The sequence below is a fragment of the Mycobacterium sp. genome (assembly GCF_035506235.1).
In the GTDB taxonomy this organism is placed as follows: Bacteria; Actinomycetota; Actinomycetes; order Mycobacteriales; family Mycobacteriaceae; genus Mycobacterium.
On the sequence record NZ_DATJPU010000118.1, the window covers coordinates 1 to 56,078 of the forward strand.

A 56,078-nucleotide genomic window follows, 5' to 3' on the forward strand; every position below is an offset into this window, starting at 1 on the left:
GGCGGGATCGGCACCTGCGGCGGGTTCTGCCCGATGACCGGCGCTATCGGGTTTTGGTCGTAGGCGTTCGGCGGTCCCGGCGGGGTCTGCAGTGTCGACTGCACGGGCGCGATGTTGGGCCCGCCCATCAGTTCTGCCAGCGAGTCGGGGGTCATCAGGCCCGCCGTGATGGGCCCCACCTGCTGCCCCTGCATGCCCGGGGCGACGATCCAGCCGTGTTGGGTGTTGCGGTGCGACAACGGCGTATCCGGCACCCAGATCCCCGGGACGGTGGTGTCCTTATACCCGTTGGGCGGCTGCAGCCGCGGCTCGGAGTAGGCGACGTCCTTGGGCAAGGTCTCGGCGGTGTTGCCCGTGTTCAAGCCGAACGGCAGGTAGTTGAACTTGATCGCGTCGAGGATCGGCGCCAGGTATTGCGCGCACAGTTCGGCTGAATCCTGATAGCCCAGCCGACTGCCGGCCTGAATCATGCTGCACACGAACTGCATCGGGTTCGCGAAGTTCGGGATCGCCGGGATGGACATGACCGCGCCGTGCGACGGGTGGTAGATCTGGCTGAGGTTCGTCTCCAGCGTCGGCAGGACGTGCAGGGCGGTCTCCAAACCGTTCAGCGGATCGGGCTGGACCAGCGTGGTGGTCAGGTTGGCCAGGTTGTCGACATCGTGCGCGAGCACCCCGCGGTTCTTGTCCAGGAACGGGCGCAGGGTGGAGAGCAGGCTGTCGAATTGCTGTATCGCAGTGGCCAGCTCATGATCGGACCCGGTCAACTTGTCGGTGAACTGGGCCAGGTTTTGATTCAGCGCGACGAACTGCTGGTCGTCTTTGTGCAGGGCGTTGACGAACTGCGCGAGGCTGTGCACCACCGCGAAGAAGTCGCCGCGGCCCTCGTTCAGCGCGGTCAACGCCCGCGACAGGCTGTTCAGCGTGGTGTTGATCTGCTGGCCCTTGCCGGCCAGCCCGTCCGCGAACGACTCGATGACATCGCCGAACGGACCCTTGGGCTGCTCGGGTGTCGGGCCCAATTTGTTGATGACGTTCGCGACGCTCTCGCGCAGTTGGTCCCACTCGGTGGGGACCTGGGTGCGCTCGATGGGGATCACCGCGTTATCGGCCATCACCGGACCACCCGTGTAGGGCGGCTCCAACTGAATATTCCGCGATGCCACCAGAGTTGGGTTCACGATCACGGCGGACGCGTTGGCGGGCACCTTGTATTTGTTCTCGTAGTGAAACGTCACCTTCATCTTGTCGCCGGCCGGCTCGATCTTGTCGACCGAACCCACGCGAACCCCCATGATCTGGACCTTGTCCCCGGCATAGAGCGCGTTCGCCTCCGGGAAGTAAGCGACCACGGTGTTGGTGGTCAGCTTGTTGTACAGCCGCAACCCGAGGAACCCGGCGAGAACAGCCAGCGCCACCGCCAGCGTCCCGATGACCCTGCGGGCCCGCGGGTTGCGGAAGTTGAAGGCGGTGCTCAATTCTGGCTACCTCCGGTGATGCCGCTACCTCCCGTGCCGCCGGGGTTGATGAGCGGCGCCGGCAGTTGCTGGCCGGGTCCGGGCGGCGCGGGCGGACCCGGCGGCAGACCGGGCGCGAACGTCGACGGTGGCGGCGTCGGACCGGCCGGCGCCAGGTTATCGGTGCGCGCGCCCGGCGGCGCCTGGGCGGGCAGTGGCACCGGTGTGCCCGGCACCTCCGGGGGCGGCTCGCCGGGCCGCCCGGCGATCGCGATCCCCGGTGTCGGGGGCAGGCCGTTCGGGTTCGGCGGCGACGGCTGCACATCGATCGGTGCCGGGAAGCCGCCGCCGAACGGGCCGACGTTTACGCCCGTGCACGGCAACGGGTTCCACGGCCGTGGCAGCGCGTCGGCCGGTGGGGTATACGAACACGCCGTTCCCGGCGGGACGGCCGGTCCCGGATGATCCGGCGTGCCCTCCAGCACGGGGGGAGCGGGGGGCGGCGCCCCGTTGGGGAACCGGGTGCCGTTGGGGTCGGGCCAGCGGAACTCGGGCAACCCGGCGCTGCGCCAGAAGTCCTCGGGGTCGATGCCACGCTTCTTGAAGGCGGCGTCGACGAACGGCTGCAAGATCCAGTACGGCAGCAAGTTGGACAGGACGATCTTGAAGTACGGCCCCGATGCGACGGATTCGCCCAGCGATGCGGCGAATTGGCTGACATACGTGAGGGTTTGAGCCAGGTCGTCCTTCCGCGCCACCAGCACATCGCTGATGGCGCGCAACTGCTCCAGCACGGGATTGAGGTTCGGGTTGTCGTTGATGAACCCCTGCACCTGGGCGGAGAAGGCGGAAATGTTGCCCAGCAGGGCGTCGATGGCCCGTCCACGTTCGTTGAAGGCGGCCAGCAGCGTCTTGGCGTTGACCAGCAGCCGGTTGATCTGTTCGCTGCGGTCACCGAGCACGCTGGCCACCTGGTGGGCCTGAGCGAGCAGGTGCTTGATCTGTTCGTCGCGTTTGCCGATGGTGTCGGAGAATTTGGTCAAACCGTCGAGCGTGGCGCTCAGGTGCGGGTAGGTCTGATCGATGGTCTCGGTCAAGGCGTTCAGCGACCGCTTGACGGTGTCGATGTCCCAGCCCGCGGCGGCCTTGGTGATGTCGAAGTTCGCGTCGTAGAGCTGATAGGGGGTGGTGCTTTGGCCCAGCGGCAGAACGCCTCCCGGCCGCAGCGTCTGGGTTCCCCGCGGCTCGATCTCGAGGACCTTCTTGCCCAGGATGGTGTCGGTCTTGATCGCGAGCCGGCTCTCGGTGCCGATGGTGTTGCTGCCGATGGTGAACTTGATCAGCACGTGATCGCCGTCGATCGCGAACCCCTCCACCTTGCCGACATTCACGCCGGTGATGCGCACCTTGTCGCCCTTGTTGAGTTGACCGGTGTTGGTGAACTGTCCGTAATAGCTCGGGCTGGCAAAAAGCATCGGGACGCTGGTGAAGCTTTGGCCGACGGCGACGACGAGTATCAGCACCGTGATGCCCATGAGACCGACACGGCCGCGGTTGAATTCCGTCAGCGTTCTCATTGCGGGGTGCACCTGCCGGTGGGCTGCTGCCAGATCCTGACCGTGCGGACCGGGCCGCCGGCCTGCAGCCCGTTCCACCTGATTGAAAGATCGCAGAGGTAGAAGTTCACCCAGTCCCCGTAGAGGCCGATGCTGCGTCCGATCAGGTTGAGCGCGGTCGGTGTCTTGTGGATCAGGTCGCCCAGCTGATCCTTCTGGTCGACGAGCGGCTGCTGAAGGGCCTGCAGGTAGTTGATCTCCTTGTGCAGTAGGGCGCGGTTCTCCGCCAGCAGGTCGGCCACCGTTCCGGCGGCGTCGCTGATGTTCGCGGTGCCGGCGGCCAGCGGGTCGGCGTGGTTGGCCAGGCCGGTGATCAACTTCTCGAGGTTGTCGACGGTCTGGTCGAACTCCTTGCGATGACGAACCGTGGTGTCCAGCACGACGTTCAGGTTCTTGACCACCTCGCCGATCGCCTGGTCGCGCTCGGCGATGTGCGCGGTCAGCCGCGCGGTCTGGTCGAGGATGTCGTTGATGGTGCCGCCCTGGCCCTGGAACACGGTGATGATGGCCGACGCGATGGTGTTGACCTTCTGCGGATCGAGCGCTCGGAACAGGGGCTTGAAACCACCGATCAGGGCGTCGAGGTCCAGCGCCGGTGAAGTTCGGGAGAGCGGGATGAATCCGCCCCGCGGCAGCACGCGGTCGGCGCCCTCACCGTCGCCCCGTTTGAGCTCCAGGTAGCGGTCGGCGAACAGATTGAGATAGCGGATCTGGGCTGTCGTCGACTGGTAGAGCGTTATCGAGCGGTCGACGGCGAAGTCCACCTGCGCCCTCCTGCCGCCGTCGACCAGCCGCACGTTTTTGACCTTGCCGACCTCCACTCCCGAGGCACGGACGAACTCGCCGTCGCGCAGCCCGCTCGCATTGTTGAACTCCGCGGTGTAGGTGTCGGTGCGGTTGAAGCGCATCTGTGCGAACACCACGACGATCGACACGGAGATCAGCAGCAGCACCAACGAGACGATGCCGAGCTTGATGGCGGAACCGGTGATTTTCATGGGTTGATCGTGTTGTCCCCGACTTGGCGGCCCCACACGTACTCGATGGCGTACGGGGAGCCGGTATCCAGGTGGTTGTACGGCGCGAGGCTGGCGCCGGTGTCCAGCACCAACTCGGGCGCGGGCCACAGGTCATGGTTGATGGCCTGCCAGCAACCCGGTGCGCCTCCCGGCCCGCCGCGGGCGTTCACGCGCGGCAGATTGTCCGGAAACACATAGGGATTCGGCGCTCCGCCGACCAGTCCGGCCAGCCCCAGGAGCCCCTGCGTGAGCACCGTCCCGGCCAGTCCCGGGAGGGTCAGGATGCCGCCCAACCCTGACGTCAGCTCGGTCATGGTCCTCAGCGCGTAGCCGTTGCCGCCGCCCGTCGTCGCATAGGCGGCGGGTTCTTCGTCGTAGTAGTTGTGGATGGTGCAGAAGATCTCCGGGCTGTAGGTGTCGAGCAGCTGGGCCGTGGGCACCAGATCGGCGGTCCCCCTTTGCAGGTAGGGCCCGCCGCGCCGGAAGATGTCTTCCCCGGTGTTACCCAACCCGGTCGAGGCCAGCAACGCGGCGTCCAGCTCGGCTTCCTGCCGGTGCAGCGTGCGCGCCGTGATGACCGCGTTGTTCAGGGAGTCCAACAGATCCGGTGCGGCGTTGGCGTAGGTGTCGCCCAGGGCCGCCAGGCGCTGAATGTCGTGCCGGATCTGCGGCATCTGCGGGTTGATGTCGTCGAGGATGGCGTTGGCGTTGACGATCGATTGCCCGAACTTGTCGCCCAGCCCGGTCAATGCCTGCGCGGCCGCGGCCAGCGTGAGATTCACCTTGACCGGGTCCACCTTTTCCGCGATCAAGGTGATCGTTTCGAACAACGTGTTGAACTCCGTGGTCACCGACCTCGCATCAATCACCTGCTGCGGGGTAACGCGTTGCGGTGTGGGGTTTTTCGGTGATGTCAACGACACGTACTTGTTGCCGAAGATCGTGGTGGCCTTGATATTGGCATCCACGTTGGCCGGAATCAGCTTGATGTAATTGGGATTGACCTCCAAGACGAACTTGGCCGTGGGTATGCCGTCGCTCTGGATCTCCGAAATAGTGGACACCCGGCCGATCTCCACCCCGTTGTAGGTGACCTTCGACCCGGGATCCATCACCAACCCCGCCCTCGGGGCCAGCATCGTCAAGGGCGTCTTCGGCGTGAGCCGGCCCCGAAACTGCAGCCATACCAAGGACAACACCAGCGCGGCGACCACCAAGAACACCGCAGCCGTCGTCTTGTACGGCGGGATCCGTGGCGGGTGCTCCTTGACTTTCGGGGCCGGGGCTGTCGGGGTTGTCACGGGCGGCTACACGGTGAGATTGAAGTTCGGGCTTTTGCCGTAGACCGCCATCGCGGTCAGCACGACCACGACAACGATCGTGACCAACGACAGCCGCATCGACCGGCCGACCGCTTCACCGACGCCGACCGGCCCGCCGCTGGCGTTGTAGCCGTAGTAGCAGTGGGTGGTCATCACGACGACCGCAACCAGGATGACCTCCGCGAACGACCAGCCCACGTCGTTGAGGCGCAGGAACGTGTGGAAGTAGTGGTTGTATGTACCGGCGGACTGTCCGTAGAAGAAAACCGTGGTGACCTGCTGGGACACGAAGGCCAGGGTGATCGCCAACCCGTAGAGCGGGATGATGACGATGAGGCCCGACACGATCCGGGTGGACGCGAGGTAGGCGACCGACCGGATACTCATCACCTCCAGCGCGTCGATCTCCTCGCTGATGCGCATGGCGCCCAGTTCGGCGGTGGCGCCGGCCCCCACGGTTGCGGCCAGCGCCTGACCGGCGGCCACCGGCGCCACAAACCGCACGTTGACCAGTGCGGCCAAGAACCCGGTGAATGCCTCGACGCCGATGTTGCCCAGCGTCGCGTAGCCCTGGATGGCCACCAGCGAGCCGGCGGACAGGGTGATGAAGCCGACGATGGCGGCGGTGCCCCCGACCACGGCCATCGCGCCGGTACCCATCCCCATCTGGGCGACCATCCGCAGCATCTCCCTGCGGTAGCGGCGCAGGGCGAAGGGGATCTGCCCGACGGCGCTCATTGCGAACCAGACCATCTGCCCGATCTCGACCAGTACCCGGGCCGGGGCTTCTGCGTACCGAATGAGGGTGTCCTTCGGGAAGTGGAACCCCGAGGGTGCGGCCGCTGTAGTCGCGGTCATCTCAGTGCCCCGTTCCGAACCGGACACCGATGGTGGTCAGCGCCGCGTTGACCGCGAAAAGCGCGATGAAACACAGCACCACGGTCTCGTTGACGGCGGTGCCCAAACCTTTGGACCCGCCGCGGACGATCAGCCCGCGGTAGCAGCCGACCAGGCCGGCGATCAGCCCGAACGTCGCGGCCTTGATGAACGCGATCACCACCTCGGGCAGGCCGGTGAGCGCCGTCAACGTGGAGAGGTAGGCACCGCTCGAGACGTTCTGCAGGTACACGCTGAAGAGGTAGCCGCCCCCCAGGCCGACCGCGACCACGAGGCCGTTGAGCAGCACCGCGACCATCGTCGAGGCGACGACGCGCGGCGCCACCAGTCGGTGGATCGGGTCGATGCCGAGCACCTCGAGCGCATCGATCTCCTCGCGGATGGTGCGGGCGCCGAGGTCGGCGCAGATGGCGGTGCCCCCGGCGCCGGCGACCACCAGCACCGTCACGATCGGCCCCAGCTGCGTGACCGCGCCGATCGCGGCGCCCGCACCGGAGACGTCGGCGGCGCCGATCTCGGCCAGCAGGAGGTTGAGCGTGAAGATCAGCAGCACGGTTTCCGGGATGGACACTGCGATGGTCGGCAGCAGCGATACCCGCATGAGGAACCAGCCGGTCCAGATGAACTCACGCCATTCGAACGGCTGCCTCAGGGCTTTGGCGGTCAGCACGCACATCCGGAAGAACCCGCCGGCCACTTCCGTCCCCGGCCGGATCTTCTCGAGCGCTTTACTGCCGATTACGTGCGAGGCGGTCATGCGCGCCGGCAATCGACGGGGGCACCGAATCGCGACTTTCCCACCGCTTGTTTACGACAGCGGGCCGAGGCCCGACCAGCAGGCTTGCCCGCCATGGGTGAATGGTGTGAAAAGTGTTCCGCCCTATATGATTTCGAGCTGTATGTGAGCGGCGAGGATTTGCGGCGCAACGGTTCTCGGTATGGCGCGCGGTGCAGCGCAGCGCCTTGTTCCCGACACCGGTTGGCGGGTGCCGCCCTTCGGCTCCGCCTCGCGCCTGCTTGCCCCACGCAGCAACTATCGCATTAGACCGTACGGTCAGTCAATAACAAGCCGTGCCTGCCCGCCGCTACCTATTGCGCTCGGGTGACCGGGGCCGCCCGCCGATCGAGTCCGCCTTACCGGCCTCCTGCGCGGGTCACCGCGGCCGTCGCGGGTTGGCAACCAATCAGCCTCCCGCGCAAAGCATCCCGCGGCTACACGATCAATCTGTCGCGGCCGCGTCCGCGGCGAGACATTCCCGCACCACCGAGACGATGTCCGTGGCAGGGTCCGCCCATCTGCTGAGCCCAAAGCGATCGAGCAACAGGCCGCCGAGGAACACGTCGACGAAAGCGGCCCCGACCTGTTCGGGTGTGCGGGAATCGGCGGGGTGGAACCACACCCACATCCACTCCAGCGATCCCCACAGCTGCAGGGCCGCCAGTTCGGCGTCCACGGATCGGAACACGCCGCTCTCTATCCCGTTGCGGATCTCCTCAATCGCGAGCATTTGCAACCGGTTGCGCAGTTCGCGCACTTGCTGCATCGCCGGGTCTTCGGACAACTGAACCACCTCGCGCCGGCTTGCCACCGTCGCGTCGCGTTCGGTCACCTGCAGCAGTACGGAGGCGTAGATGATGGCGGCGATGCGTTCGTGCGGCGCGGCCACGCGATCCCACACCATCCCCAGCACGTCGAGCTGGCGGGCGAGGTGGGTTTCTTCAAGCTCGCGCAACATCTGCGCTTTGGTTCCGAAGTGATGAACTATGGTGCCCTTGGACATCCCGAGCTCGTCGGCGATGTCGCCGATATTCGTTCTGTCGTAGCCACGTTCGGCGACGTAGCGGACGAACGCGTCGAGGATCTCGCCACGTCTTCCAGGCGATCTGGGCATCTTCAACCCTTCGGCGCAGACTAACCGTACGAACGGTCTACCATAACTTGCCCCGCGCCGGAACCCGCGCTACCGATTGCGCGAGTCCCCGGATCGGTCAGATGGCACAGGGATGGCCCGTCGGGGAACGGCCACGAGCGAGGGTCCGAGGTCCGGAATTGCGCGCCCACCAAAGCAGTTGCGGCCGGGCAGACGTGGCTTCGGGAACGCAAACTCGATCCACGGTCCGGCTTCAGGGAGCGGGATGCGGATACGGGCCCATGACGTGCGTCCGTTACGGCCCTCCCGGCGCACGGTGGGCCGACGGTGTCTGTACCGCTAGGCAGCCACCGAACCGTCCGGCGCGGTGACGACATACATGTTCGCGCCAGGTGCTGCCTTGATTTCGCCGGCGGTGTACACGGTCATGAGTTCCCTGCCGTCGGTGTCGACAACACACACATAGGTGTCGGTCTCAGCGTCATAGGCGAAGCTGTCCCAAGCCAATAGGAACGCCAAGCAGTTGCCGTCGCGGTCCGTGACGACAAGCTTGTGCGCGCCGGAATCCTTCAATAGCTCGGCATCCCGCTCGCGCTGCTGGGGGACCGGGCTGTCTTCGAGCGTTAGGCTGTTTAGCATCTGTGTACTCCCTTGGCGACGTTTTCTTCGTCCGGTCCGAGCGCTGAGACACCCCGAACCTACTACAGTTTCGCCCCGGGATACGCCCGTTGACCAGGGCAATACGACCCCAGTCAAGAGGTCGTTAGTCGCTTGAGCCGAGGGCGCCGATCCGCGGGAGTTCACCCGGCGGCAGGTGCCGGATCGACCGCACGCCGGCCGACCTTGGTGGGGCGAAGCGCCACCAGCAGCACCCCGACGGCGAAGACTGCCGCGGTCGCCCACGGATAACGCCCGTCCGGCGCGAAGCCTGTGTAGGCGAACAGGTGCAGACCAAAGGCGGCCAGCGCGGCGCCGGCCAGCATGGACGCCTCGCCCCAGCGGGCGGTGACGGGTATGCCGAGCATGGGCAGCGGAGCCGCGAAGAAGCGCCGTTGCCACCACAACAGCAGCAGCTCGAACGCAGTCACCACGCTGAGGACGACCACCCACTCCAGTCGAGCCAGCCACCACGCGCCGCTTCCCTCCGGCGGTTGCGGCAGCAGGCCCGCCGGGTAAGCGACGACAGCGACGATGACGACCGGAATCATGTGCCAGAGGTAAAGGGCCATCACATTGTTATTCGCCACGGACAGCACTCGCTTGACGAAGCCCCCGCGCAGGACGCGGTTGAGCGCGGGCGCCAGCGTCACCACCAGTCCGGCCTGTGCGCACGCGAAGGCCAGCATCGCCACCGTCGGCGGCGTGGTGTTCTGCACCGCCTGGCCGGGAACGCCGATCATGCTGACCGGGTAGCGTCCCAGCCAGATCAACAGCGCCAGCACGACCGCCGAGCCGACCGCGAGCAGCGCCGGCCTGGGCCCGGACAACAGCCCGCCGTGCCAAGCGATTCCGAGCTGGTAGAGCGCGCCCCAGCACAGGAAGTAATTCAGCCAGCCGACGTATGGCACGTGGCCCGCGATGGTCGCGACGTCGACCACCGCGACCCCCAGCGCCAGCACAGCCGGCACCAGGAGCCCCCAACGCCGTTGTGCGGCAATGGCAATCGGTGTCAGCGACACCACCACCAGGTAAACGGCGAGAAACCACAGGTGCATCGCCACCGCCCAACCCGCGTATTCGAGCACCGAGCCGGGCACGCCAAAACCCATCAGAACCAACACGATCACCGACACCAGCGTGACGTAGACCGCGGTCGGCCCGAGCACCCGGGCCAGTCGATGTCGAAGCCAGACCTCGCGCGAGAAACCCTCGGCGCCACACCGATGGGTCCACGACACCGCACCCGCGTAGCCGGCCGCCAGGAAAAACACCGGCACCGCCTGGAAGATCCAGGTCAGCCATTGGGTCCAGGGGAGGTCGACGAGTGGGTTTTCCCGGCCGAAAGACCCGTCGTGATAGGTCACCGACCCGGCCAGCCAATGCCCCAGCACGATGAGGACCACGCCCGATGCGCGATAGAAGTCGACGGCCAGATTGCGGGCCGGTGGCGCGGTGTCCTGCACGAGCGCAACGGTACCCGCCCCGTGACTCGAAGCGGCTCGGCGCACAATGGGCCCATGAAACGGGCTCATCTCGCAGAACTCGAAGTTGGACGCCTCGGCCTGGGCGCGATGGGCATGTCCGTCGCGTATGCCGGCGCCGGCAGCGACAACGCCGAAGCGATCCGCACCATCCACCGCGCCATCGACCTCGGCGTCACGCTGATCGACACCGCAGAGGTCTATGGCCCCTACTTCAACGAAGAACTCGTTGCCCGCGCCCTACGGGGCCGACGTGATCAGGTGGTGCTGGCGACCAAGTTCGGCCTGCTCTCCCACACCGGCCGCAACGGCCTCGACAGCAGCCCCGCCAACATCCGCGTCGCCGTGGACGGGTCCCTGCAGAGGCTGGCGACCGACCACATCGACCTCTGCTACCAACACCGCCTGGACCGAAACACCCCGATCGAAGACACGATCGGGGCGCTGGCCGAGCTGGTCGCCGCCGGAAAGGTTCGGCACATAGGTCTTTCGGAAGTCGGCGTCAACACGATTCGCCGCGCCCACGCCGTGCACCCCATCACCGCCGTGCAGTCCGAATACTCATTGTGGACCCGAGACCCCGAGGACGGGGTGCTCGACGTCTTGCGCGAGCTGGGGATCGGGTTCGTCGCCTACTCGCCGCTGGGCCGCGGCTTCCTCACCGGCGCGATCCGCTCCACCGCGAAGCTTCCCGACACCGATTACCGCAAGACCAACCCCCGTTTCTTCGACGAGAACTTCCAGCACAACCTCAACTGCGCGGACGAGGTGCGCGACGTCGCCGCCGACGCCGGCGCCACCCCGGCTCAGGTCGCGCTGGCCTGGCTGCTGGCGAAAGGGCCTGACGTCGTGCCAATTCCGGGAACCAAGCGGGTAGCAAGGCTCGAGGAAAACGTCGCCGCCGACACCGTCGAGCTCACCCCCGACCAGCAGGCAAGACTCGACAAGCTCACCCCGCCCGTCGGCGGCCACCACGCCGAGGCGCAAATGGGATGGATCGACCGCTAGTGGCGGCCCGCAAGAAGCTGGTAATCGGCGCCAGCGGTTTCCTGGGATCCCATGTCACGCGTCAGCTCGTCGCGACGGGCGCCGACGTGCGAGTCATGTTGCGCCGCAGCAGTTCCACCAAGGGCATCGACGAAGACTCGATCCGCGAGGCCGCGGTCCTCTTCGCTTCGCGGGGTTAGTCCGCCCCGGCCAGCGCCTCCGAGCCGTACTTCTTCTCGATCAGCGCCCACGGGTCGGCGTACGGGCCGCGTCGCTCGGCCCGCCGCTGCAGCTCGAGAGCGGCGCGCACGAGCGGCCGCAACAGCGGCCCAAGTGCCCGCAAGACGATGCGCCGCCGGCCCTGCGATTCGGCGATCCAGGCCAGGGTCTGGTGCCAGTCGTGCTCTTGGAAGTCGAGCAGCGCCTGCGATTCGGTGGTGTCGTACCAGCCGGTGAAGCTCCAGCCGCGGTCGTCGCCGGGGTCGCCGGGCAGACTCGCCGACGGCCCCAGCCGGCCCAGGCCGGCGGCGGTCATCAGGTCGTCCTCGAGGTCGCGCTGCAACATCACATACGATTCGTTGCCCCCGATGAGCAGCACCTTGCCCGCGATCGTCGCTTCGCGATCGACGCCGTTGGCGAACGCCAGCGCCACGTCACGCGCGTCCACTACGTGCATGCGGTTGTCTCCCGGAATCGAGCGCATCAGGGTCAGGTAGTCACCGTTGATGTCGGCCTGGGTATCCGGCGAGATGATCCCACCCAATCGGTAGAGCGCATACGGCAGACCGCTGGCCCGGATCGCCGCCTCGGCCAGCACCTTGTCCTCGCCATACTGATCGATGGGCTGCACCGGCGTGTCCGGGGTGATCCGCTCCGGGTGGCGGTAGGGGTTGCGCGAGCCGTACACCGCGGCGCTGGAGGCCATCAGGAACAGCGGGGGACGGGGCAGCGTCGCGGCCGCCGCCAGCAGGTTCTCCGTACCGCCCACATTGACGCGTCGCGCCAGCCCGGGATTGCGGTAGGACGGCGGCGAGACGATCGCGGCGAGGTGGATGATCGCTTCGGGCCGATGGGTCGCGACCAGATCGCGCAACGCCTCGGCGTCCAACAGGTCGACGTAGGCCGGAATCAGCGCCTCGGCCTGCCCGCCCGCACCCAATTCATGCTGGGCCGCAACGGTTTTGGCGTTGCAGAGGTCCATCGCCACGACGGTTCGTCCCCGATCGAGCAGGAGCTGCGTGCATCGCTTGCCGACCTGGCCGAACGCGCCGGTGATCAGGATGGTGCCAACAGTCATCGACGCCTACCGCTCGATCATCCGGCCGGCGAGCTTGGCAGCCGCGCGCCGGATCCGGTCGGAGATGTACACCGAGAACACCGGGGTGACGATGTCCTCGCGCAGCCGGGTCAGCTTGGAGCTCTTGATAACCCATTGCCCGGCGACGTTCTCGTAGGTCTCGTGGTAGTGGCCGTAGCCGACCAGGGTCACCCCCGGCCCGAAGCGGACCACATCTTGCAGCGCCCACACCCCGCGCGCCGTCGTCGCCGACGTCAATTCGATCTCGGGCGCGTGCACCTGATGGGCGGTCGCCTGCGTGGGGCGTCCGATGCCTCTGCGGGTGAACGCAACGAAATTGTCGGCGCCGAGAATCAGCTTGCCGCCGGCGTCGGACGTGTCGCTGAGGAAATCGTCGGCGAAGAGGGACCGCCACGCCGCCCAGTCCTTGGCGTCGAGGTAGCGGCAATAGCGGGCCTTGAGCTGCTTGATGGACTCGATGGCCAGCAGCGTCGTGGCGTTGTCCTCGGTGGTCTGCTCCGTCATTGCGGCTCGATTCCGGTCGACCGGCGTTTCCGCCAAGCGTGACACGTCACGCGAAACTGTAACCCGAGAGGCGGCGGTCGGCGCGTGCGGTGCGCAAAGCGTGGTGTTGCGAAGAAACCGATGTGACCAGTGTGACGAAGCGCGGGGTGCGCAAGTCCACTTTTATGAGGGCGACGAGATCGACGAGAAGGCGCTCAAGGCGGCCTGTACAGTCGCGAAGCGGTGCTGTACAGTCGCCCAGCACAAGCTCTGGGAGGCCATCGGCGATGACGCGCAGGCGAATTCGGTGAGCGCCGAGTCGGCTGAGAGTGTGGCCGAGTTCCGCAGCCGGGCCAAAGCCTGGTTGTCCGCGAACCTGCCGAGGCTGGACTCGAACGACGCGATGGTCCTCGAGCGCGACGAGCTGTCCTCCTGGCGGCGCGCCCGCGAACTGCAACGGAAGTTGTACGACGGGGGATTCGCCGGCATCTGCTTTCCCCGCGAGTACGGCGGGCTCGGGTTGGGCTACGAATACAAGAAGGCGTTCGACGCCGAGGCGCTGGCCTATGAGACGCCGCTGCTGCTCAACATCCCGTCGTTCGCCATCTGCTGCGCGACGATCCTGGACATGGGCAGCGAGGAGCAAAAACGCACCCACATCCCGGCGGCGCTGCGCGGCGACGAAGTGCTCGTCCAGCTGCTCTCCGAACCCAGCGGCGGCTCGGACCTCGCGGGCGTCATCACCCGCGCCGACCGCCGGGACGGGCGGTGGATCATCAACGGCGCCAAGACGTGGAGCACCTGGGCGTTCGCCGCCGACTACGGCCTGTGCCTGGCCCGAACCGACTGGGACGCACCCAAACACGACGGCCTGACGATGTTCCTGGTCCCGCTACGGCACCCCGGGGTGACTATCAACCGCATCCGTCAGGTCAACGGCTCGGTCGAGTTCTGCGAGGAGTTCTTCGACGACGTCGACGTGGGCGACGACGCCGTCGTCGGGGAACCGGGCAAGGGCTGGGACGTTGCCTCCCGGCAGCTCTACCACGAGCGGCGCACGATGGGCGACGGTTCGGAGTACACAAGCGGCCCCGGAATCGCTGAGGCCGAGGACATTTCGATCGACCTGATGGCGCTGGTCGACCGAGCAAAGCTGGGGGAGAGCGCACGCGCCCGGGAGATGGCCGGCCGGGCCCTGGTCCACCGGGCGGTGCAGAAACAACTCAGCGAGCACGTCTTCCACGCCGTCGTCGCCGGGTCCCTGCCGCCTGCCGCGGGGTCGATCATCAGGCTGGGCATGGCCGCGGCCCACGACGTCGAGAACGACACCGCCCACGCCATCGCCGGCTCGGCGGCCGTGGTCGAGGACGACGTGGGGTTGCTCGGGATCGGCACGCGCTACCTGGGCCGTCAGATCGCCAGCATCGGGGGCGGCACGACGGAGATGGCGCGCAACGTGATCGGCGAGCGGGTCCTCAACTTTCCGCGCGAGTACGCCGCCGACCGCGGTGTGCCGTTCAACCAGGTGCGCCGGGGCAAAGCCGCAGCGGGAGGCCGGAAGTGAACGACCAACTGCGTGACATCCGCGAGCTGGCCGGCGACACCGACGCCTATCGCGACGAGTTGTTCCGGCGCTGGACCGGCCTGCTCAGCTACCGCTACATCGGCCGCAACCACTCGTCCATGAACGAGGGCGAGACCGACGACACCGTCACCATCCGCCGCGACATGCGCAACGAGGCCGGCGGACTCATGGTGGCGCCGCTGGCCATCGCGTCGCCGGAGGGATGCCAGACCGACATGGTCGCCGTTCCCAACCCGGTCATCGCGTCGGTGCAGATCATCGACCCCGGCTACGACGTCGCGAGGATCGAGATCGTCGGGTCCGGCATCGTGCACCAGGGCCGAACGATGGGCTACGGGCGGTGCACGATCGTGGACGCCGACAACCCCGACCGGGTGATCGCCTTCAACGAGGGGCAGGGGGCCGTCATCGGCGTCCCCCCGGAAGGCCTTGGCAAGATGGATGTTTCGGGCACCGAGCTGGTCATAGAGGACTCGCCCGACCTGCCGCCGCTGTGGCAAGCCTTCGGCGCCGGGAAGCGCGGCGATGGCCATTGGGTGCTGCCGGCGCTGAGCGCCGAGCTCGCCTCCCCGGACGCCGCGCTGCACATCGGGCCCCAACACGTCCTCCTCGAGACCGCGGCGACCGACCTGGCCGCCGAGGTCGCGGGAACCCGGAAGGTGCAGGTAATCAGCTGGCACGTCATGTTCATGTCCCGCGGCAAGGTGGGGCCCTTCCGCGTACAGGGCACGGCGCATGCCGGAGTGCCGGGGCGTGTCGGCGTGCGCATGCTCCTGCACGACGAGGGAAACGCGGACAAGGCCATCACCTCCGCCGCGGCGATCTTCGATGTCGTGAGCTAGCCGACGGTTGAATTCTCGCCGGCGCCAAGGGCAGTCGACCGCCCACGCGCTCAATTGAATTAAGCCGGAATTAAAAGCGAACGGCTGGTTAAACTTCGCGCTTTCGACGGCCGTCCCGGCCGTGGGCTGTTGACCGCCCAGCCTGCGTCAAAGGATCATTGACATGAGAAACCATCGTCGTCTGAAACCATCGACGTCGGAACTGTTTGATGTTTGAGTCCGCGCCCGGATGTCGATCCGATCGGGCGAGGCAGGCCTTTGGAGGTTATTGGGAATTATGAGACAACGCGGAATGACAATCACAATGTGCGCGAGCGCGTTCGGTGCGCTGCTGGCCGTCGGGCTCATGCCGGCAGCCGTCGCGCATGCCGACCAGACGGACCAGGACTTCAACAGCTTCCTGCAGTCGCACGGGATCGACGTGGGCTCCCCGGCCCAGACAGTGAACATGGCACACGTGATGTGCAAAGATCTCGACGCGGGCTATACCGAGAAGGACGAGGTGGACCAGTTCACGGGCGCGCACCGGCTGAACCAGGACCAAGCCCAGATGTTCGTCGGTGCGGCCACCGCGGACTACTGCCCCCAGCACCACCCCGCCAGCAAACCGGCTAAAAAGTAACGGCGGCCGCAGCGAGCCCGCCCCGACGCAGGTCTGGCCATACGACAGCGCGCATCTGTATGGTGCAAACGACGCACCGACATGATGGGAGAAGCGCAGTGGCAGAACGGTTGGCGGGGAAGGTCGCGCTCATCAGCGGCGGTGCGCGGGGGATGGGCGCATCGCACGTGCGGATGCTGGTTGCCGAAGGGGCCAGGGTGGTATTCGGCGACATCCTCGACGACGAGGGCAAGGCCGTCGCGGCCGAGCTCGGTGACGCGGTGCGCTACGTCCACCTCGACGTCACGAAACCCGAGCAATGGGAAGCCGCGGTGGCCACCGCGATAAGCGAGTTCGGCGGGATCGACGTGCTGGTGAACAACGCGGGCATCCTGAACATCGGCACCATCGAGGACTACGACCTTTCCGAGTGGCACAAGATCCTCGACGTCAACCTGACCGGTGTCTTTCTCGGAATACGCGCCGTGGTGAAACCGATGAAAGAAGCGGGACGCGGGTCGATCATCAACATCTCCTCGATCGAAGGCATGGCCGGCACCATCGCCTGCCACGGTTACACCGCAAGCAAATTCGCTGTCCGGGGTTTGACGAAATCGGTGGCACTGGAACTGGGGCCGAGCGGTATCCGGGTGAACTCGATCCATCCCGGGCTCATCAAAACGCCGATGACGCAATGGGTGCCCGAGGACATCTTCCAGACCGCGTTGGGCCGCGCCGCCGACCCGAGGGAAGTCTCCAACCTCGTGGTCTACCTGGCCAGCGACGAGTCGAGTTATTCGACCGGCTCCGAGTTCGTCGTCGACGGCGGCACCACCGCCGGCCTGGGGCACAAGGACTTCTCCGCTGTCGACGCCAGCCAGCAGCCCGAGTGGGTTACCTGACGGCAGGCGCGAATTCGGGTTTCTTGATCGGCGCGGGCCAGGGCGACGGCACCGGCCGTTGCCGCACCCGTTGTGGCCACCAGAACCACTTGCCCAGCAGCGCGGCAATCGACGGCGTCATCAGCGATCGCACGATCAGCGTGTCGAAGAGCAGGCCGAGGCCGATGGTGGTGCCGACCTGACCGATGACCGTCAGCTCGCTGACCGCCATCGTCATCATCGTGAAGGCGAAGACCAACCCCGCCGAGGTGACCACGGACCCGGTGCCGCCCATCGCCCGGATGATGCCGGTGTTGAGGCCCGCGTGGATCTCCTCCTTGAACCGGGACACCAGCAGCAGGTTGTAGTCGGCGCCCACCGCGAGCAGGATGATGACCGACATCGCCAGGACCATCCAGTGCAGCTCGATGCCGATGATGTGCTGCCAGATGAGCACGGACAGCCCGAAGGACGCTCCCAGGGAAAGCAAGACGGTGCCCACGATGACCGCCGACGCCACGACGCTTCGCGTGATGATCAGCATGATGATGAAAATCAGGCAAAGCGAGGCTATTCCGGCGATCAGCAGGTCGTAGTTGCTGCCGTCCTGCATGTCCTTGAAGGTCGCCGCGGTGCCGCCGAGGTAGATTTTGGAGCCCTCCAACGGCGTGCCCTTCAGTGCCTCATAGGCGGCCTTCTTGATCGCATCGATGTGCGAAATGCCTTCCGGCGTCATCGGATCGCCGTCGTGGCTGATGATGAACCGCACCGCATGACCGTCGGGCGGCAGGAAGTTCTTCATGCCCTTTTTGAACTCGGCGTTGTTGAAGGTTTCCGGGGGAAGGTAGAACGAATCGTCGTTCTTGGACGCGTCGAACGCCTTGCCCATGGCGCTGGAATTCTTCTGCGCCTCATTCTGCTGATCCTGCAGACCTTTTTGGGTCGAATACATCGTCAGCATCGTCGTCTTCATGGCCCTCATGTTTTCGATCATCGAGGGCATCAGCGCCACCATCTGGGGCATCAGCGTGTCGAGGTGGTCCATGACGGGCAGCAGGCTCTGGATGTCATCGGTCATCGTGTCGATGCCGTCGAGGGCGTCAAAGACCGAGCGAAGCGAAAAGCACACCGGGATGTCGTAGCAGTGCTTCTCCCAGTAGAAGTAGCTGCGGATGGGCCGGAAGAAATCCTCGAAATCGGCCATGTGCTGGCGCAATTCGTTGATATCGATGGTCATTTCGTGCATCTTTCTGACCATGATGTGCATGCTGTCGGCCATCTGGGCGGTGATGCTCTGCATCTTTTCCATGCTGTTGATGGTCGTCTGCATCATGTCGGCCTGGTGCAGCATGTCGGCCATCTGGTCGGCTTGGTACTTCTGATTCATCTGCTGGCTGACGCCTTGCATGCTGATCTGAAACGGGATCGAGGTGTGCTCGATCGGCGTGCCCTGCGGGCGGGTGATGGCCTGCACGCGGGAAATCCCGGGCACCCGGAAGACCGCCTTGGCGACCTTGTCGATGACCAGGAAGTCCGCGGAATTGCGCAAATCGTGGTCACTTTCGATCATCATCAGCTCGGGATTCATCCGCGCCTTCGAGAAGTGCCGGTCGGCGGCCGCGTAGCCCTCGTTCGCCGGCAGATCGGCGGGAAGGTACCTGCGGTCGTCGTAGTTGGTGCGGTACCCGGGCAGCGTCAGCAGGCCGACGAGCGCGATCGCGATCGTCACGATCAGGATGGGGCCGGGCCATCGGACGACGACGGCGCCGACCTTGCGCCAGCCGCGGATGCGCTGGGCTCGCCTGGGCTCGAGTGTGCTGCGGAAGCGCGCTGCCACCGAGATCACTGCCGGCCCAAGCGTCAGCGCGGCCGCCACCACGACCACCATGCCGATCGCCAGCGGGATACCGAGCGTCTGGAAATACGGCAGATTGGTGAAGTGCAGGCAGAACGTGGCGCCGGCGATCGTCATGCCCGACCCGAGCACCACGTGCGCGGTGCCGCCAAACATGGTGTAATACGCGTCTTCCCGTGACTCGCCGACGGCCCGCGCCTCCTGGTAGCGGCCGATCAAAAAGATCGCGTAGTCGGTGGCGGCCGCGATCGCCAGGGTGACCAACAAGTTCGTGGCAAACGTGGAGAGCCCGATGATCTTGTAATAGCCGAGGAAGGCGACCGCGCCGCGGGCCGCCGAAAGCTCGAGCACCACCATCACCAGCGTCAGCAGCACCGTGACGATCGATCGGTAGACCATGAGCAGCATCGCGATGATCACCACGAACGTAACGGTGGTGATCACCTGCAGACTGCGGTCGCCGGCGAGGTGCTGATCGGCCTGCAGCGCGGCCGGTCCGGTGACGTAGGCCTTCACCCCGTTGGGTGCGGGCACGCTTTCAACGATCTTCTGGACGGCCTCGACCGACTCGTTGGCAAGCGCCTCGCCCTGGTTGCCGGCCAGGTACACCTGGACGTAGGCGGCCTTGCCGTCGTTGCTTTGGACGCCGGCCCCACTGAGCGGATCGCTCCACATGTCCTGGACGTGCTCGACGTGCTTGGTGTCGGCGTCGAGCTTTCTGACGATCTCGTCGTAGTAGGCGTGGGCGTCGGCGCCAAGCGGATTTTGACCCTCCAGCACGATCATCACCGAGCTGTTGGACTTGTACTCGTCAAACACCTGACCGATGTGCTTCGTCGCGATCACGGACTGCGCGTCGTCCGGGCTCATCGAGACGGAGCGCATCTTCCCGACCGCGTCCAGCTGCGGGACGATGACGTTGAGCACCGCGATGATCGCGATCCAGGCGAGGATGATGAGTACGGCGTACCTGCGGATGAACCGCGGGATCGCGGGCCGCAGGGCGTGGTCGGCGATGGGAAGGGTGTCGGTGCGGGCGTCGTCGGTGCTTGAGCTCATGCGGATTTCACCAAGCAAAAGGTCAGGGCGTGCACGCCGTTGGTTATGTTCTCGTCCTTGACTTCGTTGTCGATGGTGATGCGGCAACCGAGGCGGTCACCGTCGCTTTGCGCCGATAGGTTTGGGAAGACCGAGGGGGCGGTCGTGCTGAGGACCAACGTCCAGGGCAGTGGCGCGTCGTCGACCCGCTTTGGGTCGGCGGACAGATCCAAGTAGTTCACGTTGGCGTGGCTTGCCGATCCGAAGATTTCGTACTTGACGACCTTGGGCTTGAAGGGCTTGGAATCGTCCAGTCGTGAACTCGTCAACGGCCCGGCGTTCTCGGCCACAAAGAACGACTTGACCCTCGCCACGGTGAACCCGCCGATCACCACGACCGCCACGATCAGCAGCGGCAACCACGCATTGCGCACCAGTTTCGATAACTGCACCTGCGCGGATTCCCTTCCTCATCGATCGACGGGTCGCCCGCAGCGGCCCCAGGCGAGGTCGTGTGTCGGTGGTCGGCGCAATTACCTTGCGCCACAGTGGAGTTGGCGGATCGTCGCGATCCGCACGTGGTCGATCGACGGGCGCCGGGATGCCTGCCCCTCCATCGCCAACCCCCGATAAAGCACCACCAAAGCATAGTACATTGCCTGCATTATTTGCAGTCAATGCAAACAAGTGATCTAGCTAACTTTCCGCGGGGCGTTACTTCGTGAAGATGCTGTTGACCAGCGCTGCGGCGCGCTCGACGTAGGGCATCGGCGTGTCGTCGGCATCCTTGGGCTCGTCGCTGGCCCAGCGCTCGATGCCCGAACGCACGGCCGTCAGGGCCAGCGCAGAGATCAACGCGGGTATCTCGTCGTCCGGCCGCATCTCCTGGCGGCGCGCCACGATGCCGGTCAACTGGTTCTGGAACCGTTCCAGCTCGGCGAGAAATGCCGCCAGGACTGCGGGGCTGGTCTTGGCGAGTTCCAGCATGCCGGCGGCCTGTTCGCGCCGTGGGGGCAGGTCGCGCAGGTGGTGGGCCGCCAGCGTGATCAGCTCCGCCAGCACCACCCGGTAGGGCGCGGGCCCGGCGGCGACGAAATCCTCGGCCAGCTCGACCGGCAGATCGGACGGGCCGTAGGCGATGGCGGACTCCTTGGTGGGGAAGTAGTTGAAGAACGTGCGGGTCGAAATGCCCGCCTCGACGCAGATCTCCTCGATGGTCACCTTGTCGAAACCGCGGTTGCTTGCCAGGCGCACCGCGGCATCGCGGATGTCCGCGCTGGTCTGGCGGCGGCGCCGCTCGCGAAGCCCCATCTGATTGCCCATGGCACTAATAGTTGCACGAAACGCAAACTTTGCAGTCAACTTGCCGTGTGTGCGGTCGCGGCCCCGGGATGCGCCGAGTGCTTACCGTCGAGTGGGCCGCCGGAAACGACGGTCTATCAACTTATTTCGGTAGGGCGAGGGCGTCGCGCAGGTGATCGCACTGACTGGCGAAGAACTTCACCGAAATCGGCGCCCTGTCCGCGATCTGGTCGAACGCATGAAACGCGCCCGGGACGATCTCCTGGTGCACGCGCACCCCCGCCTGTCGTAGGCGCCGCCCGTAGTCCAGACACTCCCGATAGAACAGGTCCAATGTCCCGACGCCGATCCAGGCCGGCGCCAGGCCGGAGAGATCTTCGCGCCGCGCCGGTGCGGCCTCGGCGGGATCCGCGCCGTTGAGGTACCACCGCCACGCCTGCTGGTTGTCGCTTCCGGTCCACACGAGCCGCTTGTGACGGCCCGGGTCGGCGCCGGTGCGGTCGTCGAGCATCGGGTACACCAGCATCTGGAACGCAAGGTTGAGGTCGTTGCGATCGTGAGCCCGCTGCGCCACGGCCGCCGCGAAGTGTCCGCCGGCGCTCGCCCCGCCGACCGCGACGCGATCCGGGTCGACCCAGGCTTGCTGCGCCAGCCACCGCAGCGCCGCGTAACAATCCTCGACCGGGACCGGATAGGGGTGCTCGGGAGCCAGTCGGTGCTCCACCGCGGCCACCGCGACGCCGGTGCGATGCGACAGCTTGCGCAGAAATTTGTCGTCCTGGGCGGCGTGGCCCATGATCGTGCCGCCGCCGTGGATCCACAACATCGCCGGTGCCCGGACGGGAAGGCTGTCCGGACGATGCAGGCGGACCGTGACGTGCTCGTTGACCGCCGCGACCGGGACGGTGCGGATCCGGCCCGCGTTGCTCATCAGGTTCATGAGCCTGCGCTGGACCTTGTAGCCGCGGTGCAGGGCATAACCGCGGGGCAAGAACCGGGCGGCCTTGCGCAGACCGGGGTCCACCGCCTGCCGTGACGTGAACTCGTTGCCGGCGAATGTGCTTGCCATTGCGTGCTTCCTGGTCCCGTGCCCGGCCCACGCCGACCATACATGACCTGAATAGTGTCCACGGGCATTCGCCGGATTGCCGCGGACGTGCAGAGGGTAAACCGATACGTGGCTTCGACCCTGACCAAGATCATCAGCGTCCTGGACCCTCGCACCGGCGACACCGTGACGCAGGTGCCCATCACCGAGCCGGCCGACTGCGATGAGGCGATCCGGCGCGCTACGGAGGCCGCCCCCGCCTGGGCGCGCACCCCGCCGGCCGAACGGGCCGCCGCGATCGCCGCGGCGGCGGCCGACGTCCGCGCCGCCGCCCGCGAACTCGCCGAACTGAACGAGCGGGAGACCGGCAAGCTGCGCGACGACGCGCTCGGGGGCGTGGACGCCGGAGTCGGCACTCTCATGCAGTACGCCCAGCTCGGGCCGTTGCACCGCGGGCGCAGCCTGCAAGGTGGGTGGTCGGCGACCGATCTGATGGTTCCCCAGCCGAGGGGTGTGGTCGCGGTGCTGACGTCCTGGAACGATCCCGTGGCCGTGGCCGCCGGGCTGCTCGGCGCGGCGCTCGTGACGGGAAACACCGTAATCCACAAGCCCAGCGAGCGCAGTCCGCAGACGGGCCGGCGATTCGCCGAACTGTTGGCCGCCCGGCTGCCCGACGGTGTGCTGCAGATCGTCGACGGCGACGGAACCGTCGGTGCCAGGCTGGCGGAGGCGGACTGCGTCGACGTGGTCGCACGCGGGCAACAGCGCGAGCGGCACCGGGTTCGGCTTCGGTCCCGAGCTTCTCGACGAGATGACCACCATGAAGGTGGTGCACTGGTCGCCTGCGCCAGCATCCCACGATAGTGCAACCAGCGACGCCCTTACTTGAGATACTCGTTGCCAGTCGCACTTTCGGGAACTGCGGCAATCTGCACCGGATAGCCGGCCCGCAGGACCTCCACTGTCGACGTTGGCGTGATCAACCCCGCGGTGCCGGTTTTTGGGCGCGCCAGCGTGTCCCCGTAGGTGTTGTCGAGTCGGTCCCAGACCGCGAGATGATCGCCCACGACGACGGCGGGTCCACCATCCGTCAGCACGAACACCCCGTCGGGCAGGCCGGCCCAGGCGGCGCGATGCGTGGCCCCGCCGATCCGCTCGCGGTGCAGCTGCGCGTCCATGTCTTCGGCGTAAGGAATTGCGCCACCGTGGGTTTCGGCCCACAGGGTTCGATACGCGTTGTACGCGCCGCGTCGGCACTCCGCACATGGCCGGTGTCCGGCGGCCAGCGCGACCGCCTCGTCCAGGAAGAACAGCGGCGTATAGCGGTTGGGTTCCCACTGCGCAACGCGACGGCCCCGGAATGACAGGACGCAGGTGATCCAGGCCTTGTGCTGATGATTACGCACGATTTCGCGCGTGCCGCGACCCTCGTGCAGGCGACCGCGGTTGCCCATCCAGCCGCCGCGCCCCGGCGCGGCGATGATCTCGCCCAGCGGTGAGACCCGGTTGCGCGCCGGCCCGCTCGTCGTCATCGGCTCCGCTCGAGCTCCAGCAGGACGCGCTTGGCGGCGGTGCCGCCGCGGTACGCGCCCATCGATCCGTCGGAGCGGATCACCCGGTGGCACGGCACGAAGATCGGAATCGGGTTGGTCGCACACGCGGTGCCGACGGCGCGCACGGCCCCCGGGGAGCCCGACAGCCGGGCCAGGGCGGCATAGCTGGCGGTGTCGCCGTAGCCGACGTCGGCGTTGAGGTGTTCGAGAACTGTGCGCCGAAATCCTTGGGACAGTGACCAGTCCAGCGCGACGTCGAAGCCGTGGCGGCGGCCGGTCAGGTATTCGTCGAGTTGCCGCGCAAAAGGATCCAGCCGGGTGGGCGACTCCAGCACCCGCGGGCTGATGCGCTCGGAAAGGTTCTGCAGCACGCTGTCGCGGTCCTCGTTGGCGAACGCCACCCGCAGCAGCCCGCGGGCGGTGGCCGCCAACAGCATGGGCCCGAGGGCGGAATCAACTGTGCGGTAAGCGATGTCGAGCAGATCGCCGGCCTGGGCGTCCCTTTCCAGGCGGGTGTGCAGGCGCCGGAGCTGATCGCGGTCGACGGGGTAGTGCTTTATCAGATCGGGTGTAGTCATTGGTGGCTCCTTGCGTTGTCGAGACGGGGATAGGTGCGTCGGAGGGTGGCGATCCCGTCGGCGGCGGCACGCCGGGCGGCGTCGACGCTGCTGTCGAGAATCAGCGCGATCTCGGAGTAGGGCAGGCCGGCCAGGTAGTGGTAGGCCACCGCCTGACGCTGTTTGGGTGGCAGCGCACCCACCGCAGCGTCAAGGTCGAGGTCGTGGGTGTCGGCCCGCTCGCGGGCGGGGGAGTCGGGGGGATCGGCGACGGGGACGGCCCGCCGCGCCGCCGCGCGGGCGATGTCGATGGCCTTGCGGTGTGCGATGGTCACCAGCCACGCCTCCACGTTGGCGTCGGCCGGCAGCGGGGGGTAGGACTTCAAGGCGGCCAGAAACGTCTCCGACCAGGCGTCGTCGGCGTCGGCGTGACCGATGACCGCACGAACAACCCGCAGCACCGTGGCTCCGTGCCGGGCCACGACGGCCTCGAACGGCGGTTTGACGTGCCGATGGGCGTTCACCCTCGCATCACCGACAGGCACGGATAGGCATTCGGGTTCCTCCCTGACGTTTATCGACTCTTACTTGGAAGACGCCGGCGCGTGGTCGAATGTGAGAAAGCAGAACAGAGTTTGGCATGACTACCGGCGGTGGACTGCCGAGCTCACATTTGCCGGGCGCTCATCGTTTACCGTGCAAGGAGGCGAACGATGCAGACACGACACACAACGATCGATAGCCCACTCGGCGAGCTGACGTTGATCGCCGGCGGCGACAGCCTGACAGGTGTGTATTTCCGGCACCACTGGCATCCGCCGACGGCGGATGCGCTGGGGCGCTATGTCGGGCCGGGCGCCGATGCGCTGCTCGGTCAGGCGGGCGAGCAGCTGCGCGAGTACCTGGGCGGAAAGCGCATTCGATTCGATCTGCCCATCACGCTGACGGGCGAGCCCGGTCAGCGGCGCATCTGGGAACTTCTGCTCGACATCGGGTATGGCGAGACCACCAGCTACGGCGAGCTGGCCGGGACACTGGCCGACGGCACCACCGCGTACGAAGTCGGCCAAGCGGTGGGCCGCAACCCGCTCAGCATCGTGGTCCCGTGTCATCGCGTCGTCGGAAAGAACGGCGCCCTTACCGGTTACGCGGGCGGTCTGCGGCGCAAACGATTCCTCTTGGACCTCGAGGCGCCGGCGCCCGCTGCGGCGGGCAGATTGTTCTGATGCCGTCGAAATGGGACCGCCGGGTGAATGGCGCGGACTGGGAGGCCGTGACCGCCGACATGAACGACGTTGGCGGTGCGCTGCTTCCGCAGCTGATCACCCCCACCGAGTGCGCGGCGGTGCTTGCTCTCTACCCCGACGACACCCTGTTTCGCGCCACCATCGACATGACCCGGCACCGCTACGGGCGAGGCGAGTACCGCTATTTCAAGCGGCCCTATCCACACCCGATCGAAGAGCTGAAACAGGCGCTCTACCCCCGGCTCCTGCCGATCGCGCGCGACTGGTGGGCCAAGCTGCGCCGCGAGCCGCCCTGGCCCGACACGCTCGACGAGTGGCTGGACGCATGCCATCGCGCCGGCCAAACCAAACCCACGGCGCTGCTGCTCAGATACGGGCCGGGCGACTGGAACGCGCTGCATCGAGACCTCTACGGGGACCTTGTCTTTCCGCTGCAGGTCGTCATCAATCTGAACGAGCCCGGCGTGGCGCACACCGGCGGTGAATTCCTGCTCGTCGAGCAGCGGCCGCGGGCGCAGTCCCGCGGCACCGCCACCACGCTGCCCCAAGGGCACGGCTACGTATTCACCACCCGGGAACGGCCGATCCGCTCGACCCGGGGATGGTCGGCGGCCCCGGTGCGCCACGGGGTCTCGGTGGTCCGCTCCGGTGAGCGCTGCACGCTCGGCTTGATCTTTCACGACGCCGCCTGATCCGATGCTGGTGAGCTGCTGCACGATGGTGCTCATGGAGCTCTACGACGTCATGCGATCCACGCCCGCCGTGCGCGAATTCACCGGCGACCCGCTTCCCGATGACGTGCTCGCACGCATTCTCGACAACGCCCGCTTCGCGCCGACGGGCGGCAATCGGCAGGGCGTGCGCGTCATCGTAGTTCGCGACCAAGAGACCCGGTCCGCGTTGGCCGACCTCGGAGTGCCTGCCGCCCGCCGCTACACCGCGCAGCTCGCAAACGGCGAGTCACCGTGGAATCCGTTGCAGCCGAGCGGCGTCGACGCGTCGAGGATCGACGCGACGGAGGTGCCCGCGCAGATGTCGGCTCCGCTTCGCGAGGCGCCGCTGGTCCTGGTGATCTGCCTGGACCTCGCCGTCGTCGCCGCCACCGATCAGGACCTCGATCGCGTCGGTGTGGTACCTGGGGCCTCGGTGTACCCGTTCGTCTGGAACGTCTTGCTGGCCGCGCGCAATGAGGGCTACGGCGGTGTGTTGACCACGATGGCCGTGGCCGAAGAGCCACGGGTCAAGGAGCTGCTCGGCGTGCCCGATCCGTACGCCATCGCCGCGGTCGCGCCGCTGGGCAAGCCGGCGGGCAAGGTAACGAAGCTGCGACGACGGCCGGTTCCGGAGTTCGCGACCCGCGAGCGTTTCGACGGAGCACCGTTTAGCCCCTGAGAACGTAGGGCTAGGCGCGCATGCGCTGCGGCTCGCCGCGGTAGCGCGCCGGCTGGCCGCTGATCCCGCACATCCGCCACAGCAGCCGGGATAGCGGATTCATCAGGCCGGTGTCGTAGGCCAGCATCCGCATGTCGGCAAACATGTCGCGCAACCACTTTCGCGAGTTCGGCGACCCGAAGAAGAGCTCGCTTCTGACCTCGCGGGGAATGGCGAACTTCGCCCAGAACGCCTTGGGCGGCACCACAATTGCGTGGCACAGCAGTCGCATGATCAGCGGATAATACAGCGAGATCCCAAAACGTCGCATCGCGCTCAACTGCGGCAACTGCTTTCGCAGGTACTCGTGGGCGAACGCGATGTGTCGGGCTTCCTCGGCCACGTGGATGGCCATCACCCGCTCCATGATCGGGTGCAGCGACTTGCCTTCACGCAGAACGTCTTTCTGGGTATGGTCCAACGGTTCCTCGCCGGCGAGCACCCCGATGAAGAACGCGACCGGCAACGGTCCGGCCGCCAGCGGGACCCATGGGGAAATCCAGCGCAGCATCCGCGGCATGCCGGGCACGTCGGCGCCGATGCGGTTGACCATCTCCTGCAACATCATGGTGTGGTTGCACTCTTCGACCGACTCGTGCAGGCAGTACCGGTATTCTGGTGACCCGTTGGGCAGCCGGAAGGTGTAGTTCAGCAGGCCGCGGATCAGGATCGACTCGAAGTGCGTCCCGACCTTGGCCACGTTGGCCTGCCGCCACATGCCGATCTGGATCTTGCGTTCTTCGGATTGTCGTCGGTACCAGGGATGGCGCCCCAGGGGGTCGCTGGCGGGCAGGATCCACCGTGGGTCATCGTCGGTGACGGCGAACTCCGGTGAATCCCAATCAATGTCGGTGTAGGGGTCGAAGCTTCGCCGCACCGATCCTTCGGACAGCACGGCCAGCGCCTCCATATAGGCGTCGTTGTCTTGCACTTCCACTGTGTGGCGCGGGCGCTGAACGATCCGCGTCCTGGCCATGAGGAGATTCCTTGAGAGGTTGATCTTGGAAGTATCGAGTGACCGTTCGGATGAGCCGTTTGCCGAGCCCACAGCGCCGAATATACCTCACCAATCCGGTGGGCTCTCAAGTACGTTCGGTCCCTTGTGGATCCGTCCCACGCAGCGACATAGGGGTGAGATTGTCCATTCTCAGTCGGAATGCCAACCGCCGGGCAGCATCGGAAGGCTCGGTCCACCGCCGAAGGCGTCGCCGGCCGGCGTGGTCAATCCCGACGGCGGGCGCATGGCCCGGCTGGCCCCGGCGCCGGCGAAACCCAGCGGTCTCGCCCCCTGACGGGACGCCACCGCCGATGTCGCCCGGCCGTCACCGCCCGGCGAATCGTCGAGGTATTCGTAGCGGTAACCCCGGTGAACGCTTTTTGGGCGCCGGACGCCTTCGTGGCCGCCCCGGAGCAGGGTCGGCGGGCGTTGCCGCCGCGGGCGCCGACGCTGCGGCGTCCCGGGCCGCCGCCTTTGGAACTGTGCCGCGAGTACTCGCTCGCGAACTCGCCTGGGAAGTCCCGATCAGGTACTGCGAGACAAAGCTCTGCACATCCCAGTAGCGCTGAGAGTTCGTCTGCCGCCGCGGCGTATTCCACGCTCAGCAAGTTTCAGCCCGCCGCCGCGGCGAGCAAGGAGCCAGGCCCAGGCCCGCTGGATAGCCACCGGTTCTCCTTCCGACCTGGGCACATCCGCCGCCGGGGACGGGTAAACCGCCGCGGCGCCCGTCCGAAACAGTGAACCGTAGAAACAGCTGTAAAAGCCTATTAACACTGTATCTACGGATAAATCTATCGGATTAGATTCGCGCCAGCGCCATCCCGTCGGCGCGTATGCGGGGGGCGATCGCCGTACTGCTATGCTGTGGAGAACGTTGGCTGTCTGACTCGATGGCCAGCACGTCGTGAAACGCTTCTTCATCCTTCCGGCGTCCGGCCCCGACCCAGTGGCTGACGCACTGAATCCGGCGCAGTTCGTATCGCGGCGATCGATTTTGCCCACCGGCAATCTCGCCACCCTGTGCTGACAGATCGCGCCTACTGCGCCGCCCACTCGGCACACCCGATGCTGAAAGACATCAAGTGACTACTGGCAACACATTTGCCGATCTCGGCGTGCGTGAACCACTCATCGCAGTGCTCGCCGCTCGGGGGATCACCCAGCCATTCCCCATCCAAATCGAAACGCTTCCGGACACACTCGCCGGCCGCGACGTGCTCGGCCGCGGCAAGACGGGCAGCGGCAAGACCCTCGCCTTCTCGATCCCCATGGTCAGCAGGCTGGCCGGTCATCCGCGGCGTCCGTCCCGGCCGTCGGGTCTGGTTCTGGCCCCGACGCGGGAGCTTGCCAGCCAGATCACCGCGACGTTGGAACCGTTGGCCGCCGCCAACAACCTCCGGGTGACCACGATCTTCGGTGGCGTACCGCAAGGCAGACAGGTGGCGGCGCTGAAGTCCGGCATCGACATTGTCGTTGCGTGCCCCGGTCGGCTCGAAGACCTCATGAGGCAACGGTTGATCAGCCTCGACTCGATCGAGATCACGGTGATCGACGAAGCCGATCACATGGCCGATCTCGGCTTCCTTCCCGGTGTCACTCGCATCCTGGCGGCCACCCCGAGCGGCGGCCAGCGGCTGCTGTTCTCCGCCACGCTCGACAACGGCGTCGACAAGCTCGTCAACCGATTCCTGCGCAACGCGGTGCTGCACTCTGTGGACGGCTCCAACTCGCCGGTGTCCGAGATGACGCACCACGTCTTCCACGTCTCCGGCGTACAGGCCAAAAAGGAGCTGGTACACCGGCTCGCCTCTGGCAGCGGCCGCCGAATCCTATTCATGCGCACCAAACACCAGGCGCGGAAGCTCGCCAGGCAGCTCACCGAATCCGGTGTCCCGGCAGTCGATCTGCACGGCAACCTTTCTCAACCCGCACGCGACCGGAACCTCGCCGCCTTCAGCACGGGTGAGGCGCGGGTGTTGGTGGCCACCGACATCGCCGCGCGCGGCGTGCATGTCGACGGAATCGAGTTGGTGGTGCACATCGACCCGCCCGCCGAGCACAAGGCTTACCTGCACCGCTCCGGACGAACCGCGCGGGCAGGAAACGCGGGTGACGTCGTGACCGTTGTGCTGCCCGAGCAGCGCAAGGACACCCACGCGCTGATGCGTCGCGCAGGCATCCGTGTCACTCCACAGGAGGTCACCGTCGACTCGGCCGCCGTGCATGCGGTGGCCGGTGAAATGGCGCCCTACCGGGCTCCCTCTCCGCAGCGGCCGGCCGCACCGCATCCATCGCAGCCTCGCCGCTCGGGTACTGGCGGTCGCAGGCGCGGTCGGCGCTCCGCCCGCACACAGCGCTGATTTTGTTAGCGCAAAACGGTTTTCAATTAGTAGACCGTCATGTGCTAATTTGGTCGCGTGGATGTTTTTGGTACATCCCGCTTTTGAAATGAGAGAAGAAAGTAAATGGCACAGGGAACTGTGAAATGGTTCAACGGTGAAAAGGGCTTCGGCTTCATCACCCCTGACGACGGCGCGAAGGACCTCTTCGTCCACTACTCCGAGATCCAGGGCAGCGGCTACCGCTCGCTCGAGGAGAACCAGCGTGTTCAGTTCGAGGTTGGGCAAGGAGCCAAAGGGCCGCAGGCAATAGGAGTCACTGCCGTCTAGGAAACTCACATACCTGACAGTGGGCTGGTGCAGATTTTTTTGCACCAGCCCACTGGAGTTTCTAGACCTCCGCGAGAAAAACGGGGGAAGACAACGCATTCCGTCACCGTGACGTTATGACCGCGATGGGCTTTAGCCGGCCCGGGAAGTGGCGGTAGGGGCGCAGCGCCCAGCGTGCGGATCATGACCGCGCGGTGATGTGGCGGGACGTCCAAGCCGGGCGGCAACCCGGAATTCGCGCAACGCGTGCGCGTGCGGGATCGCGAAGCTCGCGTAGTCGTGGCGGTCGGCCCGTTGGTTGTGTGCAATCAATGCCCGTGCGCAGCAGCCTAATTCGTCACAGTGACGTATTGTGGCCAATGCGCGGGGATAGAAGAAGGACTGCCTGGGTCGCCGAACGCGCGGCCGCCGTGGCCGACGGGAGCGTCCAAGTCCCACCGGCGCGCGGGCTGCATCCATTGGGTGATCGAATGGCATTACACAAACCAGTGCGGACGACCAGTCGGGAAGCTGGTCAGAACCCATTATGGCTGCGGTCAATCCCTTTGAGGCGAGGTCGCTTTCACCGTGTTGTACCGATAAGCGACATTATGTCAGGTAAAGTACCGCATATTCCAACGATGACCCTTCGGCCCTATCGCCTTGTGCGCAACGGCTTTGTGTCATCGTGACGTCGTGCTAAAGATCAAGCACAATCCGGAGGGCTGCGTCAACGCGACGCAACTCTTCGAGGCTGAGATACCCCACGCTATTGCCGAGCCGAGCAGGATCGACCGCCGCGGTTTGTTCAGCCAGTACCCGCGTGATGCGGCCGTCGATCTCGACCTCGGGCCGAAAAGTTGCCGCTCGGGCTGATGTTGAAGTCGGCGAAACGAGCCACGTCGATAATGGCAGCTGGTCGGATTGAACCACGACGGCATATCGGGAGCCGGATTGCTCGTGGCCGCGGCTGCGACGTGGAGCGTGGAGTCGGAAGACCTCACCACGCACGCAGCGTCTCCATGTCGCGCAGCACCTGCATTGCCTCGGCACGGTCTGCCTCGTCCGCAGCAAGCTCCTCTGCCTCGGCGCGAATCGCCGCGGCGGCCTTTTGGCGCGCGGCCTCGATGAGAGCCGCCCTAACCGCCGCAGATATCGGTGTCCCGTCCCTGGTCAAGACAGCAAGGGCGCGAGATGCATCCTCATCGGGTCGGAAGGTGATTGTGTCGGCCATGAACGTAGTGTACTACAATTTGTAAGACAATTGCGGCTTGCGCCGACCTACTACGAATACGCGGAAATCGAATATGCGGCTTTGCAGGGCCGCCCACTGCGCCGGCTAATGGTCTCTAACAGCGCGAACGCGCGCGGCGCGATCCCGAGTCGCAACGCCGCTCGGAACAAGGGGTTGAACACCCATTTCTCTAGTCGACGCTGGATCCGGCCTCCTGTCGCCACGCGAATTAGTGCGCCGAGTCACCGCGCATCCGGCGCGTTCCTCACCACAGTGCCCTCCCAACCCGGAAAGCACCTTGACGACGACCGCGTCACCACCGCACTGCTCGCTCCCCTGCTCACCGACTGGGCGCAAAGCGCCGCACACCGACCGCGCCCACGACCGTCGACCGATAAGAATATGCAGTGTCGAATATGCAGGGGTACCAGTAAACCACTGCATGTTGCATACGGATCGAATATGGAGCATTACCGGTGAACCACTCCATATTGCTTTGTGGGGCAGCGTATTTGAATTAGTGCTCAGATGTTGCCACGTTCCAGAACCCATTGGTGTCGGCACGGTAGTACTTCTGCAGCAACCTCAAAGTCGGCGTCATAGTGGATCAGCGTCACGTCATGGGCATCGGCGAGGGTGGCGATCAGGAGGTCCGCCATGCCGACAGCACGGTGGCGGCCAGTGCTGGCCAGCTGCCGTTGCGCGCCGAGTGCCGTCTGCCAGTGCTCGTCATAGGTTGGCAGGTATTCGTACGCCAAACGGCGGTCAGACCAGAGTTGTTCCTAGTCGGCAGGATTGCGGGCGCTGTAGAGCGCCGCTAGGTGCAAAGATATTGCCCGTTGAGCACACAGTTCGACGGTGGCGAGTAGGTACCGGTCAGCACGCCCCTGAAACCACCCGTGGCCGAACCCCCGGGTGCGATGATGCGATTCCAATTCGCGGGGGTCAGCACATAGTGCGTGCCATATTGTGCAACGGTGCTGTTCCAGGAGTGCAAGACGGACTCCCCCGCCGGCAGGTCGAATTCAAGCTTCCAATCGCTTAGCGGCGCGGTGCTCGAGTTGGTGACGCTGAACTGGGCGATGAAACCGGTCTGCCACGTATGTTCCACCGACAACGTCGCCGTGGCCGCAGCCGCATGTGCTACGGGGGCTATGCCGAGCCCGAGGATGGCAACTATCAATGCCGACACGGTTACGTGAAGCGCTGTCCGCCAGCGCTTCACGTAATTGTTCAGTCCGGCCATAGCAGCCAACACTAAAGCCAAACAGGCGACATCGGCCCTCGCATCGCGAGTAGGCTGCCGTACCTTTGCTCAACCGAAACCGGCATGAAATCTTAGCCTCGATCCACCCTGGACGTGGCTGTCGGCGGTTTCGGGGCTACCGGTTGGTGGGCGGGTCAGCCAGTCGGGGTCGGCGCGGCTTTGACGGTATGGGCCGCGCGGGTGCGCCCGCCCCCACCGCCGCGGACAACCTGCTGGCCGGCACCGCCCAGTTTTTCAGACTCCCGAATTGGAGGTGAACATCGTCGTCGTTTGTTGGGATCGGTAGCCAATCGGCTGATCTGTACTGCTTGGTATTGAGTCGAGAAGCAAATTACGTATCCACCGGAATCGGTGCGGGTGAATACTTACCGTCAGTTCACAGCGTCGAGGAAAGGCGCGAGGCAATGTCATATGTCTACAAGGTCAAGATGCTTATTGCTGGGACGCTGCTGTGGGCCGGCGTCGTGGTGGCCGGCGTAGGTCTAAGCGCAGGTACCGCCCATGCCACCAAGGGCCCCTTTACGTGGTGCCCCGGCCAGTCCATGCAATGGCCGAGTGGGCCGGATGACCCCCGAAATGTCGCCATCGGCGAGCGGTACGTCTGGGATATGCACGCGTGCCATACCTGGTACGTCGTCGCCGACGGATGGGGCAACGTTCCCCACACCGAGGCCGGTCAGCCGACGCTGCACGATTCGAATGTCTGGGACGGAAACAATCCGCCGCCCGACAATCCGGGGCACGTCAATTGCGGCCTGATGTTTTGCCCCAACCCGGGGGGCACCCCTCCCGGTTGGCACGGATAACGTCCGAAACCCTCGATATCGCTCAATCCCAATACCCCAGCCCGACGACCATCCAGTACTGACCGCGAAGGAACCTCATGAACACGACCGCTCCTGTGCCGCGCCAGTTCGTGGCGTCCTGCTCGATTTACTCGCCGACATGGGCCGCGGTAACCGGGAGGCGAGCCACCATATACGTACAGATCGCTTTTTGGGCGATTGTGTTGCTCTTCCTGCTGTTGATAGCTGGACCGACATTCGGCGTCCACCTCTTTCCGCATGTCCCCGGGCGGGTGATCGCTTACGGCTGGCCGGCGGTTTTGGCGGTTTTGGGGCTGGCTATCGGCGCCAACTTCCTTTGGCGATGGCGCCGAAAGTACCTGATTACCGTCACCGGCGATCGGCTCACTATCGGCGGGCGGCGCGGTGCAGACTATTCGTTCGTCGACGCGTCGCTGGGCTTGTGGGCAAACATGGGGGTCGCCCTGCACCTGCAGCGTGGCCGTCACCGCTTTCTTTTGGGTGGGCGGGATTGTCGCGTCGGTCCCGCGACACCGCTGGACGCGCCGCCGGTGCCGCTGGTCGACGGCTGGCTGTCGCAGGCAGACTTCGACGCTCTCCTCTCCCTGAGCGGCCGCTGGAGCGGCTCAGCTGCGGGCGGACCCGCACCGGGGGATGCGGTTCGGTGTGTGATTTTCCCCAACCCCCTGTTGATCCAGCAGATGGGCCCGTTTGCATTCCTCAAGAAACAACGACTGACGCAATCACTTTCGCAACCTCAGCTGTTCATCGATGTCTACAACGACACTATCCGGGTGATCGACGCGAACAGCAACGCGCTCAATGCCTCGGCCTCGCTCGCGCAGCTGACCGCGGCACCGGCCACCTACCACCTTGGAGGCGGGCATTGGTTCCCGTCGGCCGAAAATCTCGTGAGCGACGCTGCGGGCGAGTACTTTTCGACCATGCCCGCCGTGGAAGTGTGCATTCCCGGCATGCAACCGCTGACGATCGGATGTCGCGATTTCACGGGTCTAAAGCGGCGATTCTCGTGGAGCGGCAATCTGCCCGTGAGCAATGACCCGCCTGCCCATGTGGTCTCGGCGGCCGACTGGCTCACGCTGATTGAGAAACTCCGTTTGGCCCAGTATCTGGAAGACATAGCAAAATAGGGCTGCGCTGCGCCCGTCACGAGAGGAACACCTTGCGCGGCGCGCCAATTGATCAACCCACAGCCGCCCCGGCAAAACCAGTTGCTCAACGCTTTTGAAAGTCGCTTTAATTACCGCCTCCAGGTCATAACGATCCGGAGTGCCGCGTCACGCGACGCATCTCGTCAGAGCCGAGATGGGAACGCTTTCGCCAAGTCGGCCCGGGTCAATGGCGAGCACTCGCGCATGCGGAAGGTCTCACCACGCACGCAGCGTCCCCATGTCGCGAAGCACCTGTGCCGCTTCGCCCCGGTCGCGGTTCGAACGGCCACTGGCACGGGAGCGCCGTCGCCCCCGGCAGAAGTTGAGGTACTCACATTTCGACACGGCCATGGGCGGGGCGCACACTTATGCAATGCAGCTATGTCACTTCATCACCGTCCCGCTGAGCGCAACGCCCCTGTCCCCGCCGCCATCCTCGCTCCGGTCGCAGGCGCCGACGCGAGCGGGTGTGGCATGAACACGCATACCGGCGGCCCCTCGCCGGAGACGCGCAGCCTGAGCGGTCTCTCGGACGTACGCGCGTTCTTCCACACCAACGCCGTCCCGCTGTACTTCATCTCTCCGACGCCGTTCAACCTGCTGGGTATCGACCGCTGGGTGCGAAACTTCTTCTACCTGACCTACTTTGACGCCTTCGAGGGCACGCATTCGCGGGTGTTCGTGCCGCGGCGGCGCGACCGCCGTGATTTCGATTCCATGGACGAGGTGTGCAGCCACCTCCTGTCTGATCCCGAGACGCTCGACTTCATCGCGGGTCGAGGTCCCGGTGGCAAGTGCTGCTTTGTGATGCTGAACGAGGAAATCCAGGGCCTCGCGCGACAGGCGGGTCTCGAGGTCATGCACCCGCCGGCGGAGCTGCGCCAGCGCCTGGGCTCCAAGATCGTCATGACGCGCCTGGCGGCCGAGGCGGGGGTACCGAGCGTGCCTAACACGATCGGGCGCGCCGGCTCCTACGACGAACTTCTGACGCTCGCACAAAACGCCGGATTGGGAGATGACCTCGTCATCTCGATCGCTTATGGCAACGCCGGCAGCGGGACGTTCTTTGTCCGCGGTCAGGGCGACTGGGACAAGTACGCCGGTGACCTGGTCGGGCAGGACCTCAAGGTCATGAAGCGGATCCGCAATGTGGAGGTGTGCCTCGAGGGCGCAGTGACCCGCCACGGTACCGTGATCGGCCCCGCGATGACGAGCCTGGTCGGTTATTCGGAGCTGACTCCGCACAGAGGCAGCTGGTGCGGCAACGACATCTGGCGCGAAGTACTGCCGCCCGCACAGACGCACGCCGCGCGAGAAATGGTGGGAAAGCTCGGCGACGTCATGCGCCGCGAGGGGTACCGCGGCTACTTCGAGGTGGACCTGTTGCACGACCTGGACTCCGATGAGCTCTACCTCGGCGAGGTCAACCCGCGCCTGAGCGGCGCCAGCCCCATGACGAACCTGACCACCGAGGCCTACGCCGACATGCCGCTGTTCCTCTTTCACCTGCTCGAGTACATGGACGTGGAGTACGAGCTCGACATCGAGGAGATCAACGCGCGCTGGGAGCGCGGCTACGGCGAGGACGAGGTCTGGGGGCAGGTGATCATCACGGAGACGTCGCCGGATCTCGAGATCTTCACCGCGACGCCACGCACCGGTGTATGGCGCATCGACGACGACGGTCGCGTCTCCTTTGCGCGTTCCGCCAACGACTGGGCCACACTGCTCGACGGCTCCGAGGCCTTCTACATGCGTGTCGCGGCGCCTGGCGACTTGCGCTCCGAGGGCGCCCAACTCGGCGTGCTCGTCACCCGCGGACACCTGCAGACCGACGATTACCGGCTGACCGAACGCTGCCAGCGCTGGGTCAAGGGCATGAAGGCGAAGTTCGCCTCCACGCCCCTGGTGCCGGCCGCACCGATCGTCTCGCGGCTCGTCGCACGAGCGTGAGCTTTCCGGTCGGTATCTCCCTGGGCAACTGGCTGTCTCCGCCCTACGCGCACTGGTCGTTCCAGCATGTCGAGGACATGGTGCCGACCGCGGTGATCTCTCGTGGAAACGGGCCGGGCGCGGCGTTGCCCGCGGCCCCTGCTCCCCTCGCCGAGATCCCGGTGACCAACACCAACGGGACGGCCACCACGGTCGGCGCGGTGATGGCCGCGACGGCCACCGACGGGTGGGCCATAGCCCACCGCGGGTCGATGGCGGCCGAGGAGTACCTCCACGGCATGGGACCCCATACCCGGCACCTGCTGTTCTCGGTGAGCAAGTCGCTGGTGGGCGCCGTCGCCGGCGCGTTGCACGAGGCGGGCGCGATCGCGCTTGATTCGCCGGTCACGGCATTCGTTCCCGCCCTGGCGAACTCCGGCTACGCCGGCGCGACGGTGCGTCACCTGCTGGACATGAGGTCGGGTATCGCCTTCGCGGAAAACTACGACGACCCGGCCGCACAGATACACCTCCTCGACCAGGCAATGGGGTGGGCTCCCCGGAGCCGTCCGGACGCACCTTCCACGCTTCGCGAGTTCTTGCTGACGTTGCGGCAGAAGTCGCCGCACGGCGGCCCCTTCGAATATCGCTCGTGTGAGACCGACGTCCTCGGCTGGATCTGCGAAGTCGCAGGTGCCCAGCGGATGCCCGAGCTGATGTCGGAACTGCTGTGGAGCCGGATCGGTGCCCAAAGCGACGCCACCATCGGTGTCGACAGCGAAGGCACGGGAATGTTCAACGGCGGCATCAACGCCTGTCTTACCGACATGATCCGGTTCGGGTCGCTGTTCTTGCGCGACGGTGCCTCGTTGACCGGCCGGCAGGTGGTACCGGCGGCGTGGATCGCCGACACCCTCGACGGCGGGCCCGACTCGCGTCAGGCGTTCGCCGCCAGCCCCGACGACACCGAATTGCCCGGCGGGATGTACCGCAACCAGATGTGGTTCCCCTACCCGGGCAACAACGTCGTGTTGTGCCTGGGCATGTGCGGTCAGATGATCTACGTCAACCGCGCCGCGGACATGGTCGCCGCCAAGCTGTCCACCCAGCCGCACTCTCAAGAGCCGCACATGCTGGACACGCTGCGCGCATTCGATGCGGTGGCACAAGAATTGGTCGGCATCACCAGTTAGCCCTTTTCGCCTGTGTCGCAACGTATTCGGCTGTATCGGCCGATGCCCCTTTGATTCGTCACAGGGCTACCAGGCAAGACCCGAAGGGCTGGCTGTAGCGTGACCGCCGTGAATCCTTCCCGGAAGTATCCCGCCGTCGCGCTCGCGGCCTGTGCCGCGGCCATCGCTCTGCCGCTCGCCGCATCAGGCACGGCGACCGCGGCCGGCTCCTGCCCCACCGCGGCACCGCCGAACGGCGGGGCGCCCGACTGGACGCTGGCCGGGACCACCGGCAGCGTCGCTGTCACCGGGTCCACGGACACCACCGCTCCGCGCGTGAACGTGACGGCACCGTTCAGCGTGACCCAGACCCAGGTGCACACGCTGCACGCCGGAGACGGACCCGTGGTCCCCGGTAGCGCAAAGGTTTCCGTCTGCTACATGGGTGTCAACGGGCGCGACGGATCGGTGTTCGACAACAGCTACGAACGGGGCGCCCCGGTTGACTTCCCGCTCAGCGGAGTCGTGCCCGGGTTCCAGAAGGCCATCGCGGGGCAAAAGGCCGGCTCCACGGTCGGCGTCGCGATGACGTCCGCGGACGGCTACCCGGACGGTCAGCCCAGCGCCGGCATCCGGCCGGGCGACACGCTCGTCTTCGCGATCAAGATCCTGAGCGCCTCGAGCTGACCTTCGGTCGGCGCCGGCCGTGTGAAGCTGCGTGGGAGCGAGCGCAGAACGTGGCATATCGTGGCATGAATCGCGCATACGCCTGAGCACTACAGTCAAAGCCGAGCTGTTGAGCAGTGCACGCGGCGCGCGGTCAGGGATCACCGCCGCAACAGCGGTGGCCTCATCACCATCTCTGACGGATAAACGCGACGCGCTGCGGCTTGCGTCGCTGCATCGCCTGCGTTTCACGTCGCTGGCGCGCCCACCACGCCCGCAAGGCCTGCGCATCGATCGGTGTAGTCGGGTCGTCAAAAGGCGATGGTGCGGTGTACATGGCGCCTTCGTTCTGCGGATTATAGACGGGTTCGTTCACTATTTGCTGTGAGCATACTATGCGACACGAAGGAACGCCAGCGTCTACTAAACGATTCCCCGGAAGCACGTGTCGCTCTAACTCGCCGGCGGCACCAGCGGCGGGCGGCATACGTTCGCACCCGGATCCCACCACCAGCCGTTGTCGCATGCCAGCGGTTGCGGCCCCACACCCAGCGGCCGGCATACATTGGCCGTCGGGTCCCACCACTGGCCTGGGTCGCACGCCAAAGGTTGCGGCCCGACCCCGAGGGGTCGGCAGACCTTGCCCGTCGGGTCCCACCACTCGCCGTCCGCGCAGTCAGCCTTGCTCACTGCCGGCGACGCGATCATCACCGTTGCCATCGACGCCAAGGCCACCATGACGGCGGGAACAAGACGGCGAACGAACGTCCTCATTGCTGGCCTCCCCCCTACCGGCGTATACATCATCGAACCGAGCGGGGGCAGGCAGGTCAAGACCAAATCCTCTACTGCTCGGCGTGGCTACCGTGGAATCCGACTGACGAGCAGGACGTTCGACGCCGGAAAGTCAATGGCGAGTGGTTCGTTGCCCACGACCACGTGTCGGCGCCCCTTGACCCGATGACCGGCGGAGCGCTGCTGAATCTGGATCCCTGAACCGCGCCGTTCATGGGTCCATCCCGGTCAACGACGCCTCCGCGCTGACGCTGCCCGGTGTCGCGGAGATGATCAACGACATGATCGTGGCCCTCGACCTTTCCGACGTGACCCTGGTCGGCAGCGACACCGGCGGTGGGCTGTGCCAACTGGTCGTCGACGCCCACCCGGACCGGATCGGCCGCCTGCTGCTCACCAACTGCGACGCCTTCGACAAGTGCCCGCCCTTCCCGTTCGACCTCGCGTTCCGGCTGCTTCGTGGGCCCGTCACGATCAAGGCGCTGTGTCGGCAACTGCGACTGCGGACGCTGCGCCACTCCCCGCTGGGCTACGGGTTGCTCATCAACCGGCCCGATGCGGACCTCACCGCCGCATGGCTGCAGCCCTGCCTCGAGGACTCCCGCATCTGCCGCGACCTGGCGGCGTTGCTGCGCCAGGTGGCCACCTTCGATCTCACCGACGTGGCCACCCGCCTTCCCCGATTCACCAAGCCGGTCACGCTGGTATGGGGCCAACGGGACCGCTGCTTCACCCCTGCGCTAGGCCGGCGGCTGGCCGGGGTGTTCGGCAACGCTGAGCTGACCGAGGTTCCCGACGCGAAAACCTTTGTCTCCCTTGATCAGCCGGACGCGGTGATCGATGCGATTGTGGCATTGAACGCGGTCAGGGCGTAACGCCGCGGTATACCCGGAACCGCTTGAGCCGCGACGTCGTACCGGATACCAATTCGATTCGGCTCCTTGGCAATTGAAGGTGTGCCGCCAGTAACCGGGTGACTGCGTCGTTGGCCTTGCCGTCGACCGCCCGCTCCCGGACGTAGATCGTCAGCTCGCCGTCAGGGCCGACCTCGACAAGGGGTCCCTTGCGGCTGCCGGGCTTGACCTTGACGACGACGGAGTCGGTCATGCCGCGAAGGCTACCGTCATCCGGATTGCCGCACCGATGAATTTCCGGCGCGCCACGAGTCTGACCTACGACGACGAAATCGATCGCAAAGGTGGATCCCATGCCCGCGGGCAACAACGCCCTACCCCCCATCATCGACCACTCGACGTGGCGCGCCGCCCTGGACGAACTGCGCAAGCGTGAGAAGGCCGCCACCCGCGAGCTGGACGCGATAGCCGCCCAGCGCCGCCGTCTGCCGATGGTCGAATTGCCCGACTACACCCTGATCGGCGCCGACGGGCCCGTCCGCCTGGCGGACGTGTTCGACGGCCGTTCGCAGCTCATCGTCTACCACCACATGTGGTCGGACGGGGCGGAGTGGCAGTGCGGCGGCTGCACGGGCCTCACGTCCCAGTTCACTCGACTCGAGTTCCTCGACAACTACGACGCCCGGTTCGTCATCGTCACAAACGGACCGATCGAAGAAGCCCTCGCCTACAAGCGGAAGGTGGGCAACCGGATGGAGTGGTACTCGTCGTCGGAGAGCACGTTTGGCGCGGACATGGACGCACCATCCGGGGGCGGCTTCGGGGTCAATGTGTTCCTGCGCGACGGCGAAACCGTCTACCGCACGTGGCACACGAACGGGCGAGGCACCGAGCAGCTCAGCCACTCGTTCGGGCTGATCGACATCCTGCCGTGGGGCCGGCAGGAAGAATGGCTCGATTCCCCTGAAGGTTGGCCCTCGCGCCCGACATACTCGGGGTGGCTCGACTCCCCCGATATCGCCAGCGCTTACGGACCCAGGGACAACACATGACCACCGCCCCCGAGCGTTACGTCGTCACCCGCAGCATCGCCGCGGCGCCGGCGGAGATCTTCGCCGTCCTCGCCGACCCGTCCCGCCACTGCAGCACGGAACCCACCGACTGGGTGCGCGACGCGGTGGACATCGCACCGATCACCGGCGCCGCACAGATGTTCGCGGTGAACATGTTTCTCACCCAGGCCGGTGGTGACTACGTCGTACACAACCTGGTGAACGTGTTCGAGAAGGATCGCGCGATCGGCTGGATGCCGGGCGGGCTCGATGGCGCGGGCAACCACAGTCCCGGCGGTTGGTTCTGGCGCTACGACCTGGCCGCGAATGGGAACCGCACCGACGTCACCCTCACCTACGACTGGAGCGGCACGCCGCAGGATTTCCGCGACCGGGTGGGCACGATGCCCCTCTTCGGTCCGGACTACCTTGCCGAATCGCTGGCGTCGCTAGAGCGGTCCATTGTGCGCTAATCCCCGGTTGCGACATCGAACGAATACTGCGAGGCCAAATATTCGACGCCGTGTCGCGTGCGTGGTTTCGCCAGAACTGAAATTCCGAACTATTAGCCTGATCATTGTTCTGGTCGAAATAAATCGATTGTGGGAATAAGCGCGCGATCGGGTTAATTTTTGTAGATCGCGATGACCCAAATCCGGCGCCGTGCGCCGGATCGACCAGTTCCGGAAGGCAATTTCGATGCGGTGGTTGGCGGCGTGGTGGCGACAGCCCGACCACTTCGACTGGCTGACCGGCTATTTGCAAGCCCACGGGCTGAGCGCCAACACCCGCCGGGTCTTGGCAGGGTTGTCTGCGTCGCTGGCGCTGTGGCCGGTCAACGTTCTGTGGGGGCAAACACCGTTCTGCCCGCGCCTTGCGCTGACCATCTCGGTGGTGGCCGGCCTGGCAGGGCTGGGCATGGCGGTGTTGTGGTTGTCCCGATGGCCCACGCGACGTCAATCGATTGTGTACGCCATGACCGGCAGCACGAGCGTCGCCGCCGGTTGCCTCTGGCAGACCCAGCCGATCGTCGCGCTGATGGCGTGCTCGGCTCTGGCCGTTTCGGGCGGCTATGTCGCGTTTTTCCACACCGCCAGATATGTGGCTCTGAACTTCAGCCTCGCCGGCGCGGTGGGCGCCGTGGAAGTGGTGCGCCTGGTCGTCGCCGGCGACGCGATGCTGGCCTTCACCGGTTACTTCCTGGTGCTCGAACTCAACGTGATCGTGCCGTTCGCCATCTATATCGTTGTCCGGGCGCTGGGCGTGGACTTATTGCGCGCCAATCGCGACCCGCTGACCGGCCTATTGAATCGGCGAGCCTGCGACCGCGCCATAATCGGGCGGATGCTTACCGGCGGTGACCACATGTTTCTGGCCGTGGCCATGGTCGACCTCGACCGCTTCAAAGCGGTCAATGACAGCCAGGGGCATGCGGCCGGCGACAAGGCACTCGTCGCGGCGGCCCAGGCGCTCACGGCTGCCTGCCGGGACACCTCAGTCATCGGCCGTGTCGGCGGGGAGGAATTCCTGATCGCCGACGTCGTCACCGCACAACCGCCGCAAGGGTGGGGTCATAAGCTCTGCAATGCCGTTGCGTCCATCCCCGCCCCGGTGACGGCCAGCGTGGGCACCGCCACCCTGCCGTTGCGCAGCGTGGGGTGCGATGACGCCGAACGGGCGTTTCGTGAGCTCGTCGCCGACGCCGACACCGCCATGTACGAAGCCAAGAGATGCGGCGGAAACCGAGCCCGGCATCACGCATCTCGCACGGCGGCCCCGACGTCCTGACGGGTATCGATGTGTCAGGCGCGCTTGGGAACGCCTCAGGCCTGCGGGCCCTCCGACGGCGGCCAGTGCGAACCCGGCGACGCGTCGCCGGGTTCGGCGTGCTCGCCGCGGGCCAGCGGCACCCACTGCTCGGTCGGCGCGGGTTGCTCCGACGACGGGAAGTCGCGAAGATTGCCCGACGGCTTGGCGTCCCACTTGGCGAACGTCAACGGCGTCTGCAGCCAGCAGTGCAGCAGGTTGTATGCGGCCTCCAGCGACTCGATGTGGGTGCGCTCCCAGCCGTGGCTGCCATCGACCCCGAAGCCGACCAGCGCGGCCCTGGTGCCTGCGCCCGCCTCGATCGCGGCGGCGGCGTCGGAGCGGTAGTAGCGGAACACGTCTCGCACGAAGGGAATGTCGTGCTCCTCGGCGAGCCGGCACAGCTTGCGGGTCAGGTGGTAGTCGAAGGGGCCGTGCATGTCGGCCATGGGGATCGTCACGCCGTCCTCGATGGAGTGCTGGCCGGGCGCGCACACCGCGTTGTCCGCCGAGATCAGCTCCGCGACGTCCGCGGGCAGGCCGTGGCTGGCCCCGTGGCCGACCTCCTCGGTGATCGTGATCATGATCGTGGTGCGGTGCGGCAGCACCATTTTGTTCTCCGAAATGTTCTTGGCCAGTGCGAGTGCGATTGCGACACCGGCCTTTCCGTCGAGGTGGCGGGAGACGACAAAGCCGTCGGCGGTGAGTTCGGGGCTGGCGATCAGCGCTACGAAGTCACCGACGTTCAGGCCGAGGCGGGCCAGGTCCTCCCGCGAGCCCACCTTGCGGTCGACGCGGACCTCGACGTGTTTCCAGTCCGTCGGTTGGGTGTCGATCTCGTCGCCGAACGTGTGCCCACTGGCCTTGAGCGGCAAGACGGTGCCGGTGATGAACTCGTCGGGGTCGTCGCTGAAGATCCGCACGCGGGCGCCGGTGGCGAATCGCGCCGAGAAGGTGCCGACGGGGATCAGCTCCAGGCGGCCGTTGTCCTTGAGGTCGCGCACCATACAGCCGATGGTGTCCGCGTGGACCACCAGTGCCCGGTCGGTGGTCGCCGACTCCCCCGGCAGTTCGGCGGTCAGCGCCCCGCGGCGGGTCAGGGTAAACGGCACGCCAAAGTCGTCGAAGATGTCGCCGATCAGCTGCATCACCGCGTCCGTGCGCCCTGCCGGGCTTGGGGTTTGCAGCAGCGCGAGCAGCGTGTCGATCATCCACGCGCGGTCGGCCTCAGCCATGGCCGCGGTTTGGTGCACCGTGTCTCCCTTCGCGTTCGTGCGGATTCGCGTTCAACCTACCGGGTAGTGGGACCTGACCGCCCGGCAGGCGCATGCGACCGATTACCTTTTTCTTCTTCTTCATCGCTACGAATTCAAGTTAGGCTCCTCGATGTCCGGGTTACATCGCGCATGAGGAGCCCGCTATGAAAGTGGATGCGGACGGGCATGAGGAGGAAGACGTCCGGCGGCTGCGCCAGTTCGACGCCTTCGACAAGTTCTCGGATGATGAGCTGCATCGTCTCGTCGGAGCAGCCCACCGCATTTCGAGGTCCAAGCCGTGGCCGCTGATTCATGAGCAGACGCCCTCGGACGCCTGCTACATCATGCTCAGCGGGGAGGTGGGCGTGTACGTCGGCCAGGACCGCATCGCCGTGTTGGGGCCGGGCGAGGTGATCGGCGAATCCGTGCTCCGCCGCGGTCAACTCCGTTCTGCGACGGTCACGACGACCGGACCGGCCGAGGTGCTGCGGATCGAACGCGATGAGCTCGCCCGCCTGGTCCACGAGATGCCCGCGCTGCGCGAAACCATGGATGCGACCATCGCGCGACACGCACCCGTGGCCCTTGCCCAGGGGAAGCCAAAACCGGAGCGCTGCAAGGTCAATGCCTCCGTTCCGGCGGACTTGGTCGACCGGTTCGAGGAGGCCGCCATCACCGCGGGCGTGAGCGTCACCGCAGCACTTGAGGACGCGCTCACGCAGTGGATCGCCGCGCGCTAGGAAGCGGATTCCCTCTCCGAGATGAGCTCGGCAAGGGCGAGGATCCGCTGGGCGTCACGCACGTGCAAGCTCTCGATCATCCGGCCGTCAACCGTGATCACGCTGTTCCCCGCGGCCTCGGCCTCCTCGTAGGCCGAGACGATCTTGCGGGCGTCCGCCAGCTCTTCTTGCGACGGGCCGAACAGGTCGTTGGCCGGAGCGATCTGGGACGGATGAATGAGGGTCTTGCCGTCGAAGCCCATCGCGCGACCTTGCCGGGTCTCGGCGCGAAAGCCGTCTTCGTCCGCGATGTCGTTGAAAACGCCATCCAGGACGGCCTTTCCGGCCGCCCTCGCGCCCAACACGGCCAACGACAACGCCGTCAGCACCGGCGCGCGTCCGGGTACGTGCAGTCCGTGTAGATCGTTCACGAGATCGTTGGTGCCCACCACCAATGCGGCCAAGCGACCGCTGGCCGAGGCGACCTCCTCCGCTCTCAGGAAGGCTCGAGGCGTCTCGATCATCACCCACAGCCGCATCGCCGCGGGCGCGCCGAGCTCGTCGAGCGCCGCGGCCAGCGCTTGGACCTGTTCGGCCCTCTCGACCTTCGGCACGAGCACCCCGTCGGCGGGCGAAGCGGCCACCGCGGCCAAATCGTCGTCGTGCCAGTCGGTGTCCAGGCCGTTGACCCGCACCACGATCTCGCGGGGCCGGTAGCTCTTCGAGGAGATCCCGTCGCACACCTTCGCCCGTGAATCGGCTTTGGCGTCGGGTCCCACGGCGTCTTCGAGGTCGAAGATCAGCACGTCTGCCGGCAGCGTTTTGCCCTTCTCCAGCGCCCGGGAGTTGTTGCCGGGCAAGTAAAGGGCAGATCTGCGGGGGCGCAGGGTCGCCGGATCGCGGTGTTCAACGTCCACGGGGCAAGGGTAGGCGGTGCGGAGCGGCGCCGCCGTGCCGGAATGTCAGCAGGTGGGTACCCGACTAGAAAATCACCGGCGGCAGGTTCCCGAACTGCGGGATGATGCCGTACTGGCTCCCTTGGAAGAAGAACTCCAAACCGAAGGTGGTGAAAGACCCCCCGGTGATTTGGCCCATCGCGTTCCCGGTCACGGAAATTGCCTGGTAGCCAACAGGAGTGAGCCCACCCAGGGATGCCCCGAAGCCACCGGGGCCGATGTACTCGTTCCCGGTCGCCGACAACCACGCCAGGGGGCCGAGCGGGGTGTTGACGGTCCCGGTTCCATTCACGTTCAACCCGATGCCCGAGCCGCCCGGCTCCAGGAAGGGGACTCCATTCAGCGACAACGACCCCAGCTGCCCCAACGGAGTGTTCAGGGTCGCGAGTTCACTCACGCCGTCCGGGGTCGCGCTTATCGCGAACTGGACGGGACCAAAGTTCTGGTTGATCGTTTGCGCCGCGTTGGCCGCGGCCGCGCCCGCCTGGCCGGGACCCAGCAGAGCCTCCGCGGGCGTATTCAATGCGTTCACCAATGTTTGCCTGGCGTTAGCGACTTCGGTGCTCACATATTGCGCGGCGCCGCCGCTCAACAAGTTCACAAACTCGTCGTGAAAGGCCGCCGCCTTGGCGCTGAGGGCCTGAAATTCCTGGCCATGCGTACCAAGAAGTGCGGTGACGGCCGCCGATACCTCGTCGCCGGCCGGCGCCGCTATCGCGGTCGTCTGCCCAGCCGCCACGGTGGTCGCGCTGCGCAGCGCAGAGCCCAAGTTCGCCAAGTTTCCACTGGCCGCCGACACGACGTCCGGCGCGATGCTCAACAATGACATATTTCCGCCCTCCATCGAATAGCCCGTAAAGCAAACGCCGAGACATTTGGCGATCGCCGAATCGTAACAGTCGGCGACGGGTTGTGCGCCAAATCGAACGTAATCTTTGACCGACTTCCCCGGTATTGCGCAGCGCGGTCTCGGGGTCACAAATCTGAAGTATTTCAATACTTTGCTGACGATTTTCTAGACCGGGTTTCTCGGAACCGATCACCGCCGGTCGTGAATGGCCCCGATGGCACGATAGATGCGCTGCTCGCTGACCGGCCGCGGGGTGCCGAGCTGCTGGGCCCACAGGCTCACCCGCAACTCCTCGATCTGTCGGGCGATGTCGCGGACGTCGGCGGACGTCACCCGCGCGGGCGGCAGCACCCGGACGAGTTCGTCGTATGCGTCCTGCGCGGCGCGCATGCGCTGCATCCGCTCGCGGTCGGCGTCGATCCCGTGGGGCAACCGGTCGAGGCGCCGGCGAATCGCGGTCAGGTAGCGCGCGAGGTCGGCGAGATGCGCGCGCCCGGTGATGGTGACGAACCCGGGCGGCAACAGCCGGTCCAGCTGGCCGCGGACGTCGGCGATCGCGTCGGCCTGCGCCGGCGGTGGCTGGTCGGGGAGCGCGAGTCGCGCCTCCTGCGCGGCCGACAACACCTTCTCGACGCGGGCCACAATGTCGACCGTCGTCGGCAGCAGAGCCTCCCCTACCCGATCGCGCAGCGCGGCGAACTCGTCGCGCGTCCACGTCGGCCGGGGCGCCAGCGCGTCGGTCGCGGCGTCGGCGCAGTCGTCGAGCAACGCCGACAGGGAGCCGTCCGGGTTCGCGCCGAGCGCGAGGCGCGCCCGCGGATCCAGTTGCCGCTCCACAGGTTTGACGGGCGACGCCACGCTCAGCCGGATCAGCCGCCGCGTGCCCGCCCCCATCGCATCGTCCTGCTCCGCCGGCTTCGCGAACACGCGCAGGTCCACCCCGTCGCCCGCGTCGACGAAAGCGGGAAAGCCGCGCACGGTGCGTCCGTCGACTGTGCGCTCGACGGTACGCGGCAGTTCGTCCAGATCGCCGGGCCAGGCGCGCAGTCCCTTTCGTTCCAGCTCGCCGGCGACCGCGCGCACGACGGCGCGCCGGGCCGGTCCCGCGAGCCGCTCCTGCAGGGCCTGCAGGTCCTTGCCGCGGGCGACCTCGAGGCCATCGGCGGATTCCACGGCAAACGTCACCCGCAGGTGCGTTGGCAGCTTGTCCAGCTCGAAGGCGTCGATGGGCACCAAAACGCCGCTGCGACGGCGCAATTCGCGCTGCAGCGCCGGCAACAGCGGCTCCCCGGTTGGGTCGATCCCGGTCAGCACCGCGTGGGCGGCGTCGGGGGCGGGAACGAAGTTGCGCCGCAGGTCTTTTGGCAGTGAGCGAATGAGCGCGGTGACCAGCTCCTCGCGCAGCGCCGGCACCTGCCAGGCGAACTCGTCGCCCCCCAGCCGCGCGAGCACTTCGATCGGCACGTGCACCGTGACGCCGTCGTCGGCGGCGCCGGGCTCAAACCGGTAGGTCAGGGGCAACGCGACATCCCCCGACCGCCAGCTGTCCGGCCGATCGGCATCGGCGGTCTCCTCGGTGCGCAGCAAGTCGTCGCGCGTGAACGTCAGCAGGCCAGGTGTCTTGTGCCGCTGCTTTTTCCACCACGCGTCGAAGTGCCGCGCCGAGACAACCTCGGCGGGGATGCGCGCGTCGTAGAGCGCGTACACCTCGTCGTCACCGACGAGCAGGTCGCGGCGGCGGGCCCGCTCCTCCAGCTCCTCGAGCTCGGCCCGCAGCCGCGCGTTGTCGCGGAAGAAGTGATGGCGCGTCCGCCAGTCACCCTCGACGAGCGCGTGCCGGATGAACAGGTCCCGCGCCAACGCCGGCTCGACGCGGGCGTACCCGACGCGCCGGCGCGCCACCAGCGGCAGGCCGTACAGCGTCACCCGCTCGTAGGCCATCACCTCGCCGCGCTGGGCATCCCAGTGCGGCTCGCTGTAGCTGCGATCCACCAGCTCCCCCGCGACCCGCTCGACGACCTCGGGCCGGATGCGCGCGGCGGTCCGCCCGTAGAGGCGGCTGGTCTCGACGAGCTCGGCCACGACCACCCAGCGCGGGGGCCGCTTGGTCAGCACCGAGCCGGGCGCGAGGACGAACCGCGAATTGCGCGCGCCCAGGTACTCGCGCCCGTCCTCGCGCCGCATGCCGACGTGCGACAGCAGCCCGGCGAGCAGCGCCGCGTGCACGCCGGCCGGGTCGGCCGGTACTTGCGCATCAGAGGACTCGTTGATGCCCAGGTCGCGGGCGATGCTGCGCAGCTGCCCGACGAGGTCCTGCCACTCGCGGATGCGCAGGTAGTGCAGGAACTCGTTTCGGCACATGCGCCGGAAAGCGTTGCGCGACAACATCTCTCGCTGCTCCCGCAGGTAGCGCCAGAGGTTGAGGTAGGACACGAAGTCGGAGGCGTCGTCGGCGAAGCGGGCATGCTTCTGACGAGCCGCCTCCTCCCGGTCGGTGGGCCGCTCCCGCGGGTCGGGGATCGTCAGCGCCGCAGCCAGCACCAGCATCTCCCGCACGCAGCCCTCGGTCTGGGCCTGCAGGATCATCCGGCCCAGCCGCGGGTCGACGGGCAGCCGCGCCAGGCGACGGCCGAGGTCGGTGATCGCGCCGCGCTGATCGAACGCGCCGAGCTCCTGCAACAGCTGCACGCCGTCGCGGACGCTGCGCCGGTCCGGCGGGTCGAGGAACGGAAAGTCCTCCACATAGCCAGGGGGGTCGCCGAGCTGCAGCGCCGCCATCTGCAGGATCACCGCGGCGAGGTTGGTCCGCAGGATCTCGGGGTCGGTGTAGCGCGGGCGCGCGGCGAAGTCCTCCTCGGAGTACAGGCGGATGCACACGCCGGGGGCGGTCCGGCCGGAGCGGCCGGCCCGCTGCGCGGCCGAGGCCTGTGAGACCGGCTCGATGGGCAATCGCTGCACCTTCAACCGGCGGCTGTACCGCGAAATGCGGGCGTTGCCCGGGTCGACGACGTAGCGGACCCCGGGCACGGTCAGCGACGTCTCGGCGACGTTGGTCGCCAGCACGACGCGGCGCCCGGTGTGCGGTGCGAACACCTTCTGCTGCTCGGCGGTGGGCAGCCGGGCGTACAGCGGAAGCACCTCCGTATGCCGTAAACCACCCAAAGCCTCTGCGGTGTCGCGGATCTCGCGTTCGCCGGACAGGAACACCAGCACATCCCCCGGCGGTTCGGCCTCGAGTTCACCGATCGCATCGACGATCGCCTCGATCTCGTCACGGATCTCGGTGCGGACGATCTCGTGGTCGGGGTCGTCGGGATCGTCCCCAAAGTCCGATGACACCGGGACTTCCAGCGGCCGGTACCGGATCTCTACGGGATACATCCGGCCGGACACCTCGACGATCGGGGCGCCGCCGAAGTGGTCCGCGAAGCGTTGCGGCTCGATCGTCGCCGACGTGACGATCACCTTCAGATCGGGGCGGCGTGGCAGCAGCTCGCGCAGGTAACCCAGCAGGAAGTCGATGTTCAGGCTGCGCTCGTGGGCCTCGTCGAGGATCAGGGTGTCGTAGCGCAGCAGGCGGCGGTCGCGCTGGATCTCGGCGAGCAGGATGCCGTCGGTCATCAGCTTGATCAGGGTGCGGTCGCTGACCTGGTCGGTGAACCGGACGGTGTAGCCGACCACGTCGCCGAGCGGGGTCTGCAGTTCGTCGGCGATGCGTTGGGCGACGGTGCGGGCGGCCAGCCGCCGGGGCTGGGTGTGCCCGATGGTTCCGCGGACGCCGCGGCCGGCGTCGAGGCAGATCTTGGGCAGCTGGGTGGTCTTCCCCGACCCGGTTTCTCCCGCGACCACGACCACCTGGTGCGCGCGAATCGCCTCGGCGATATCGTGCCGGCGCTCGCTGACCGGCAGGTCGGGGTAGGTGATCGCCGGGACGGCGGCCTGCCGGGCGGCGACGAGGGCCTCCGCCGTGGCGATCTGGTCGGCGAGTTGCCGCAGCTTTTGCGGCTCGGCGCCGCGGAGGTTCTTCAGGCGCCGCCCGAGGCGCGCCGCGTCCCGGGTGGTCAGGCCGTCGAGGCGGTGGCGCAAATCTCCGACGGTCACTCCGGCCAGGATAGGTCAGTGATTTCGTTCGCCGCGGGCTAAGGCCGGCGCGGAATGGGAACCTTGAGTGGGAGCAGGAAGGAGGAGCTCATGCAGCGACAGGAAATCCGATCACTCGCCGACCTCGCCGGTGAAGGCACCCGCGTGCTCACCAGCCTGGTGCGGGACACGCACAGCGGCATCGCGCGGCGCGTCTTCGACTCGATCGGTCCGGTGTCGAAGCCCGTGCAGCTCGTCCACAACACGACGGCCGCGGCGGCCTACTACGCCGTCGACCGCGCCATTCGGGCCGCGCTGCGTGGCGCCGGTGAACTGGCCGCCGAGGCGCGCGGCAGCGACGACGACGAAACCGTCGAAGCAGACCCCAGGGTCGCCGGTTTCATCGCCGCGCTCAACGGAATCTACGGCGACGAGCTGACCAACCGCGGAAACGGCTTCGCGCTCACCATGCAGATACGCCGGCGCGGCAAGCCCGTCGCGATGAACGCCCCGGACATCGCGGCGGCGTTCCCGCAACCCACCGGCCGGATCGCGGTGTTCGTCCACGGCTGGTGCATGACCGAAAGGTCGTGGTGGCGGCGGCCACGCGACGGCGAGGAGGTGACCCCGTACGGCGCCGGGCTGCGCAACGACCTGGGCTTCACCCCGGTTTACCTGCGCTACAACACAGGCCTGCACATCTCCGACAACGGCAAATCCCTGGCCGCCCTGATCGACCGGCTGGGCACGCTGTGGCCGGTCCCGGTCGAGGAGATCGCGCTGGTCGGTCACTCGATGGGCGGCCTGGTTGCGCGCAGCGCGTGCCACTACGGGACCCACCACCGGCACGACTGGCCCGACTCGGTTCGCCACGTCGTCTGCCTCGGTTCGCCGCACCTGGGCGCCGACCTGGAGAAGGGCGTCAACGCCGCCTCCTGGGCGCTGGCCCGGTTGCCCGAAACCGAAGGCCTGGCCTCGTTCCTCAACGCCCGCAGTTCGGGCACGAAGGATTTGCGCTACGGCGCCTTGCTCGACGAGGACTGGAGCGACTGCGACCCCGACGAGTTCCTGCGCGACCGCTGCAATGAGGTCCCGTTCCTGCCCGGCGCCGCCCACCACTTCGTGGCCACCACCGCCGGCCCGCGGGCGGTCGGGGTCGTTTTCGGCGACCGCTTGGTGCGCCCCCACAGCGCGTCCGGGAACGGCAGGACCCGCCAGATTCCGTTCGACCCGGACCACGGGCTGACGCTGACCGGGCTGCACCACTTCGACCTGCTCAACCACGCCGAGATCTACGCGAAGCTGCGCGAGTGGCTGGGTCAGCCGCCCGGGCGTACGGAATCCACCGGCTAGCCTTTAGCTTCCCGCCACTCCCGCTCGAACGGCAACCGCCAGGCGTTGGGCGCGATCAACTGGTGAATGGCGTTGGGTCCCCACGTGCCGGGCTGATACATCTTGGCCGCGGGCGGATCGTTGAGCAGATCCTCCGAACGCTCCCACAATGATTCGATGCCCTCCGCGGTGTTGAACAGCGTGTGATCGCCACGCATCGCGTCGAGGATGAGCCGCTCATAGGCCTCCAGCACATCGACGACGGTGTCGATCTCCTGCGAGGAGAACTGCATGGACAACTTGTCCAGCTTCATGCCTGGGCCCGGCCGCTTGCCGTAGAAGGACAGCGACACCTTCGAGTTGTCGGCGAGGTCGAACGTGAGGTGATCGGGGCCTTGGGTCCCCACCCCCGACCCGGGCGGAAACATCGTTCGCGGAGCCTCCTTGAAGGCGATCGAGATGATGCGGATGCCCTCGGCCATCTTCTTGCCGGTGCGCAGATAGATCGGCACGCCCGCCCAGCGCCAGTTGTCGATGCCCACCTTGAGCGCGATGAACGTCTCTGTGTCGGAATCCTTCGCCACCCCGTCCTCGTCGCGGTAGCCGTTGTACTGGCCGCGCACCACATCCGAGGGTTTGATGGGCAGCATCGACCGGAACACCTTGTTCTTTTCCTCGCTGATGGCGAATGGCTCGAGCGCGGTCGGCGGCTCCATCACCACGAACGCCATCACCTGGAACAGGTGCGTGACCACCATGTCTTTGTAGGCGCCGGTTTCTTCGTAGAAGTTCGCCCGCTGATCCAGACCCAGGGCCTCGGGAATGTCGATCTGGATGTGGTCGATGAAGTTGCGGTTCCAGATCGGCTCGAACAGCCCGTTGGCGAAACGGAACGCCAGGATGTTCTGGGCGGCCTCTTTCCCCAGGAAGTGGTCGATGCGGAAAATCTGGGATTCGTCGAATGTTTCGTGCACGAAGTCGTTGAGCGCGACCGCGCTGGCCAGATCGGTGCCGAACGGCTTTTCCATCACAACCCGCGAGCGCTCGACGAGCTTGGCGTCGCGCAGCATGGTGATGACGGAGCGCGCCGCTTTCGGAGGGACCGAAAGATAGTGCAATCGCTGCACGTTTCGGTCCAGGTTGTTCTCGGCTTCGGCGACCGCGGCGGCCAGCGCTTCGGGTCCGGCACCCTGCGGGACGTAAGTGATGATTTTCGCGAAGTTGTCCCACTGTTCGGGCGTGAGCTTGTGCGTCCCGAACGAGTCGATCGCGTTCTTGGCGATTTCACGGAACTCGTCGTCGCTGAGGTCCTCGAGGGACGTCGCGACGATTTGGATATCGGGGGCAAGCTCGGACTGGTCCAGGTAGGCCAGGCCGGGGATCAGCTTGCGTTTGGCCAGATCGCCCGTCGCGCCGAACAGGACGATGACGTGCGGGTCCAGCGGTTGGCTGTCGTGGCGGCGCGGGCGTTTCTCTGGCGCCGGGTAAGAGATCGTTTGCGGTTTTTTGGTAGCCACCCTTGCGATACTTCCATCGTCGCGGCGTGTGCGCAGCCCTGTGCCGCATCGGTCCCCCGGGATGCGGTTACGAATCGCGCGCCGGGGTATGGAATAGCGACGGGTACCGTGGCCCGACCGTGAACGTCAATGGAAAGCGATATGACGAACCCCGACAGAGACCCAGTGAGTCACGCTCAGCAGCTGGAGGACATCGTCGACCAGCTCGACGAGAAGGTCGCCAATGAGCGGGAAGCCGAAGACGTTCCAGGCAAGCCCAGCGAGCGGGAACACGCCGCCACCCGCGGCTCGAAGGAGGAGCCGCCAGACTAGCGGCCCGTCGGCTTATCGGTCGCGCCAGGCGAGCATGGTCTCCAGCTCGGAGAAGTCGTAGCCGTTGCTGTCCGGGTGAATCTCGGTGGTGAACAGCGTGACACCCGCGTCGACGAAGGCGTCGGCGGTCTTCGCGTCGGTCCACGCCATGCCCCGTTCGATGGCGGCCTCGTCGCGTCCGGCCTCGCAGGCCAGCCGCGTGAGGAGTTCGTTCTTGCGACGGAACTCCTCGATGGGTTCGAAGCTGTGCCAGATGTCGGCGTGACGCGCCGCGGTGGGAATGGTCCGCCGCTCCCCACCGCCGCCGATGAGGATCGGGATGTGTCGCACCGGACCCGGTGTCAGATGGGCGAGCCGGTGTTCGATGCGCGCCAGGCCTTCGTCGAATCGGTCCATCCTCGATCGCACGCTGCCGTAGTCGTAGCCGTAGACGGTGAAGTCCTTCCAATACCAGCCCGCCCCCAGCCCGAGGATCAGCCGGCCCCCGCTGATGTGGTCGACCGTGCGCGCCATGTCCGCGACGAGGTCGGGGTTGCGGTACGGCATGCCGGTGACGAGCAAACCGATTTCGGCTCGCGTGGTGATCTCGGCCCATGACGCCAGGGCCGTCCAGCCTTCGAAGTTGTTGACTTCCGGCTGTTCATCGTGCAGCTGCGGAACACCGTCGACGATGTCGACGAAGGGCTTGTGAAAATGGTCGTAGCCGAAGATGGCGTCGGCGCCCAGTTCTTCGGCGTGCAGCACCGCCTGCCGCCACGTGCGGTAGTCCGGCGTCCCCCCGGGCCACAGCTGAACGCCGATCCGCACGTGTTTGGACCCGCTGGCTGAGTCGGTCATCTCCGCCTCTCATCGTGGTGTGGAGGCCAATCTTGGCGCTCCGGGTGGGCACGTGCACTAGAACTGAGCGAACGTGCGGTTCCTTCCCGGCGGGCCCCGACGGAGTCTGTCAGGCCGGGCCCGGCGCATTCGGGCGGCGTTGATCGTTTCCGAACCACCTGGTGAGGGCGTCGCCGAGTCCGACGTGGGCTGGCTCCGCCACCCAGGCGACGTGTCCGTCGGGCCGGATCAACACTGCGGTTGGCGCGGCAACGGACCCAAGCGCCGGGAGTTCCCACGCCCCAACATATTTCGCGTCGACCAACCTGATCCGGTCGGCCCAGGCGGCGACGTCGAAATCACCGAGCGTGCCGAGGTTGAGCAGCACCGGCCGGCCCTCGCGCAGCAGGCTGAATACGCTCGCCGGGCCGTCGGCGGTGACCACCTCGAGATCGGGCATGCGGCGCCCGAGCAGCGGGTGTCCCTCGCCGAGGTCGTAACGGATGTCCAGGCCCGACATCATCGCGCCGAACCGCTTCCGCGGCTCGTCCATGCCGAGGAGCTCGGACATGCTGTCGCGCAACGCTTTCAGGTGGTCGTCCGGACGGAGCAGCGCCATCTGCGCCATCGCGTTGCACAGCACGCGCGCGCCGACCGGGTGGCGTTCGGCGTGATAGGTATCGAGCAGCCCGTCGGGCGATATCCCCTTGACCACCTGGGCCAGCTTCCACCCCAGATTCACCGCATCCTGCACACCGGTGTTGAGGCCCTGTCCGCCGATCGGGTGA

57 protein-coding genes and 1 pseudogene (1 of these 58 running past the window's edge) are annotated in these 56,078 nt (G+C 66.4%); 24 read left to right on the forward strand and 34 right to left on the reverse strand.

What is annotated here, in order from left to right; translation table 11 throughout:
* From VMD50_RS10760 to VMD50_RS10800, 9 genes are all read right to left on the reverse strand, one after another.
* A partial coding sequence (locus VMD50_RS10760) for a virulence factor Mce family protein (RefSeq protein WP_325427594.1) occupies positions 1 to 1,478 on the reverse strand: 1,478 nt, incomplete at its 3' end.
* Positions 1,475 to 3,034 (reverse strand): virulence factor Mce family protein, encoded by a 1,560-nt coding sequence (locus VMD50_RS10765; RefSeq protein ID WP_325427596.1) that lies wholly within the window; start codon positions 3,032 to 3,034, stop codon positions 1,475 to 1,477. The genes VMD50_RS10760 and VMD50_RS10765, both read right to left, overlap by 4 nt.
* Positions 3,031 to 4,071, reverse strand: a complete 1,041-nt coding sequence (locus VMD50_RS10770; protein ID WP_325427598.1) for a virulence factor Mce family protein — start codon at positions 4,069 to 4,071, stop codon at positions 3,031 to 3,033. Before VMD50_RS10770 ends, VMD50_RS10765 begins: the two co-directional genes overlap by 4 nt.
* Positions 4,068 to 5,393 (reverse strand): MCE family protein, encoded by a 1,326-nt coding sequence (locus VMD50_RS10775; RefSeq protein ID WP_325427600.1) that lies wholly within the window; start codon positions 5,391 to 5,393, stop codon positions 4,068 to 4,070. The genes VMD50_RS10770 and VMD50_RS10775 overlap by 4 nt, the downstream gene beginning before the upstream one ends.
* A 6-nt stretch (positions 5,394 to 5,399) precedes the next feature.
* On the reverse strand, positions 5,400 to 6,272 hold the full coding sequence (locus VMD50_RS10780) for an ABC transporter permease (RefSeq protein WP_325427601.1): 873 nt from the start codon (positions 6,270 to 6,272) through the stop codon (positions 5,400 to 5,402).
* A gap of 1 nt (position 6,273) precedes the next feature.
* Positions 6,274 to 6,987, reverse strand: a complete 714-nt coding sequence (locus tag VMD50_RS10785; RefSeq protein ID WP_414686045.1) for an MlaE family ABC transporter permease — start codon at positions 6,985 to 6,987, stop codon at positions 6,274 to 6,276.
* Positions 6,988 to 7,531: 544 nt separating this feature from the next.
* Entirely contained in the window at positions 7,532 to 8,203 is a 672-nt protein-coding gene (locus VMD50_RS10790) for a TetR/AcrR family transcriptional regulator (RefSeq protein WP_325427603.1), read from the reverse strand.
* Between the two features lie 318 nt (positions 8,204 to 8,521).
* On the reverse strand, positions 8,522 to 8,821 hold the full coding sequence (locus tag VMD50_RS10795) for a hypothetical protein (RefSeq protein ID WP_325427605.1): 300 nt from the start codon (positions 8,819 to 8,821) through the stop codon (positions 8,522 to 8,524).
* 161 nt (positions 8,822 to 8,982) lie between these two features.
* Positions 8,983 to 10,305 (reverse strand): acyltransferase family protein, encoded by a 1,323-nt coding sequence (locus tag VMD50_RS10800; RefSeq protein WP_325427607.1) that lies wholly within the window; start codon positions 10,303 to 10,305, stop codon positions 8,983 to 8,985.
* A 54-nt stretch (positions 10,306 to 10,359) separates the two neighbouring features.
* Here VMD50_RS10800 and VMD50_RS10805 point away from each other — a divergent pair, with 54 nt between their 5' ends.
* Together VMD50_RS10805 and VMD50_RS10810 are read left to right on the forward strand one after the other, a co-directional pair.
* Complete coding sequence (locus VMD50_RS10805; protein ID WP_325427609.1) at positions 10,360 to 11,331, forward strand: aldo/keto reductase; 972 nt, start codon at positions 10,360 to 10,362, stop codon at positions 11,329 to 11,331.
* Positions 11,316 to 11,465: pseudogene (locus tag VMD50_RS10810) on the forward strand (NAD-dependent epimerase/dehydratase family protein); the annotation flags it as partial. The gene VMD50_RS10805 and the pseudogene VMD50_RS10810, both read left to right, overlap by 16 nt.
* Before the next feature lie 41 nt (positions 11,466 to 11,506).
* Here VMD50_RS10810 and VMD50_RS10815 read toward each other — a convergent pair.
* Both VMD50_RS10815 and VMD50_RS10820 read right to left on the reverse strand, forming a co-directional pair.
* On the reverse strand, positions 11,507 to 12,607 hold the full coding sequence (locus VMD50_RS10815) for an NAD-dependent epimerase/dehydratase family protein (RefSeq protein WP_325427611.1): 1,101 nt from the start codon (positions 12,605 to 12,607) through the stop codon (positions 11,507 to 11,509).
* Positions 12,608 to 12,613: 6 nt separating this feature from the next.
* On the reverse strand, positions 12,614 to 13,132 hold the full coding sequence (locus VMD50_RS10820; protein WP_325427613.1) for a nuclear transport factor 2 family protein: 519 nt from the start codon (positions 13,130 to 13,132) through the stop codon (positions 12,614 to 12,616).
* A 286-nt stretch (positions 13,133 to 13,418) separates the two neighbouring features.
* Between VMD50_RS10820 and VMD50_RS10825 the strand changes: the two genes are divergently transcribed.
* The 4 genes from VMD50_RS10825 to VMD50_RS10840 all read left to right on the forward strand — a co-directional run bounded on the left by VMD50_RS10825 (position 13,419) and on the right by VMD50_RS10840 (position 17,041).
* Positions 13,419 to 14,675, forward strand: a complete 1,257-nt coding sequence (locus VMD50_RS10825; protein WP_325427615.1) for an acyl-CoA dehydrogenase family protein — start codon at positions 13,419 to 13,421, stop codon at positions 14,673 to 14,675.
* Positions 14,672 to 15,538, forward strand: coding sequence for a hypothetical protein (locus tag VMD50_RS10830; RefSeq protein WP_325427617.1), 867 nt, complete (start codon positions 14,672 to 14,674; stop codon positions 15,536 to 15,538). The genes VMD50_RS10825 and VMD50_RS10830 overlap by 4 nt, the downstream gene beginning before the upstream one ends.
* Before the next feature lie 292 nt (positions 15,539 to 15,830).
* Positions 15,831 to 16,160 carry a DUF732 domain-containing protein gene (locus VMD50_RS10835; RefSeq protein ID WP_325427619.1) on the forward strand — a complete coding sequence of 110 codons (330 nt, stop codon included), beginning with the start codon at positions 15,831 to 15,833 and terminating at the stop codon, positions 16,158 to 16,160.
* Positions 16,161 to 16,258: 98 nt separating this feature from the next.
* On the forward strand, positions 16,259 to 17,041 hold the full coding sequence (locus VMD50_RS10840; protein WP_325427621.1) for an SDR family oxidoreductase: 783 nt from the start codon (positions 16,259 to 16,261) through the stop codon (positions 17,039 to 17,041).
* Here VMD50_RS10840 and VMD50_RS10845 read toward each other — a convergent pair.
* The 4 genes from VMD50_RS10845 to VMD50_RS10860 all read right to left on the reverse strand — a co-directional run bounded on the left by VMD50_RS10845 (position 17,034) and on the right by VMD50_RS10860 (position 22,284).
* Positions 17,034 to 19,934: an MMPL/RND family transporter gene (locus tag VMD50_RS10845; RefSeq protein WP_325427623.1), complete on the reverse strand. Its 2,901-nt coding sequence runs from the start codon at positions 19,932 to 19,934 to the stop codon at positions 17,034 to 17,036. The two genes, VMD50_RS10840 and VMD50_RS10845, sit on opposite strands and share 8 nt — an antisense overlap.
* The gene (locus tag VMD50_RS10850) at positions 19,931 to 20,365 is read right to left on the reverse strand and encodes an MmpS family transport accessory protein (protein ID WP_325427625.1); all 435 of its coding nucleotides are present in this window, start codon (positions 20,363 to 20,365) and stop codon (positions 19,931 to 19,933) included. Before VMD50_RS10850 ends, VMD50_RS10845 begins: the two co-directional genes overlap by 4 nt.
* Before the next feature lie 262 nt (positions 20,366 to 20,627).
* Entirely contained in the window at positions 20,628 to 21,236 is a 609-nt protein-coding gene (locus VMD50_RS10855; protein ID WP_325427627.1) for a TetR family transcriptional regulator, read from the reverse strand.
* Between the two features lie 121 nt (positions 21,237 to 21,357).
* Positions 21,358 to 22,284, reverse strand: a complete 927-nt coding sequence (locus VMD50_RS10860; RefSeq protein ID WP_325427629.1) for an alpha/beta hydrolase — start codon at positions 22,282 to 22,284, stop codon at positions 21,358 to 21,360.
* A 108-nt stretch (positions 22,285 to 22,392) separates the two neighbouring features.
* Between VMD50_RS10860 and VMD50_RS10865 the strand changes: the two genes are divergently transcribed.
* The gene (locus tag VMD50_RS10865) at positions 22,393 to 23,127 is read left to right on the forward strand and encodes an aldehyde dehydrogenase family protein (protein ID WP_325427631.1); all 735 of its coding nucleotides are present in this window, start codon (positions 22,393 to 22,395) and stop codon (positions 23,125 to 23,127) included.
* 17 nt (positions 23,128 to 23,144) lie between these two features.
* Here the strand turns inward: VMD50_RS10865 and VMD50_RS10870 are convergent, their stop codons facing one another.
* Genes VMD50_RS10870 through VMD50_RS10880 form a run of 3 tightly spaced genes read right to left on the reverse strand, consistent with a single transcriptional unit; the run spans position 23,145 to position 24,897 of the window.
* Complete coding sequence (locus VMD50_RS10870; RefSeq protein ID WP_325427633.1) at positions 23,145 to 23,795, reverse strand: hypothetical protein; 651 nt, start codon at positions 23,793 to 23,795, stop codon at positions 23,145 to 23,147.
* A complete protein-coding gene (locus tag VMD50_RS10875) occupies positions 23,792 to 24,394 on the reverse strand; it encodes a methylated-DNA--[protein]-cysteine S-methyltransferase (RefSeq protein WP_325427635.1) in 603 nt (200 codons plus the stop codon). The genes VMD50_RS10870 and VMD50_RS10875 overlap by 4 nt, the downstream gene beginning before the upstream one ends.
* Positions 24,391 to 24,897, reverse strand: a complete 507-nt coding sequence (locus VMD50_RS10880; RefSeq protein ID WP_325427637.1) for an RNA polymerase sigma factor — start codon at positions 24,895 to 24,897, stop codon at positions 24,391 to 24,393. Before VMD50_RS10880 ends, VMD50_RS10875 begins: the two co-directional genes overlap by 4 nt.
* A 189-nt stretch (positions 24,898 to 25,086) precedes the next feature.
* On the opposite strand from VMD50_RS10880, the gene VMD50_RS10885 reads away from it, so the two are divergent.
* From VMD50_RS10885 to VMD50_RS10895, 3 genes are read left to right on the forward strand one after another with little or no spacing between them, the layout of a single operon-like run.
* Positions 25,087 to 25,599 carry a methylated-DNA--[protein]-cysteine S-methyltransferase gene (locus VMD50_RS10885; protein WP_325427639.1) on the forward strand — a complete coding sequence of 171 codons (513 nt, stop codon included), beginning with the start codon at positions 25,087 to 25,089 and terminating at the stop codon, positions 25,597 to 25,599.
* The gene (locus VMD50_RS10890; RefSeq protein ID WP_325427641.1) at positions 25,599 to 26,312 is read left to right on the forward strand and encodes a 2OG-Fe(II) oxygenase; all 714 of its coding nucleotides are present in this window, start codon (positions 25,599 to 25,601) and stop codon (positions 26,310 to 26,312) included. The genes VMD50_RS10885 and VMD50_RS10890 overlap by 1 nt, the downstream gene beginning before the upstream one ends.
* A 34-nt stretch (positions 26,313 to 26,346) precedes the next feature.
* Complete coding sequence (locus tag VMD50_RS10895) at positions 26,347 to 27,012, forward strand: nitroreductase family protein (protein ID WP_325427643.1); 666 nt, start codon at positions 26,347 to 26,349, stop codon at positions 27,010 to 27,012.
* Positions 27,013 to 27,022: 10 nt separating this feature from the next.
* Here VMD50_RS10895 and VMD50_RS10900 read toward each other — a convergent pair whose 3' ends face one another.
* Both VMD50_RS10900 and VMD50_RS10905 read right to left on the reverse strand, forming a co-directional pair.
* Entirely contained in the window at positions 27,023 to 28,027 is a 1,005-nt protein-coding gene (locus tag VMD50_RS10900) for an AurF N-oxygenase family protein (protein WP_325427645.1), read from the reverse strand.
* Between the two features lie 171 nt (positions 28,028 to 28,198).
* The gene (locus VMD50_RS10905; protein WP_325427647.1) at positions 28,199 to 28,354 is read right to left on the reverse strand and encodes a PPW family C-terminal domain-containing PPE protein; all 156 of its coding nucleotides are present in this window, start codon (positions 28,352 to 28,354) and stop codon (positions 28,199 to 28,201) included.
* A gap of 776 nt (positions 28,355 to 29,130) precedes the next feature.
* Here VMD50_RS10905 and VMD50_RS10910 point away from each other — a divergent pair.
* Entirely contained in the window at positions 29,131 to 30,408 is a 1,278-nt protein-coding gene (locus tag VMD50_RS10910; protein WP_325427649.1) for a DEAD/DEAH box helicase, read from the forward strand.
* Positions 30,409 to 30,513: 105 nt separating this feature from the next.
* The gene (locus VMD50_RS10915) at positions 30,514 to 30,717 is read left to right on the forward strand and encodes a cold-shock protein (RefSeq protein ID WP_325427651.1); all 204 of its coding nucleotides are present in this window, start codon (positions 30,514 to 30,516) and stop codon (positions 30,715 to 30,717) included.
* A gap of 678 nt (positions 30,718 to 31,395) precedes the next feature.
* Here the strand turns inward: VMD50_RS10915 and VMD50_RS10920 are convergent.
* From VMD50_RS10920 to VMD50_RS10935, 4 genes are all read right to left on the reverse strand, one after another.
* The gene (locus tag VMD50_RS10920) at positions 31,396 to 31,707 is read right to left on the reverse strand and encodes a type II toxin-antitoxin system PemK/MazF family toxin (protein ID WP_325427653.1); all 312 of its coding nucleotides are present in this window, start codon (positions 31,705 to 31,707) and stop codon (positions 31,396 to 31,398) included.
* A complete protein-coding gene (locus VMD50_RS10925) occupies positions 31,697 to 31,930 on the reverse strand; it encodes a hypothetical protein (protein WP_325427655.1) in 234 nt (77 codons plus the stop codon). The genes VMD50_RS10920 and VMD50_RS10925 overlap by 11 nt, the downstream gene beginning before the upstream one ends.
* Before the next feature lie 524 nt (positions 31,931 to 32,454).
* On the reverse strand, positions 32,455 to 32,688 hold the full coding sequence (locus tag VMD50_RS10930; RefSeq protein ID WP_325427657.1) for a PIN domain-containing protein: 234 nt from the start codon (positions 32,686 to 32,688) through the stop codon (positions 32,455 to 32,457).
* 59 nt (positions 32,689 to 32,747) lie between these two features.
* Complete coding sequence (locus VMD50_RS10935; RefSeq protein ID WP_325427659.1) at positions 32,748 to 33,176, reverse strand: cellulose-binding domain-containing protein; 429 nt, start codon at positions 33,174 to 33,176, stop codon at positions 32,748 to 32,750.
* Between the two features lie 425 nt (positions 33,177 to 33,601).
* Here VMD50_RS10935 and VMD50_RS10940 point away from each other — a divergent pair, with 425 nt between their 5' ends.
* The 5 genes from VMD50_RS10940 (at position 33,602) to VMD50_RS10960 (ending at position 38,966) form a co-directional block, all read left to right on the forward strand.
* Entirely contained in the window at positions 33,602 to 34,003 is a 402-nt protein-coding gene (locus VMD50_RS10940) for a hypothetical protein (protein ID WP_325427661.1), read from the forward strand.
* A gap of 77 nt (positions 34,004 to 34,080) precedes the next feature.
* A complete protein-coding gene (locus VMD50_RS10945) occupies positions 34,081 to 35,154 on the forward strand; it encodes a hypothetical protein (RefSeq protein WP_325427663.1) in 1,074 nt (357 codons plus the stop codon).
* A 495-nt stretch (positions 35,155 to 35,649) separates the two neighbouring features.
* Positions 35,650 to 37,128 carry a biotin carboxylase gene (locus tag VMD50_RS10950; RefSeq protein ID WP_325427665.1) on the forward strand — a complete coding sequence of 493 codons (1,479 nt, stop codon included), beginning with the start codon at positions 35,650 to 35,652 and terminating at the stop codon, positions 37,126 to 37,128.
* Positions 37,125 to 38,300: a serine hydrolase domain-containing protein gene (locus VMD50_RS10955; RefSeq protein WP_325427667.1), complete on the forward strand. Its 1,176-nt coding sequence runs from the start codon at positions 37,125 to 37,127 to the stop codon at positions 38,298 to 38,300. The genes VMD50_RS10950 and VMD50_RS10955 overlap by 4 nt, the downstream gene beginning before the upstream one ends.
* 99 nt (positions 38,301 to 38,399) lie before the next feature.
* On the forward strand, positions 38,400 to 38,966 hold the full coding sequence (locus tag VMD50_RS10960) for an FKBP-type peptidyl-prolyl cis-trans isomerase (RefSeq protein ID WP_414686043.1): 567 nt from the start codon (positions 38,400 to 38,402) through the stop codon (positions 38,964 to 38,966).
* A gap of 166 nt (positions 38,967 to 39,132) precedes the next feature.
* Here VMD50_RS10960 and VMD50_RS10965 read toward each other — a convergent pair whose 3' ends face one another.
* Positions 39,133 to 39,321, reverse strand: coding sequence for a hypothetical protein (locus tag VMD50_RS10965; RefSeq protein WP_325427671.1), 189 nt, complete (start codon positions 39,319 to 39,321; stop codon positions 39,133 to 39,135).
* 77 nt (positions 39,322 to 39,398) lie between these two features.
* A complete protein-coding gene (locus VMD50_RS10970; RefSeq protein WP_325427673.1) occupies positions 39,399 to 39,719 on the reverse strand; it encodes a hypothetical protein in 321 nt (106 codons plus the stop codon).
* Between the two features lie 266 nt (positions 39,720 to 39,985).
* Here VMD50_RS10970 and VMD50_RS10975 point away from each other — a divergent pair, with 266 nt between their 5' ends.
* Complete coding sequence (locus VMD50_RS10975) at positions 39,986 to 40,615, forward strand: alpha/beta fold hydrolase (RefSeq protein WP_325427700.1); 630 nt, start codon at positions 39,986 to 39,988, stop codon at positions 40,613 to 40,615.
* Here VMD50_RS10975 and VMD50_RS10980 read toward each other — a convergent pair.
* Positions 40,605 to 40,847 (reverse strand): DUF167 domain-containing protein, encoded by a 243-nt coding sequence (locus VMD50_RS10980; RefSeq protein WP_325427675.1) that lies wholly within the window; start codon positions 40,845 to 40,847, stop codon positions 40,605 to 40,607. The two genes, VMD50_RS10975 and VMD50_RS10980, sit on opposite strands and share 11 nt — an antisense overlap.
* Before the next feature lie 100 nt (positions 40,848 to 40,947).
* Here VMD50_RS10980 and VMD50_RS10985 point away from each other — a divergent pair, with 100 nt between their 5' ends.
* The 3 genes from VMD50_RS10985 (at position 40,948) to VMD50_RS10995 (ending at position 43,434) form a co-directional block, all read left to right on the forward strand.
* Positions 40,948 to 41,646, forward strand: a complete 699-nt coding sequence (locus VMD50_RS10985; protein WP_325427677.1) for a DUF899 domain-containing protein — start codon at positions 40,948 to 40,950, stop codon at positions 41,644 to 41,646.
* Complete coding sequence (locus VMD50_RS10990) at positions 41,643 to 42,119, forward strand: SRPBCC family protein (RefSeq protein ID WP_325427679.1); 477 nt, start codon at positions 41,643 to 41,645, stop codon at positions 42,117 to 42,119. Before VMD50_RS10985 ends, VMD50_RS10990 begins: the two co-directional genes overlap by 4 nt.
* Before the next feature lie 226 nt (positions 42,120 to 42,345).
* Positions 42,346 to 43,434 (forward strand): GGDEF domain-containing protein, encoded by a 1,089-nt coding sequence (locus tag VMD50_RS10995; RefSeq protein ID WP_325427681.1) that lies wholly within the window; start codon positions 42,346 to 42,348, stop codon positions 43,432 to 43,434.
* Between the two features lie 35 nt (positions 43,435 to 43,469).
* Here VMD50_RS10995 and VMD50_RS11000 read toward each other — a convergent pair whose 3' ends face one another.
* Entirely contained in the window at positions 43,470 to 44,705 is a 1,236-nt protein-coding gene (locus VMD50_RS11000; protein WP_325427683.1) for an osmoprotectant NAGGN system M42 family peptidase, read from the reverse strand.
* Between the two features lie 167 nt (positions 44,706 to 44,872).
* On the opposite strand from VMD50_RS11000, the gene VMD50_RS11005 reads away from it, so the two are divergent.
* Positions 44,873 to 45,448, forward strand: coding sequence for a cyclic nucleotide-binding domain-containing protein (locus VMD50_RS11005; protein ID WP_325427685.1), 576 nt, complete (start codon positions 44,873 to 44,875; stop codon positions 45,446 to 45,448).
* Here VMD50_RS11005 and VMD50_RS11010 read toward each other — a convergent pair.
* The 3 genes from VMD50_RS11010 to hrpA form a co-directional block, all read right to left on the reverse strand.
* Complete coding sequence (locus VMD50_RS11010) at positions 45,445 to 46,344, reverse strand: HpcH/HpaI aldolase/citrate lyase family protein (protein ID WP_325427687.1); 900 nt, start codon at positions 46,342 to 46,344, stop codon at positions 45,445 to 45,447. The genes VMD50_RS11005 and VMD50_RS11010 overlap by 4 nt on opposite strands.
* A gap of 64 nt (positions 46,345 to 46,408) precedes the next feature.
* Complete coding sequence (locus VMD50_RS11015; RefSeq protein ID WP_325427689.1) at positions 46,409 to 47,212, reverse strand: PE family protein; 804 nt, start codon at positions 47,210 to 47,212, stop codon at positions 46,409 to 46,411.
* Between the two features lie 210 nt (positions 47,213 to 47,422).
* Complete coding sequence (gene hrpA, locus VMD50_RS11020; RefSeq protein WP_414686044.1) at positions 47,423 to 51,334, reverse strand: ATP-dependent RNA helicase HrpA; 3,912 nt, start codon at positions 51,332 to 51,334, stop codon at positions 47,423 to 47,425.
* A 90-nt stretch (positions 51,335 to 51,424) separates the two neighbouring features.
* On the opposite strand from hrpA, the gene VMD50_RS11025 reads away from it, so the two are divergent.
* Positions 51,425 to 52,666, forward strand: a complete 1,242-nt coding sequence (locus tag VMD50_RS11025) for an esterase/lipase family protein (RefSeq protein WP_325427691.1) — start codon at positions 51,425 to 51,427, stop codon at positions 52,664 to 52,666.
* Here the strand turns inward: VMD50_RS11025 and zwf are convergent.
* Positions 52,663 to 54,162, reverse strand: a complete 1,500-nt coding sequence (zwf, locus tag VMD50_RS11030; protein ID WP_325427693.1) for a glucose-6-phosphate dehydrogenase — start codon at positions 54,160 to 54,162, stop codon at positions 52,663 to 52,665. The two genes, VMD50_RS11025 and zwf, sit on opposite strands and share 4 nt — an antisense overlap.
* A 129-nt stretch (positions 54,163 to 54,291) precedes the next feature.
* Between zwf and VMD50_RS11035 the strand changes: the two genes are divergently transcribed.
* Positions 54,292 to 54,474 carry a hypothetical protein gene (locus VMD50_RS11035; RefSeq protein ID WP_325427695.1) on the forward strand — a complete coding sequence of 61 codons (183 nt, stop codon included), beginning with the start codon at positions 54,292 to 54,294 and terminating at the stop codon, positions 54,472 to 54,474.
* A 12-nt stretch (positions 54,475 to 54,486) separates the two neighbouring features.
* On the opposite strand, the gene VMD50_RS11040 is transcribed toward VMD50_RS11035, so the two are convergent.
* Positions 54,487 to 55,311, reverse strand: coding sequence for an LLM class F420-dependent oxidoreductase (locus VMD50_RS11040; protein WP_325427696.1), 825 nt, complete (start codon positions 55,309 to 55,311; stop codon positions 54,487 to 54,489).
* A gap of 109 nt (positions 55,312 to 55,420) precedes the next feature.
* Positions 55,421 to 56,078: the 3' end of an FAD-dependent monooxygenase gene (locus VMD50_RS11045; protein WP_325427698.1), read on the reverse strand. The gene runs 854 nt beyond the window's last position; only the last 658 of its 1,512 coding nucleotides appear in the window; its start codon lies off the right edge, out of view — the gene reads right to left on this strand; it ends in the stop codon at positions 55,421 to 55,423.

Coding starts and splice junctions, on each gene's coding strand:
- VMD50_RS10765 (WP_325427596.1), bottom strand. CDS start 3,034: ATGAGAACGCTGACGGAATTCAACCGCGGCCGTGTCGGTCTCATGGGC.
- VMD50_RS10770 (WP_325427598.1), bottom strand. CDS start 4,071: ATGAAAATCACCGGTTCCGCCATCAAGCTCGGCATCGTCTCGTTGGTG.
- VMD50_RS10780 (WP_325427601.1), bottom strand. CDS start 6,272: ATGACCGCGACTACAGCGGCCGCACCCTCGGGGTTCCACTTCCCGAAG.
- VMD50_RS10785 (WP_414686045.1), bottom strand. CDS start 6,987: ATGTGCGTGCTGACCGCCAAAGCCCTGAGGCAGCCGTTCGAATGGCGT.
- VMD50_RS10790 (WP_325427603.1), bottom strand. CDS start 8,203: ATGCCCAGATCGCCTGGAAGACGTGGCGAGATCCTCGACGCGTTCGTC.
- VMD50_RS10795 (WP_325427605.1), bottom strand. CDS start 8,821: ATGCTAAACAGCCTAACGCTCGAAGACAGCCCGGTCCCCCAGCAGCGC.
- VMD50_RS10805 (WP_325427609.1), top strand. CDS start 10,360: ATGAAACGGGCTCATCTCGCAGAACTCGAAGTTGGACGCCTCGGCCTG.
- VMD50_RS10815 (WP_325427611.1), bottom strand. CDS start 12,607: ATGACTGTTGGCACCATCCTGATCACCGGCGCGTTCGGCCAGGTCGGC.
- VMD50_RS10820 (WP_325427613.1), bottom strand. CDS start 13,132: ATGACGGAGCAGACCACCGAGGACAACGCCACGACGCTGCTGGCCATC.
- VMD50_RS10835 (WP_325427619.1), top strand. CDS start 15,831: ATGACAATCACAATGTGCGCGAGCGCGTTCGGTGCGCTGCTGGCCGTC.
- VMD50_RS10845 (WP_325427623.1), bottom strand. CDS start 19,934: ATGAGCTCAAGCACCGACGACGCCCGCACCGACACCCTTCCCATCGCC.
- VMD50_RS10855 (WP_325427627.1), bottom strand. CDS start 21,236: ATGGGCAATCAGATGGGGCTTCGCGAGCGGCGCCGCCGCCAGACCAGC.
- VMD50_RS10860 (WP_325427629.1), bottom strand. CDS start 22,284: ATGGCAAGCACATTCGCCGGCAACGAGTTCACGTCACGGCAGGCGGTG.
- VMD50_RS10870 (WP_325427633.1), bottom strand. CDS start 23,795: ATGACGACGAGCGGGCCGGCGCGCAACCGGGTCTCACCGCTGGGCGAG.
- VMD50_RS10875 (WP_325427635.1), bottom strand. CDS start 24,394: ATGACTACACCCGATCTGATAAAGCACTACCCCGTCGACCGCGATCAG.
- VMD50_RS10885 (WP_325427639.1), top strand. CDS start 25,087: ATGCAGACACGACACACAACGATCGATAGCCCACTCGGCGAGCTGACG.
- VMD50_RS10890 (WP_325427641.1), top strand. CDS start 25,599: ATGCCGTCGAAATGGGACCGCCGGGTGAATGGCGCGGACTGGGAGGCC.
- VMD50_RS10895 (WP_325427643.1), top strand. CDS start 26,347: ATGGAGCTCTACGACGTCATGCGATCCACGCCCGCCGTGCGCGAATTC.
- VMD50_RS10900 (WP_325427645.1), bottom strand. CDS start 28,027: ATGGCCAGGACGCGGATCGTTCAGCGCCCGCGCCACACAGTGGAAGTG.
- VMD50_RS10915 (WP_325427651.1), top strand. CDS start 30,514: ATGGCACAGGGAACTGTGAAATGGTTCAACGGTGAAAAGGGCTTCGGC.
- VMD50_RS10925 (WP_325427655.1), bottom strand. CDS start 31,930: ATGGCCGACACAATCACCTTCCGACCCGATGAGGATGCATCTCGCGCC.
- VMD50_RS10935 (WP_325427659.1), bottom strand. CDS start 33,176: ATGGCCGGACTGAACAATTACGTGAAGCGCTGGCGGACAGCGCTTCAC.
- VMD50_RS10940 (WP_325427661.1), top strand. CDS start 33,602: ATGTCATATGTCTACAAGGTCAAGATGCTTATTGCTGGGACGCTGCTG.
- VMD50_RS10945 (WP_325427663.1), top strand. CDS start 34,081: ATGAACACGACCGCTCCTGTGCCGCGCCAGTTCGTGGCGTCCTGCTCG.
- VMD50_RS10950 (WP_325427665.1), top strand. CDS start 35,650: ATGAACACGCATACCGGCGGCCCCTCGCCGGAGACGCGCAGCCTGAGC.
- VMD50_RS10970 (WP_325427673.1), bottom strand. CDS start 39,719: ATGAGGACGTTCGTTCGCCGTCTTGTTCCCGCCGTCATGGTGGCCTTG.
- VMD50_RS10980 (WP_325427675.1), bottom strand. CDS start 40,847: ATGACCGACTCCGTCGTCGTCAAGGTCAAGCCCGGCAGCCGCAAGGGA.
- VMD50_RS10985 (WP_325427677.1), top strand. CDS start 40,948: ATGCCCGCGGGCAACAACGCCCTACCCCCCATCATCGACCACTCGACG.
- VMD50_RS10990 (WP_325427679.1), top strand. CDS start 41,643: ATGACCACCGCCCCCGAGCGTTACGTCGTCACCCGCAGCATCGCCGCG.
- VMD50_RS10995 (WP_325427681.1), top strand. CDS start 42,346: ATGCGGTGGTTGGCGGCGTGGTGGCGACAGCCCGACCACTTCGACTGG.
- VMD50_RS11005 (WP_325427685.1), top strand. CDS start 44,873: ATGAAAGTGGATGCGGACGGGCATGAGGAGGAAGACGTCCGGCGGCTG.
- VMD50_RS11015 (WP_325427689.1), bottom strand. CDS start 47,212: ATGTCATTGTTGAGCATCGCGCCGGACGTCGTGTCGGCGGCCAGTGGA.
- VMD50_RS11025 (WP_325427691.1), top strand. CDS start 51,425: ATGCAGCGACAGGAAATCCGATCACTCGCCGACCTCGCCGGTGAAGGC.
- VMD50_RS11035 (WP_325427695.1), top strand. CDS start 54,292: ATGGAAAGCGATATGACGAACCCCGACAGAGACCCAGTGAGTCACGCT.
- VMD50_RS11040 (WP_325427696.1), bottom strand. CDS start 55,311: ATGACCGACTCAGCCAGCGGGTCCAAACACGTGCGGATCGGCGTTCAG.